Raw genomic sequence first — 57,671 nt, 5'->3', positions numbered from 1 at the left:
AATGGTTGATGTGATCGAAGAAGGATTCGACGCGGTGGTCCGCACGGGGGAGCCGATGGACTCTCGCCTCACCGCCCGGCGGCTCGGGGAGTTCCGATCACACCTCGTTGCTTCACCTGCGTATCTGGCAAGGCGCGGCACACCGATGGTTCCGGCCGATCTGCAACAACACACCTGCCTGCACTACCGTTTCCCCAACAGCGGCAAACTGGAACCGTGGACGCTGCGGCAAATCCCCGGTGAGCCGGAGCTGCCCATTCCCACCTCCATGGTCTGCAACAACATCGAGACGCGCCTGTGTTTCGCGCTTCAGGGCCTGGGGATCGCCTACCTGCCGGAGTTCGCCATCCGGGAGCCACTTGCCGACGGCCGCCTCCAACCCGTACTCGCAACATATGCACAACGCACCGGCGTTTTTTATGTGCTTTGGCCGGCGAGCAAACATCCTTCGCCCAAAGTCCGGGCCTTGGTGGATTTTCTCTGCGCGAATGTATTCCCCGTCACGAAAACCTGAACGGGCAAGGTCGACAAAAAGCCCCCAAGCGCTGGACTGATGTCCGGCCCTTGGGGGCTTTTTTACGTCTTCGCGCACGGCCTGATTGCGCCGGCAGCGCCCCGTGTACGACTTGGGGCAGGGTCAGATGACTCAGCCCACGAACGCCCGTTCAACGAGGTAGTGCCCCGGCGCGTGGTTGTGGCCTTCTACGAAGCCGCGCTTTTCCAGCAGTTCACGGGTGTCTTTCAGCATGGCCGGACTGCCGCACAGCATGACGCGATCGTTCTCCGGCGAGAATTCCGGCAAACCGATGTCGGTGAACATCTTGCCCGACTCGACCAGCTCAGTGATACGGCCCTGGTTTTCGAACTCTTCACGCGTGACCGTCGGGTAGTAGATCAGCTTGTCGCGAATGTACTCGCCCAGATACTCATGCTCAGGCAGATGCTGTGTGATCAGGTCACGGTAAGCCAATTCGCTGGCGAAGCGGCAACCGTGCACCAGAATGATGTGCTCATAGCGGTCGTAGACTTCCGGATCGCGGATGATGCTCATGAACGGCGCGAGCCCCGTGCCCGTCGACAGCAGATAGAGATTCTTGCCCGGCAACAGGTTGTCGTTGATGAGCGTGCCGGTCGGCTTGCGGCCGACGATGACCTTGTCGCCCGGCTTCAAATGTTGCAGACGCGAGGTGAGCGGACCGTCCTGCACCTTGATGCTCAGGAACTCCAGCTCTTCCTCGTAATTCGCGCTTGCCATGCTGTAGGCACGCAGCAGCGGTTTGCCTTCCACTTCCAGCCCGATCATCGTGAACTGACCATTGACGTAACGGAACGACGCGTCGCGAGTGGTCTTGAAGCTGAACAACGTATCAGTCCAGTGGTGGACTTCCAGCACGGTCTGTTGATTCTGAGTACTCATAGTGACTTGACGTTAGACGAAGGGAGGCGGCGCGGCGCATCGGCGGGGCGGATGACCCAAACGCCCGAAATACGTGTGCGCGAGCCATCCTTAATGGCCCGATGCCCGGACTCCAGGTGCAGGTGTACGCACTTTCAGTTTTGGGCGGGAAAACCCGGTTATTTTACCCCAATTGGGAATTGCTTTCATTTGTCCGGTGAAGGGGCGCGGGCGGTTTCAGCGTGACGATTGATATCCATCGGGGTTTTGATGCTGCCAACGCCAGTGATCGGCGCACATGCGCGCAAGATCGTACTCGGCGCGCCACCCAAGCAGCGCGTGCGCGCGCGACGCGTTGGCATACGATGTCCCCACATCGCCCGAGCGGCGTTCGACAATCTCGTACGGCACTTTGCGGCCGCTGGCGGCCTCGAACGCCTGCACGATTTCGAGCACGCTGTGCCCTCGCCCGGTACCCAGATTGACGGTGAAACCCGCGCCCAGCCTGTGCAGGCCGGCGAGCGCCGCCAGATGGCCGCGCGCCAGATCCACCACATGCAGGTAGTCCCGCACGCCCGTACCATCGGGGGTCGGCCAGTCGCCACCGTAGACCTTGAGTTTCGGCAGCTTGCCCACGGCGACTTGCGCAACGTACGGCATCAGGTTGTTGGGCAGCCCCCCCGGGTCCTCACCGATCAGCCCGCTCTCATGCGCGCCCACCGGGTTGAAGTAACGCAACACCCCGACACGCCAGCGCGCATCGGATTTCACCGTATCGGCAAGTATCTGCTCGGCCATCAGCTTGGTGTGACCGTACGGAGTCCCCGTCGAAAGCGGCACCGTCTCATCGATCGGCACCGATGTCTGATAGCCATACACGGCGGCCGACGAACTGAACACCAGGTGCCGCACGTCGTGGCGCTCCATCGTCTCGATCAGCGTCAGCAGGCTACCGAGATTGTTGCGGTAATAGAGAGATGGTTTCTCGATCGATTCGCCGATCGACTTCAACGCGGCAAAGTGGATCACGCCGTCGATCCGATGGCGCGTGAAGATGTTGTCCATGACCGCCGGGGAACAGGCATCGCCTTCGATGAACACGGGCGCACGACCGGCAATACGCTCGATGCGCGCCACTGCGTCGAGATGGCTGTTGCACAGGTTATCGACGATGACGACATCGTAGCCGCCCGCCAGAAGCTCGACACAGGTATGCGAGCCGATGTAGCCGGCACCGCCGGTAACGAGAATGGTGCCCAGATTATTCATGACAATACCTTAGCGACGCCCGTGTGGCGCCTTTGATGCCGCACTGATCGAACAACACGATCACACATGCGAGACCCGCGATATTACTCCAGCCGTCGTTCCCTCGCCAACGGGACGCCAGGCCGCTCGCGCGGCACATCGGCCCGGCCGGGTAAGTTATCCCCTCTGCCCCATGTAAGTGTCGTATTCGAGCGCCGCCAGCCGGCGGGTCAGCCGGTGTGCGCCGAGCGCCAGCACGCACAGTAGCGCGAGCGCGAACCCATAGCCGTAGAGCGCGGGCCCGTATTGCAGACTGGCCCAGGTGAAGGTCGCGTTCAGCACCACCAGAAGCGAGACGAGGACCAGTACGTCACGGCGCCGGTCCAGATAGAACAGCACATTGAGCACACCGAGCAGCAGCACCTGCAAACCTGCCGAGATGACGTCGATGCGCAGCAACGATTGCCACGTCTCGGGCACCCCTACGAACCGCAACATGTCGTCGCCGAACGCAAAGACGAGCAGCGTCACCACGGCCTGTACCTTGAGGATCTCATAGAGCCCGGTGCGCACCGCCCGCACCATCGACACCCGCGACGCAGAAATCTGGCGCAGCGTGCCGCCATGCCGTACGGCATCGAAAAAACCGGTATAGGCTTCGGCAAAATCCGTCTCGATCCGCAGCAGGAACACTGCCATGCCCGGAATCACGCAAAGATACGACAGGAACACCGGCAGATCGTAGATGGGGGCAGCGCGCAGCGGTCCGATGATAGCGATGCCGGTCACTGGCGACGCCCAGAAGATCAACTTGTCGATCCACGCCCCCAACCCGAAGCATACCCCGACGCCAACCAGCGAAAGCCGCAGATTGCGCGGCTCGAAGACCGACCACGACAGCCAGGTGGTGGTACGGTAGTTACGCACGACAATGGCGGTCAGCCCCAGTAGCAGACATGTGTGGCCGATCACGAAGCCGCCCAGCAGGCCCGTAAGTCCGAAGCGCCCGAGCAGTACGGCACTGACCACGCTCAGGCTGTACCCCAGGCAGAACACACCGAGAATCGCGCGATATTGCTTTACGCTCGTGAGGAACAGCACCACGATCCACAGATTGCCGAGCAACACGAAGCCAATCCACATCAGCCAGCGATAAGCCAGCGGCAAGGCCGAGAAGAGCGTCTGCGACAGAACGAGCCCCATCACGCCGAGCACGACGGTGGTGACCAGCGTCACGGCATTGAACGCCGGTATCACCGCCTGCGGATCGCCCGCGAACAATCGATCGCTCAGATAACGGGTGAATGCCAACTGGATCAGTCCCGTCACCATGACGCTCGACGCAATCAGATACGTCACCGAGACCTGAAACTGCGTCAGCACCTCGTGCGGATGGACGCTGGCCAGACTCATTAGCCCGACAAGCACCACACCGAGCATCGACAGCACCAGCGGACCGGCGCTGATGATCCCCGCATAGCTGTATGCGGCGAAGGTGCCCGAAAGCGTGTCGCTGCGTAGCAAACGCCGCAACTCGAAACCGATACCCGCCATCAGTCACCCCCTCCGTCCATCCAGCGCTCGTATAGCGTGCGATACGCGTCGCGCAGGGTGTCAAGCCGGTAGTAGCGCTCGACACGTGCGATGCCGGCGCGGCTCGCGGCGTGCCATACCTCGGGCTCCAGCACCTCGACGATGGCGGCGGCCAGTGCCTCTGGGTCGGCCATCGGCACGATGCGCCCCGAGCAGCCAAGCGCGCGGTCCTCGGCGCCGTTGCCTTCGATCAACTGACGGCACGCACCGACATCGGTCGCCACGACCGGCACGCCGGCCGCTGCCGCTTCGAGCATGACCAGCGGCAAAGCTTCGGAAACCGACGACAACGCCAGCACGCCGATTTGCGGCAAGATCGATTCAATGGCGCGATACCCCATGAAGCGCACCTGATACTCCATCCCGAGACTTGCGGCGAGGTCCCGGCACTCTTGTGCATAGGCGGTATCTTCGGTGTCCGGCCCGACGATCCAGCCCTGCAAGTCCGGCCGTGCCCGGTAGGCAATGAAGATGGCGCGTAGAAACGTCTTGATGTCTTTGACGGGCACCACGCGCCCCACCAGTGCCACGACCGGGGGGATGTCCGCGCGGTCCGCCTGCGCATCAGTCTCACGCCGCACGACACGCAACGCCGCAAAGCGTGCGATGTCTACGCCGTTCGCAATACTGTGCGTCTTGTGCGCAGGCGCGCCATCACTCACCTGACGCTGGCGGCTGCCCTCATACAGCGAGACGATCTCGTTGGCCGTGTCGTAACACACCCGGCCGATGGCCTCGAAGAACCGCATCCACAGGCTCTGGAAATAGCCAACGCGCGAGATGTCGCGCTCGAGCGGACCGCGATTGTCACGCAGCCATTCGCTTTGCAGCAGGTCGAGCTTGCGCTCTTTCGTGTAGCTGCCGTGTTCGGTCACGAGCAACGGGCGGCCGGTGCGCTTGCTCAGCATCGTCCCCAACAGCCCGGCATACCCCGTCGACACTGTGTGATACATGCGAGCCGGCGGCAAGGCCCCGGCGATCCCTGCCAGTTGCCAGATCGGCTTGTGCATCGCACGTATCGTCCAGAAGTAATCGGTAAACGACGGGTCGTGGCAGTAGCTTTCGTAGCGCTGCGTGATGAAATCCCAGGCACGCTCGCTATGGAGAAATTCCGGCTGCGCCAGCGCCTGAGCCTTGCCCAGCATCGGCAAAATCCGCGACAGCATGGCGTGCAAATCGTCGACACCCATGTCGTCGGTCGCGCCATCACGCCCATCGCGCCCATCGCCCGCTTCGTGCCGCTGACGGAACAGGTCGTGCATCCGGGCAATCTGCGCGAATGCGCTCACGTCGCCCGAGCCCCGCCGCGTTCGCGCCTGGCTGGCGGCCGCGCCCACCGGGGTGTCTGCCGTCTCGTACAGATAGTGCGCCTCGAAGTGGACGACGTTCGCCGGCATCGGATAGACGGGCGCGCCGTAGTCGTCCCGGCGGCTGCCGATGAACACCACCGAGAAGGTCAGATCGGGAAACGCGCGAATGAGCATATCGACCCACGCCGACACCCCGCCCCGCACATACGGGAAGGTGCCTTCGAGGAGCAGCGCGATGTCGGCGGCCTCGCCTGACGGCCGCGAAGTCGGAAGATCGCCGTGCGGGCGCATTGGCATGGGCCCTAACGTGTCCAGAATCGCACTGCGGGCTGCACCGCCTGCGAGGCTGTCGCGCCTCTGGCGCCCTTCGCACTCGCCCCCAGCCCGCCAAGCAGTTGCGCCACCCGGTCATAACGACGCTTCTGAAACGCGGCTTCCGCCAGCCAGGGCAACAGGCGCTCCGTCGGGAAGCTGTGAAACTGTGCCTGGCGCAGGTACATCTCGGCGACGTCGGGCGTCTCACGCAGCAGCGCACAGCGGCCGAGGAGGTACCACATCGAGGCGTCGTCGTCGTGCTGCTCCAGTGTGTCGCGTGCGAACTGCTCGACTCGCTCCATCGTGAAGCGCAGCACTTCGCCACGCACCAGATTCTGATAGATCAACTCCCAGTACAGTTGAGCGAGATGCCGGCACGCATGGGCGCGCTCATCTTCGTCCTGCGCTGCCGCGTGCCGGTCGCGCATCGCGTAAATCTGCTGCATGATGCGCTTCTCCATCCCGTCGAGAATGCCGTACGCCAGCAAGCGCACCTCTTCCACGGGATCGGCCAGCAGGTCGCGCGCGATTTCGCTCGTCACCCGCGACGGCAGCGCCTGAACCGATACCAAGGCCGCCACGCGATCGTCGCGCTCGCCACGCAGGTTGCGCAGGCGCGCCCTCAGCCGCATTCCCGCGCCATGCCGTACGCGCCCCACCAGATGCGATATGAAACCAGGGGGCGTCACCCGGCCAGCCACCACTGCCTCGCTCGGCGGCGGAAACAGGTAGCCGATCAGGAGCACGCCCAGCACCACGCTCAGGCCCGCACCGGGTAGAAAGAAGGTGATGAGCGCGATATGCCAGAACGCGCTGCGCCGCCCGCGATAGCTTGCCGGCACCACGCATGTCGTAAAACCGCCCGCCAGCAACGCCGCGACGGCTTGCCATCCCAGCACCGCCGACATCGACACCAGTGGCATCGCAACGCCTCCCGGCTGAGCATCCCAAACCTCGCTCTGCATGACGAGGCGCAGCGCCTGTGCTTGCGCCCCCACGGCAAGCGCGGCAAGGCCAAGCGTGCATGCCCAACGCAGCAGACACAGGCCGCTTGCGCCATCGCTTCGACGCAGCCGCCGGCCGCTCGTCGCGCGCTCGTCCTTCGATGTGGGCTCAGGCATGGTCGACGCACCGCTCCATCAGCTTGAGAAGTCCCGCGCCGGGCGCGTCGGCGTCCACATGTGCCGTGTGCACCGCAATGTGCCCCCTCTGGAAATCGACGTCGTACTGTTGGCGCAAGAGCGTCTCCACACGCAGCAGATAGCCGTCGATACCGTGCTCGTCCGTGATCGGCATCAGGGCAATCGCGATCTGCCGGCGTGGTGTGCCGATGGTCCATAGCGCGTCGAGCGCGCGGCGCTGACGCACCGTCTGCTCGAACAGCGAGTCGCCCCGTGCACCCCGCGGGAACGCCAGTGCAACGAGCGAAGACTCAATGCCGCTCGCCCGCTTGAGCCGCGCCAGACGCCCAAGCTCAAGCGCGAAATCGTAAGGCGCCTGGGGCACCGATTCCCGGACGCTCGCCACCAATGGCTGATGCGCCACGCCATCGGCGTAGTAGGCAAGCAGCACCAGCAGCAATTGCAGATTGTCATGATTGAGCGCGAGGAACGGCATGCGACGCACGATCAATACGCTGATCAACGTGCCATCGGTGTCGAGCAGCGGCGCGCAGGCGAGATAGGGACTGGTGTCGCTAGCGGCGTCGTCGGCGCGCACATGCGCGAGCGTCCCCTCCTGCAAACAGTGCCGGACAAGCGGGTCGTCGGCATCCGGCTCGAACCCCTCGCCGACACGCGCGATAGGCGTCGTGACGAGGTGGCCGGCGCGCACGGGAAACAACGAGGCGACTTCAATCTGGCAGGTGAGCGACGCGAATTCGAGCATCGGCTGCGCATTCGGCAAGCCACCCGCGTGGCCATGCACATCCCCGGCTCGCCGCACGGAAAGCTCACGCAGGCGCGTCAGCGCATCACGCAATGTCACGGGACGTGCCAGCAGGTCGCGTTCGAGCCGTTCGTGAGAAACACGCAGGAGATATTGGTTGTGTGTGATCGCCACGAGCCGGTCGCTGAAGTACGCATTGATGCCCTGCGCCCGATTTGTCCGGTGAGACCAGATGTCGCAGAAGTGTCCGGCGATCAAAACCGCCGTCATGCCGCCCGCAAAGTGCACTATGGGAAACGGACCGCCTGCCGGTGCGCACAGCGCATACCAGGCCGCCGCGAGTACCAACCCGCTCGCAGCGCCCGCCAGCGCTCCGTAGCGCAATGCTGCGACGAGTGCCGCCAGCCATAGCCACGGGAACTGCGTGCCAAGCAGCAAGGGATCGTCCGGACGCAACCGCCAGGCGACAAGCACCGCGAGTGCGGTGCCGCCCAGCACTTCAAGCATGGCAAAGGGACGTGCGATAGCCGGGGCGATCCAGCGCCCCCACCGCCCGAGATTGCCGAGCGGCTGCGAGCTGCGCACGCGTGCCGGCGATTGGGCATTGCGTGCCGGTTCGGCTTCGTTGGGCGTAGCGGCGGTCACGTGGTGTTCGCGGAAATTGAGATCAACCGGGTGTGCGCGCGCGGATTCGATGGTATCGCGGCGTCGCATGCCATCGAAATGCCCGGCGCGAAACGCGGGCGTTCGCGCAAGCGCTGCGCGATGGCGGTTTGCATGATTCCCCGTTATCGGAATGTGCCCGGCCCGGCATCTTCGGCCGGTGCTTCGGGCGGCGGATCGACAGGTCTCCTGGCAAGACCCGTCGCTCCCGTCCCGCGATACTTCCCCGGCGGGGCGGCCTGTGACTGCTGATCCGAACTGATCTCTTATGTTTGATGGGAATGAACTTTACACACGCCCAGTCCTACTTTCGTCCCCATTTTCACCTTGCCGGAAACCCGCATGAATCCGTCAGGAGACCGATTCACCGTCGAACGAATACGGTCCATCGTGCGGGCCCACATAAGCCAGATGCGTACGAACACCCGCTCCCGGTTGCCACAGATGCAACGCGAAGCCCGGCGGCTCGAGCGCAATCGTCCCTGGCGCACCGGGCGCGAGTCCGAGCGTGATCTGGTGCGCGGTCGACACGCACGTACTTGCCATGACGCCGGGCGCCCCCTCGACGCTCGCCTGAATGCTCCGGTGCAAGTGACCGCAGATCACCCGCTCAATGTGACGATGCCGTGACGTCACACGCGCGAAACCTGCGCGCCCTTGCGCCGTAAGGCCGTATCCATCCATGAACTCGATGCCCGTATCGAACGGCGGATGATGCATGGCGATGATCGTCGGGCGTCCCGCGCACGCATGCAGTTGCTCATCGAGCCAGGCAAGCCGGTCTTCACACAAATGACCACCGGCATTCGGGGGATCTTGCGTATCGAGCGCGAGCACGGTCAGTGGCCCGAGATCGACGCGGTACTGCACGAACTCATGCCTCGTATGCAGATAGGCATGCTCCGGAAACGCGGCGAGCAGCCCTTCGCGGTGATCGTGGTTCCCGACCACCAGATACAGCGGGATTGTGAGTTCCGCCAGACACTCGCGAAGTACTTCGTATTCCGATAGATGCGGTGTATCGATCAGATCGCCAGTGGCAATGACGGCATCGGGCCGCGGCGTCCAGCGATTGATGGTGGCAATGGCGCGGCGCAATGCCTGCGCGGTATCGACGCGCCCGCAGGCAAGCATACCGGGCCGTGTGATATGAAGGTCGGTGATCTGACAGAGCAGCATGAAGGCAATTCCTCAAAAGCGTACTGCGACGCGCCCCACCGATCGTCGCCATTCGAGTGTAGGACGCACGCAGCGGTACGTAGTCGATCGTGCGGCGCCACGCTAGACATTGCAGATGACACGCCAATGAATTCCGGGCAATACGGACACTGTGTCAGCAATGCCAACCAAAAGTCGGCCCGCAACGCAACCCCTATTACGTTAGGGGAAACCTGCAAAGCCCGCCCAGCAAGGGATTGCGCGCGGTGGTGACCGGAGATGCCCGCAGTTACCGGGTTTTTATCATCAAAAACGAGAAAGTACGCGGCATGTCACAACAAAATCGCCGCAAACCATTGTCAGGACTGGCCCACAGCCCGCCGAAGGCTCTATAATGCGGCTGCCCGGCCAGTGCCGGCGCCCTCTCGATACGTGACTGACCCAATTTTCGGATCGTGTTTGCGTGACGTATCGCGATGGCGATATCCTGGCGTGCGCCGCGTGCCTTATGGCGCGGATACAACACCGACACTCGCCAAATGGCGGAAGTGTTAGAGTTGTCGCCGGTATTCACCACCTCTCAAGGGAAACACACATGAACAAACAGGAACTGATCGACGCCGTCGCTGGTACTACGGGTGCAAGCAAGGCTCAAACCAACGAGACCCTCGACGCCGTGCTTGAGGCGGTCAAGAAGGCCGTTGCCAAGGGTGACACGGTTCAGTTGATCGGCTTCGGCTCGTTCGGTTCGGGCAAGCGTGCCGCACGTACCGGCCGCAACCCGAAGACCGGCGAAACGATCAATATCCCGGCAGCCAAGACCGTGAAGTTCACGGCTGGTAAGGCGTTCAAAGACATCGTGAACAAGAAGTAACACCAGTTGCGCGCAGGCTGGCCTTCGGGCCAGCCTATCTTTTTGCTCACATGGCCGTCCTGCGGCTTGTGGCATTGGACGCGTGTCACGTCATCCTCTCGCGAGGTCCACGACTGATGTGATGCTGCGCGCCTCGCGGGTGTCCTGCGTGCCGAATCCTCGGAGACCGGGCGCCCGCGGCAGCTTTACCCCCGCTTTTCCTTCCGGCCGCACTCTCCTGCCGATACGCTTCGGCAACGCGCCCCTTGTCATGGCCTGCCGTTTCGGCTGGCACGACCGATTTGTCTTCGCAAATCGCGGCGCCGCGACCCTGCGCGTCATCGCGCCGCACCCAATTTTCCCCAGATCATTTCCCAAAGCATCTGTGCTATGTTGGGTGACATGACACGCGTGACGACAGCGGCCATCGCCGCCTCCGGTGAAGTTTCACCCGCGGCCGCTCTGGCTGATGCAGAGGTTATCGCGCCGCCCGACGCCCGACACATGCGGCACATGTCGGCTTCGCGCCTGCTTGTCGCGCTCGCCGCGTTTCCTCTGAGGCAGTGGCCATCATTGCCGGACACCCCAGAGAGCGACGCTCACCACGGGGCCTTCGACCCCGAAGTCATTCACCAGTTGCGCATTGCGACGCGCCGTCTGCGCGCGCTGATCGACGTCTTCTCGCCATGGCTCAAGCCCCGCTGGCACCGTCGGCTGAAAGCCGAATTGCGCTGGATGGGGGAAGCGATGGGCCCCGCGCGAGATGCCGACGTGCTGGCGACAACGACGCTGCCCGCATTGCGTACCGAGCATCCCGATATCGACTGGCCGGCAATTGACGCTCATGTGGCGAAACTGCGCAGCGACGCCCGCGCGCACGCCGCCGAGGCGCTCGCTAGCGAACGTCAGCGGGCATTACGTGCATTGCTGTTGAAGGCTTTCGGCATCGGAGAAGATGGTTACGCCGACCTGCGAACCGCGAAGGCGTTGCGGCGCCCCTCGCGCACACCAGGCAAGCGGCCGCGCGCGCTGGCGAAGCACGCTCACAACATGCTCCGTGCCCGTTACGTTGCGCTATTTCCGGATTGCCATCAGTTGGCGATGCTCGAGACCGGGCAGTTGCACGCGTTGCGCGTGAAGGTCAAGAAGGCCCGTTACAGCGCCGAAGCCTTGACACCGTGGCTCCGCAAAGCGGTCAGCACGCCCTATCAGGGCACACTGCACGCCGCCCAATCCTTGCTGGGGCAGCTCAACGATGCAGTTGTGGCTCAGCGAGCCTTCGAAGACATGCCGATTTCGGCTGCGCAGCGCGACATATTGATCGGACGCCTCGACACGATCATCGTGAACGCAACCAGCCGCGCCGCCCATATCCTGTGTCAATTGCCCGACGCGCACACCCTTGAGCGCGGCATGCGCGAGGGCTGAACCTCAGGCGCCGGGCAATCCGAGGGCTCACGCCACCTTCGCGCGCAACAAGCGCATGCCGTTGGCGATGACCAGCAGGCTAGCCCCCACATCGGCGAACACCGCCATCCAGAGCGACGCCAGCCCGGCGATGGCGAGCGCGAAGAACACCGCCTTGATGGCGAGCGCCACAGCGATGTTCTGCTTGAGCACGGCGGCCGAGCGTTTCGACAACGCGAGGAAGGCCGGCAGCTTGCGAAGATCGTCGTCCATCAACGTGACGTCGGCCGTCTCGAGCGCGCTGTCGGTCCCTGTCATGCCCATTGCGAAACCGACATCTGCGGCAGCAAGCGCGGGCGCGTCGTTAATGCCGTCGCCGATCATGCCGACGTGCCCAAACGCCTCTCGCAACGCCGATACCGCCTGCCATTTGTCTTCCGGCAGCATTTCCGCACGCACTTCGCTCACCCCCGCCTGCTGACCGATGACCTGCGCAGTGGCACGGTTATCTCCCGTCAGCATGACGGTGCGAACGCCCATTTGCGTGAGTCGCGCAATCGCCTCGCGGCTTTCCTCCCGCAAGGTATCCGCCACAGCCAGCACCGCAAGCGCTTGTGTTTCGCTGGCCAGCACAATTGCCGTGCGGGCCTGCGCTTCGAGGCGGTCCAGCTCCGCCTCCACGTTCGCGTTGCACACCCCAAGCGACTCGATCAGACGGTGATTGCCGAGGTAGTACAGCGTTTGGCCGACGCGCCCCTTCACACCCATGCCGACGAGCGCCTCGAAGTCTGTCACCGGCGGCAGTGCACCGAGCCCGGCTTGCGTGTGGCCGTCGACGACCGCGCGGGCGATGGGGTGCGTAGTCTGCGCGTCGAGCGCGGCGGCCAGCGTCAACACGTCGTCGTGCGACGTTTCGCCCAACGGCACGACATCGGTCAGGCGCGGCTCGCCGCGTGTGAGCGTACCCGTCTTGTCGACGGCCACGGCCCGGATCAGGTGAGCACTCTCCAGAAATGCGCCGCCCTTGATCAGGATGCCGGCGCGCGCCGCCGCTGTCAGACCGCTCACGACCGTGACCGGCGTCGAGATCACCAGGGCACACGGGCACGCGATCACCAGCATCACGAGCGCCTTGTAGATCCAGGGCGACCAGGCCAGACCGAAGGCCAGCGGCGGTACCAGCGCGACGAGCAGCGCGCAGATCACAACTGCCGGCGTGTAGACGCGCGAGAACTTGTCGACGAAGCGCTGCGTCGGCGAGCGCTGCTGCTGCGCAGACTCGACGATGCGCACGATGCGGGCGAGTGTCGTATCGCCCGGCGCAACGTTCGTGCGATACACGATGAGACCGCTCTCGTTGATACTGCCTGCATAGACTTCGTCGCCCACCGTCTTGTCGACAGGCACGCTTTCGCCAGTGATCGACGCCTGATTCAGTGCGGAGCTGCCCTGCTCGATCACGCCGTCGATGGCAATGCGCTCGCCCGGGCGCGCCCGCACGCGTGCGCCGATCGGGAGCGATGCCGCAGGCACATCTGCCCACGTGCCGTCCGCCTGTTCGACCGATGCCTGATCGGGTGCCAGACGCATGAGCGCTTCCACGGCACGGCGAGCGCGCGTGAGCGACGCGGCTTCGAGTTTTTCCGAAAGCGCGAAGAGGACGATCACCATCGCGGCTTCCGGCCACTGCCCGATGAACACCGCCCCGATCACAGCCAGCGACATCAGGAAATGGATGTTCAGCGTGAAGTGCCGCAGCGCGATCCAACCCTTCTTGAGCGTGGGCAGGCCGCACGCCAGAATGGCGACGGCCACCATGGCCCCCACCCAAGGGCTGTGTTCGGGCATGCCCGACCAGACGGCAGCTTCGCTTGCCGCGGCCAGCACGCCCCCCACCACCAGGCGCGCAACGTCGCCCTTATGGCTCGCGGGAGGGGGTGCGGCGTTCGCGTTGTCTCCCACGAGCGGCACCGGCGTCATCCCCAGCTTGCGCAACGTCCCGGCGACCGCCTCCCCGTGCTGGGCGACATCGGCGGCCGACGCGCTACCGTCGAAAACAACCGTCAATTCCCGCTTGAGAAGATTGAAATACAGGGCGTCGACGCCCGGCCGATGCTCAAGTTGGTCTCGGATGAGACGCTCTTCCGTCGGGCAATCCATCTGATCGATGCGGAATCGGGCCTGCGGCGCGCCGGTCGAAGGCACTGGCTCGACGAGGGCCAGATTTGCGTCACCGGCGCAACAGGATGAGCCTTCGTGCGCATGTGCTGCATCCGAGGCGCGGAGCACGGCATGATCGTGCGCACGAGCGTGATCATGGGCATGCCCGTGATCGTGGTTGTGATCGTGATGATGCGAATGATCGTGATGCTGCCCCTGGTCGTGGCGATGCGCATGGCCCGGATCTTGCCCGTGGTCATGTAGCTTGCGATCTGCCGCCGTCGAGCCCGCCAGACGAGCCGAATCCGAGGGGTTGGACATGTGAACTCCTAGTTTCTTGATTCGTGTTACCCTGCATTCAAAACCCTGTAGCGACTACGGAGTCAAGTATGAAAATCGGAGAACTGGCCCGGGCAGCGGGCACCGATGTCGAGACGATTCGCTATTACGAGCGGGCCGGCCTGCTGTCGGCCCCGCCACGCACGGATGCTGGTTATCGCACCTATGGTGAAGACCATCTGGAAGCCCTGCGCTTCATCCGCCATTGCCGCTCGCTCGATATGCCGCTCGCGGATGCGAAGCGACTCGGTGAACTCGCTCACGACACGAGCGTGACGTGCGAAGACGCCAACCAACTGATCGAAGCGCACCTCGAGCGGGTGCACACGCGCATTCACGAGTTGCAGGCACTCGAACAACAACTGCTGCATCTTCAGGCGCAATGTCATAGCCGTCACGAAACAAGTGACTGCGGAATTCTGCGTGCACTCATGCAAGGCGCACACGGCGAAGCCTGTGCTTGCCATACCGATACCGATCCGATCGAAGTCGCCTGCGATCACAATCATCTGCACGCGTAAATTTGAAGGGATGTCACCGTAGTGGTGGCGCCCTTCTCGCTGCTCTTGGAAATCCTCTCGGCAATCGCAAGCGCCCGCCACTTCAGAAAGCGCACGTTCGCCAACACTGAACCGGCGCGCGCCTTTCAAACCCTTTCCTCATCCTGCATTGCGCTGAACGCCGCGATGATTGTGATGAATGCCCGCGCTCCCCGCGAAAACAAGGGCAAATCAGCTCAGTTTCTATACAATGTCCCGCACGCGCCGCGCCAGCAGCGACTTGTTCGTGTGAACAACCATGGCGTGCCGTTCAGGAAGTGCGCATCGATATGTCGCAATCCGTTCCAATTTTTGCTCATTTGTCGGAGACCTTATGTCCAGCGACGTATCCGCTACGCCAACACCCGCGACGGAAAGTAGCGCCGACATCGTGATCATGGGCGCTGGCGCTGCGGGGATCTCCGTGGCGGCCAGCTTGCGCCGACGACGTGCGTCGCTCTCGATCACGATCGTGGACCCGGCCGACACACACTACTATCAGCCAGCGTGGACACTCGTCGGTGCAGGGGAATTGGACGCCGCGCGCACCGCGCGTCCGATGGCAAGCGTCATCCCTGAAGGGGTGACGTGGGTCCAGGCGGCGGTAACGGCTTTCGCGCCGGATCGTCAGCAAATCCTGCTCTCGGATGGCCGGCGTCTCGGCTACCGCTACCTTATCGTCGCGCCGGGCCTTCAACTGAATTGGGAAGCCATCGATGGCTTGACCGATACACTCGGCCGCAACGGTGTCACATCCAACTATCGCTTCGATCTCGCCCCCTATACATGGTCGCTGGTTCGCGAATTCAAGGGCGGCAACGCGCTGTTCACGCAGCCGCCGATGCCGATCAAGTGCGCGGGCGCACCGCAAAAGGCGATGTACTTGTCCGCCGACACATGGCGTCAGCATGGCGCGCTGGACAAGACGAAAATCGAATTCCATCTCGTGGCGCCAGCGCTGTTCGGTGTGAAAGATTACGTCCCCGCGCTCATGGAATACGTGAAGCGATACGGCATCTCGCTCAATCACCTCTCGCATTTGCGTGCGGTGGACGGCGAACGGCGCGTTGCCCGTTTTGAAATCTTCGACGCCGACGGTCAGTCGCAGTTTATCGACAAACCCTTCGACTTCCTGCACGTGGTACCACCGCAAAGCGCACCGGATGTGCTGCGCGCAAGCCCGCTTGCCGACGCGGCCGGTTGGTGCGAAGTCGATCCGGCAACCCTGCGCCACGCGCGCTATGCCAATATTTTCGGCTTGGGCGACGCCATCTCCGCGCCGAACGCCAAGACGGCTGCCGCTGCGCGCAAACAAGCCGTCGTCGTCGCGGAAAATCTTCTTGCTGCCATGGATGGCCGCCCGCTCGCCCTGCACTACGATGGCTATGGCGCTTGCCCGCTCACGGTGGAACACGGCAAGATCGTGCTTGCCGAGTTTGGCTACGGCGGCAAACTGCTGCCCACGTTCCCCATCGACGGTACGCAAGCGAGCCGTTTTGCCTGGGTATTGAAAAAATACGTGCTGCCAAAGGTTTACTGGGATTTCATGCTTCGCGGTCGCGAATGGCTGGCACAACCCAGCCGCGCCGACCATAGGTGAAACCCGGACTCAATTTTCAATGATGGGTGCCGTTAAAAGTCAAAGGACCCGGTGTCGCAACCGGGCACGAGCTTCTGTCGGGCCACGCCTTGCGCGCGGTCTGCCGGATGGCGAGGGATGTGGTGCCGTGGCCGGTGTCTCCCACCCGCTCCTCGCCTGACGGCCGACACATTTACGCGTCTTATGCTGAACATGATTCAAGGGTTTTCCGGCGGCACGACCTGTTCGACGCGTGGGCTTCCTCTGTCCGCAGGCATTACACGCGGCAATGACAAACGTTCAACCGTACGGGGCACGCCTGCCCGTTTGCCGAGATGAACGATACCAACGCGCTGCGACGACAAGTCGTCCTTGCCGATCTGCTGCTGGATCGCCAGCGGCTGTTACGTGCCCTCAGCCTGGAGTTGCGCACCCCGAGTCCACCTGGCAGCCACAGTGCGCTGGTGGTACTGCATGTGGGCCGTGGTCAGCGCACGGCAAGCAGTCAGGCCGCCATTTCGGATGCCGACCTGCTCGCCACCATCGCGTTTCGCATTGGCTCGCGCATTCGCCGCCGCGACCTCATCGGTCGCGTCTCCGATCAGCAGATTGCCATCTTGCTGCGCGACCTGGGCAGCCGCGATGCCGCCTCGCAGATCACGCGCCGCTTTATCCGGGCCGGCGAATCGCCCGTGCCCTGCGGGAATGGCCTGCTGTATCCGATTCTCTCGGCAGGGGTAACCCACCTGCCGCAAGTGCCGGTCTGGCCCGCCACGCTGCTCGAGCACACTTCGGACGTCGCCGATCAGGCCATTCGGGAAAGCGCGTCGCGGTTTCTCGTGACCGAAGCCCCGTCTGCCCCCACCGAAGGCATCACGCCGCCGGACGAAGCGGGCAACGAGCACTATTGGCGCAACACTATCGGACGCGCCCTGTCGGAGTCCGAATTCCGCCTGCATTACCAGCCGCAGATCGACATGCGTACGCACCGGCTGACCGGTCTCGAAGCGCTGATCCGCTGGCAGCGCGACGACGAACTGATCATGCCGGGCGAATTCATCCCGGCCGCCGAGCGCTGCGATGTCATCGGCCCCATCGGGGAGTGGACGCTGCAAGAGGCTTGCCGTCAACTCGATCAATGGCAGACGGACGGTGAGGAATATCCGCGCGTGGCCGTGAACCTGTCGGCACAGCAAATGCGCGTGCAGACACTTGAGACGGTCCGCTACGCCCTCAAGCACCATCGGGTGCCGCCGGACAAGCTTGAGATCGAGATTACCGAGTCGTCACTGATCTGCCATCTCGACGAAGCCGCCACGCTGATGAACGAACTCGTCGCGATGGGCGTTCGCCTGTCGCTCGATGACTTCGGCACCGGCTATTCGAGTTTCGTGCGTCTGAAGCGCTGGCCGTTCGGCACGGTCAAGATCGATTATCAGTTCGTCGCCGGCGTGCTGCTTGGTGGCTACGATACCGAGCTGATCCGAGCCATCATCGCGATCGCGCGCAAGCTGGAGATCGAAACGGTTGCGGAGGGTGTCGAGACCAGCGCGCAACGCGACGCACTCGCGTCACTGGGTTGTCACGCCTGGCAGGGGTATCATTGCACACGCCCCCTGCCGCCCGGGCATATCGAGACATTCATTCGCGACTGGCACGGGCGCCTGTAATCGCGTCTGCAACCGCCTCTGCCGTTGGTCAACGCCTTGTTTAATCGTCGCCGCACCGCTTCTGCCTTCGTCAGCAGCCTGGTCATTCTCGTGTGCGTCCTCGCCGCCTGGGGGCTGGCCCGTTTCGCCGCCGATCAGTTGGTGGCGAACCGCGCGGCGCGACTGCTCTCCGAAGAGCGCAGCGTGGCGACCCGCCTCGCACAAGGCACGGTTCACACGGTCAATCAGGATCTGATACTCATTCGCGGCATCCCGCAGGTACTCGCTCAGGTCGAGCAGATTCAGGACGCCGCAGCCAGCCTTGCAAAGCACCCGCTCACGGGCATGCCACCGGAAAAAGCCCGTCAGACACTGCTTGCCAACCCCATACTCAAACCCGTCAACGAGTTGCTGCACGCCACGCAGCTCTACTTCGGTGCGGATCTCGTATGGCTGGGCACGCCGGATGGCGTCACCGTCGCCTCCAGCGATGCCGACGCGGCCAATCCGCTGATCGGCGAGAACTACGGCGACCGGGAGTACTACAACACTGCCGTGCTCGGGGGTATCGGGCAGCAATATGTCATCGGGCGCAAGACCGGCCTGCCCGGCATCTACTTCACGGCCCCCGTCTATCGGGACGGCCTGCTCGCCGGCGTGATGGTGGTGAAGCTCGGCATGCGCCGGCTGGCGCATTGGGTCGATTCCGGCGCGTCGTTCGTGACAGACAACAACGGTGTCATCGTGCTCGCCAACGACCCGACATTCACCGGCATGGCAGTTCCCGGTGCCGATGTCTTCAAACTGACGCCAGCGGAACGACGACGCCTCTATCAGCAGGAAGACTTCCCCCTCGTTCCCATCGATGACTATGATTCGTCGCCCGGCACGCCGGGGTTCATGCAAAAAACGCCTGAAGACAAAGAGGGTCGGCAGCACGCTCGTCTGGTTTGTGTCCGCCCCGGCAATCGGCCATATCTTCTGGAGGCCGAACCGTCTGCGGACAGCGAACTGGTTGTCTACACCATGAACGAAGTGCCGACGCTGGGCAGCCTGTCCATCGAGCGGCGCCGTTATGCGGTATTGGTCTTCGCGTTGTTGCTCAGCTTAGCGGGTGCGCTCTGGTTGCTCGTTCGCTATCTGCGCCGCGAAAAACTCCAGTTGACCGACACCTTGGCCAGGAATGCGGCACTTGAGCGCGAAGTCAAATATGACGCGCTCACGGGTGCGCTGTCACGCGGACACTTTCTCAAACGCCTGCGCGCCGAGGTTGCGCAAGCCGAATCGACAGGGGTACCGACCTGCGTCATCCTCGTCGACCTGGACCACTTCAAGCAGATCAACGACACGTGGGGTCATGCGCTCGGCGATACCGTGCTGGCGACATTCGTCCATCTTTGTCACGAATCGTTACGCGAAGATGACATCTGCGGTCGTTTGGGAGGCGAAGAATTCGCTATCATCGCGAGTGGTGCCGCCGAGGCACGCGCTTTTGACGCCGCCGAGCGTTTGCGCGATGCCGTGCGCACGTCCCGCATCAATGTCGGTGGCCGGCCGCTTCAGTTCACGATAAGTGCGGGCGTAGCCCAATGGCACGCTGGCGACGACGATCACGCGTGGCTAAGACGCGCCGACGCGGCACTGTACCTTGCCAAATCTCTCGGACGCGATCGCTGCGCCCGCGAATCCGACCTCCGGGGGTTCTCCCCAGGCGGGTTGTAACAGACGTCGGGCTCACCGGCCCGGGGTCACAAACCCAGACCGGACCGATGCCCAAGACGAATCTCGCCACATTCGCCCCGTCACCGTTGTGTGCCATCCGGATCGGCACAACTGCGCTTTGCCTGGTCCTGAGTACTGCGGCAAATGCCGAACTCGCACTCTTACAGGCACCGCGCGCCCTCACGGGCGAGGCCCCCTTGCAACTGACCCTGCTGGCCACACAGGACACGCAGGGCCGCAAAACCATCAAGCTGCCGGACGAAATCGTCGTGCGCATCTCAAACGACGACTTCGGGCCCACGCTGCTCCATCTGAAGCGTGCAGCGGCGGTTCCCGCTGAAGTCACGCTCTCGAAGGGCCAGTTCCGGCGCATCTCGTACGCTGCCGCGCTTCCGAAGGAACTACGCGGCACCCTACACCTTGAGCCGATCGACTGGGACGTCTCGACAACAACCATCGTCCTCGATCGCGCCGCCCCTACTGAACCGATGGTGGCAGCTGCACCGGCACCATCCGAGGCGGGCGCAGCGCAAGCGGCGGGGAAAGGCACCCCGGCGTCCGCTGCCGCCGCAGCAGCAGGGGTGACGGCCAGCGCCGCACCCGACGTAATCGCCCCGACGACCGATACCGAGTTCGCCCGCATCTCGTCGAACGAGCCGATGTACATGGCTTTCGGCAGGAACGGCGGCTCGAACGCGCGATTTCAACTCAGCTTCAAGTTCCACATTCTGAAACCGGACAGTCCGGCCTCGAAATCCTTCCTCGACAACCTGTATTTCGGCTATACGCAATTGTCGATCTGGGATCTGCAGGCCGAATCGGCCCCGTTCCGTGACTCGAACTACCGTCCGAGCCTGTTCTACTACACCCCGGATACTGGCGCGCGCGCCAACTGGTTCACATCGCTGGGCATCGCGGCAGGTGTCGAGCATGAGTCCAATGGCAAGGCGGGCGACGATTCCCGCAGTCTCAACACCCTCTTCGTCAAACCGATCCTGAAATTCGGGGATCCGTCCGAATACCACTGGACGGTGGCACCGAAGCTCTACGCCTACCTGGAAAAAAACGACAACCGCGATATTCAGGACTATCGCGGCTATATGGACCTGCTGGTTCTATGGGGTAAGCCGAATGGCTGGCAGGTCGGGGCGACGCTGCGCAAAGGGATAAAACGCAACTACGGCAGTGTCGATGTGCAGGTGACCTACCCGCTCGGCAAGCTGATCCCAGGCGCCGGTGGCTACCTCTGGCTCGGCTACTTCACAGGCTACGGCGAAACCCTGCTCGACTACAACCATCACTCGCGGTCGCAGGTGCGTGTCGGGTATAGCGTGTTCCGCTGGTAACGGCACTTGCTTGCGCGCACCGCGAAGAGCACGTCCATCCACGTCCCCAACAAGCTCATAACACCAGCACGAGCGCCCCTGCGACAATCAGCGCGCCGCCGAGAGCTTCCTTGAGCGAGAACGGCTCACCAAGCACCACCCAGCCGATCAGCATCGCCATCGCGACGCTGAGCTTGTCCAACGGCGCCACACCCGACACGGGCCCCAACTGCAACGCGCGGAAGTAGCAAAGCCACGACAAACCGGTTGCCACCCCGGAAAGCACGAGGAACAGCCACGTATTCGCGCTCAAACTGGCCGGCCGCTGCCACTCCCCCCGCATGCCCACGATCGCCAGCGTCACCGCGAAGATGATGACCGTGCGAATCAGCGTAGCCATATTGGAGTTGACTTGTGCCACGCCGAGTTTGCCGAACACGGCCGTCAGTGCGGCAAAGAACGCTGAACCCAGCGCGAATAGTTGCCAGTTACGCAACATAATGCACCACCATCGCTATTGAGATTTGAGTACCGCCAACCTGAAACGCATTGAAAAGTCCACTGCCTGCCCCCGCCCGTAGGGGAATCGCTGCCGGTGTGACCATCGGTGAGATAATGGCGCTTTCCTGTGACACCGACCTGCCTCCGGCCGAATTCGCCCTCTTATGTCAGAACTGCACGACCGCCCCGACAGCCCCTGCATTGGCGTTTGCTCGACGCTCTTCGACGACGTCTGCAAGGGTTGCGGCCGTACGGCTTATGAAGTGTCGAACTGGGTGTTCTTCACTGACGACGAGAAGGCAGCCGTCTGGGAGCGCATCAACCGCGAAGGCACAGCGATGCGCTATGGCGACAACGGGTCTACGACTTCGCGGACTTGAATTGCAGCGACTTGTACTCGAGGAATTCCTCGAAGCCGTACACGCCATTCTCCCGTCCGTGCCCTGACTGCTTGAAGCCGCCGAACGGTGCCTGCACGTTGAATTCACCGCCGTTGATATCGACTTGCCCCGTGCGGATCTGACGCGCCACGCGTACCGCGCGCGCTTCATCGCCCGACCACACACCACCGCCCAATCCGTAGATCGAATCGTTGGCAATGCGCACCGCATCCGCTTCGCCCTCATAGGTGATGATCGAGAGCACTGGGCCGAAAATCTCCTCCTGTGCAACGGTAGCGTCGGGGGCGACACGCCCCAACACCGTTGGCTGGACGAAGAATCCCGACTCGAAGCCCTCCGGTACGGCATCTCCACCGGCAATCAATTCGGCCCCTTGCGCGAGGCCCTTGCGAATATATGTCTGCACGCGCTCTCGCTGGGCAGCCGATGCCAGCGGTCCGAGACGCGTTGTTTCCTCGCGCGGGTCACCCAGCGTAAAGCGGGCAACGGCTTCCTTCGCCAGCGCCTTGACTTCCTCATAACGCGACGCCGGGACAAGCATGCGAGTGTGTGCCGAACAAGTCTGTCCGGAGTTCAGATAACACGCGTTGAGCGTGCCTTTGACCGCTGCGGCGAGATCGGCATCGTCGAGCACCACTGAAGCCGATTTCCCGCCCAACTCCAAGGCCACGCGCTTGACCGTTTGCGACGCCACTTCGGACACGCGCTTGCCTGCACGCGTCGATCCGGTGAACGACACCATGTCGACGTCGGGATGGCGTGCCAACACCTCGCCGGCGACCGGCCCGAGCCCCGTAACCAGATTGAACACGCCCGCCGGCAGTCCGGCCTCGGCGATCACCTCCGCCAGAATGAACGCATTGAACGGCGCCACCTCCGACGGCTTGAGCACCACCGTGCATCCGGCGGCCAGCGCCGGCGCAACCTTCAGGGTGATCTGGTTCAGCGGGTAATTCCACGGCGTAATCGCACCAACCACCCCCACGGGTTCGCGCACCACCAGCGAATTGCCCACGCGCGCTTCAAATTCGAATATCTCGGCCAGTTCAGCGTACTTGTTCCAGTGATACACCGGACCGCCCACCTGAATCGCACGAACGAGTTTGATCGGCATGCCCGTCTCGCCCGTCATCACGTTCGCCAGATCCTCCGTGCGTGCCTTCAGGCCCGCCGCGATCTTCCGCAAATAGGCCGCACGTTCGGCCCGTGGCGTGGCCGCCCAGGTGTCGCGCACCTTCAACGCTGCGGAAATGGCCGCTTCCGTGTCTTCGGCAGCCCCCTCGGGAATGCGGCCCATGAGCTTCGCGTCGGCCGAGTGGAAAACGTCCAGCGTGCCGCGCCCAACCGGCGTAACCCACTGACCACCGATGAAAAATTTATCGTACGTAATCATGCAATGTCTCCTGCTGGCAGAGGAACGTCGAACGCCCATTGTAGTCTGCTCGCCTCCGCGCTTCTCAGCCCTTCGGTGAAATCGGATGCCTCTGCGCTGTGCCTTCCGATATTCCCACGACACCGTAAGACGACACCTGCTCCGCCTCAACGTGCTGTAAACGCAAACAGGGCGCTTGCCAAGCAAGCGCCCTGCCGGGTATTACGTGCGTCGCGTGGACGTCTCGAAGACTTCCGTCAGACTTCCACGCCCTGGCTGGCCAGGTACTCGTCATAAGTGCCGGCGTAATCGACCAACGTGCCGTCACTCTTCACTTCGATAACGCGCGTGGCCAGACCCGACACGAACTCGCGATCGTGCGAGACGAAGATCAGCGTGCCCGGATATTTGTCGAGGGCGATCTGAAGCGACTCGATCGACTCCATGTCCATGTGGTTGGTCGGCTCGTCCATCATCATCACATTGTGACGGCCCAACATCAGCTTGCCCCAGATCATGCGTCCCTTCTCACCACCGGAGAGCACACGAACAGACTTGCGCACGTCGTCGCCACCGAACAGCAGGCGGCCCAGCGAGCCACGAATCACCTGATCGTCGTCGCCTTCCTTGCCCCATTGCGTCATCCAGTCGGTGAGCGACAAATCTTCCGGGAAGGCCTCCGAGGTGTCTTGCGGCATGTAACCGATGTTGGCGTTCTCGGCCCACTTCACGTTGCCCGCGTCGACCGGCAGTTCCGCCATCAGGCTGCGCAGCAGCGTGGTCTTGCCCGCGCCGTTCTCGCCAATGATGGCCACACGCTCACCGGCGCGCACCGCGCCGGAGTAGTTCTTGAAGATCTGGCGGTCGAACGACTTGGAAATGCCTTCGAATTCGAACGCGAGATTGTGCAGCTTCTTCTCGAATTCGAAGCGGATGAACGGGTTCTGACGTGACGAAGGCTTGATGTCCTCAACCTTGATCTTGTCGATCTGCTTGAGACGGCTCGTCGCCTGACGCGCCTTGGACTTGTTCGCCGAGAAGCGGCGCACGAAGTCTTGCAGATCGGTGATGCGTTCCTTCGCCTTGGTGTTCGCCGCCATCTGACGCTCGCGCGCCTGCGCCGACGCAAGCATGTAGTCGTCGTAGTTGCCCGGATAGATCGTGAGCGTGCCGTAGTCCATATCCGCCATGTGCGTGCACACGGCGTTCAAGAAGTGGCGATCGTGCGAAATGATGATCATGGTGGAGTTGCGCTCGTTGAGCACGTCTTCCAGCCAGCGGATCGTGTTGATGTCCAGGTTGTTGGTCGGCTCGTCGAGCAGCAGCACGTCCGGATTCGAGAACAGCGCCTGTGCGAGCAGCACACGCAGCTTCCAGCCCGGTGCAACGTTGCTCATCGGCCCCTGATGCTGGTCGATCGGAATACCCACGCCCAGCAGCAGCTCACCCGCGCGCGCTTCGGCCGTATAGCCGTCGTACTCGGCGAACTTCGCTTCGAGTTCGGCGGCGTGCATGTAGTCGTCGTCCGTCGCTTCCGGATTGGCGTAGATGGCATCGCGCTCGCTCATGGCGGCCCACATTTCGGTATGGCCCATCATCACGACGTCAAGCACGCGCATGTCTTCATACGCGAACTGATCCTGCTTGAGCTTACCCAGACGCACGTTGGGTTCGAGCATGACGTTGCCGGCGCTCGGCTCCAGATCGCCCCCGAGGATCTTCATGAACGTCGATTTGCCGCAGCCGTTGGCGCCGATCAGGCCATAACGGTTGCCCCCGCCAAATTTGACGGAAATGTTCTCGAAGAGCGGCTTGGCGCCGAATTGCATCGTGATATTGGCAGTAGACAGCACAGGCGGTATCCGGGGAAATGAAGTGCGGCGGCACAAAATTGCGCCACGAAACCCGACATTTTAGCACTGATGCGTGTCACGCGCCCTGAGTCGCCCCCGGCGCTTGTGAAGGCTCCGAAATGCGGCGCCTAAAGGGAGTGCCGGTGCTCGCCGACCCGTAGGCTCCCCCCAAAGCCGCTGAATTTGGCGGAAGTTGCCTGAAGACCTTCAGACGCCGTTTGCGGCCATCATCCCCCGGATGGAGATGCCTCTCTTGCCCTCCCGGGGCGCTATCACTTCCCCAGTGCCTTCTCATGACCCCTATCCGCCTGTCTACGCCCCATGCATGCGCGCTGCGCCCTCAGCGCAACCTCTGCCCCCCTCTCCTCGGCCCCTTCCTTGCTGCCGCCGTGTTGTTGATCGCCACTGCCGCACCCGCCGTCTCCCCCGACACGGAAAAACTCGCGCAGGACGAGACCGTGAAAACATCCCGCGACTAACGTCCCTTCAGAGCCTCCAGCACAAAAAAACCGCCGGCAGATACCGGCGGTTCTTCTGATACCGCGATGCCGCACAGAGGCGGTACAGCCATCGTTACTGCTTCGGCAGCGAGCCCTCAACGCCTTCCACGAACCAGTTGATCTGGTGCTTCTCGTCGTCGTTGAGGGTCTTGCCGGCCGGCACGATTTCCTTGCCGTCCTGCCCCTTGATCGGGCCGGTGAACGGATCGTACTTACCGTCGCGAATGGCGTCGTGACGCGCAGTCACGGCCTTGCGCGCCGCTTCCGGCACGGTCTTGTCGTTGATGGCCACGAGGTTGATCTCGTCTTCCTTGATACCCCCCCAGACCGGCGTGTTCTTCCACGAGCCCTGCATGACTTCGTCGACCGTGCGCACGTAGTACTTGCTCCAGTCGATGGCGGCCGATGCGAGATGAGCGTTCGGGCCGAACTTGCTCATGTCCGAATCCCAGCCAAAGGCGTGGATCTTCTTCTCTTCGGCCACCTGCATCACCACCGCCGAGTCGACGTTCTGCATCAGCACGTCGGCGCCCTGTCCGACGAGCGATTCCGCCGCCTGACGCTCCTTGCCCGGATCGAACCAGCTATTGATCCAGACAACCTTCACCTTGACTTTCGGATTGACTTCGCGCGCCGCAATAGTGAACGCGTCGATGTTGCGGATCACCTCGGGGATCGGCACCGATGCCACATAGCCGATCACGTTTGACTTCGTAACATGACCGCCGACCACACCGGCCAGATGCGCGCCTTCGTACGTACGCACGTCATACGTGCCGAGGTTCGGCGCCGTCTTGAAGCCGGTGGCGTGCTCGAACGTCACATCCGGGAAATCGGCGGCCGTCTTGACCATCGAGTCCATGTAGCCGAACGACGTGCCGAAAATCAGCTTGTTGCCCTTGCCTGCCAGATCGCGGAACACGCGCTCCGAGTCCGCGCCCTCGGGCACGTTCTCCACGCGGGTCACGCTCACTTTGTCGCCGTACTTCGCTTCTACGGCCTTCGCACCCTGCTCGTGCGCGTAGGTCCAGCCAGCGTCGCCCGGGTTGCCGATGTAGACGAACGCCACCCCCATCGGGCCCTTGCCTGCCGGCGCGGCCGATGCCTGCGCGTCGGACGCTGCCGCCGACGCGCTCGCGGTGTTGCTCTCCTGCTTGCCGCAGGCAGAAACCAGCATGGCCGCCGCCAGGCTTGCCATCGTGATCAGGACTTTACGTCGCATCGATTTTCTCCTCGTCATCGATTGTTTCAGGTTGATTCCATGCTCTCGTTTGCCAAACCCCTCGCGCTGCCCGCAGGCAACGCGTCAAGACCCTGCGAAAAACGGCTTGCCCAGCGAGGCCGGCGCATTCAGGCGAATCGTCTGGCGATTGCGCGAGATGATCACCAGCACCACGATGGTCGCCAGATACGGCAGACTGGCCAACGCCTGCGACGGAACGCGAATGCCCATCGCCTGCGCCTGAAATTGCAGCGCCATGACCACGCCGAAGAGCAGCGCGCCGAGCACCGTGCGGCCCGGACGCCACGTCGCAAACACCACCAGCGCCAGCGCAATCCAGCCGCGTCCGGCCGTCAGGTTCTCTTGCCAGAGGCGCAGATAGCCAACCGAGTAATACGCGCCCGCAAGCCCCGACATCGCGCCGCCGAAAAGCGTTGCAAGATAACGGATCCGCACCACCGGGTAGCCGATGGCATGCGCCACGGCGGGTGCCTCACCGATCGAGCGCAACACCAGCCCGGCTCGCGTACGGTACAAAAAACAGGTGATCGCCACCAGCAGCACCACCGAGAGATAACCCAGCGGGTTGAGCGAGAAGACCGACGGCCCTAATACGGGAATCGACGACAGGCCGGGGATCGGCAGGTCGCGCAGCATCGGGATGGTGGCGTCTGTGTACGGACGGCCGGCATAGGCCGAAAGCCCTACGCCGAAGATCGTCAGCGCCAGCCCCGTTGCCACCTGATTGGCCATGAGCGAGAGCGTGAGCCACGCGAAGATGGCCGACATGACCACACCCGCAGCAATGCCCGCGAGCACGCCGAGCCAGAGGCTCCCCGTCTGTACGGTCACGGCGAACGCACCGACGGCACCCATGAGCATCGTGCCTTCCACGCCGAGATTGAGCACGCCAGACTTCTCCGTCACCAGTTCGCCCAGTGCGGCGAGCATCAACGGAATGGCCGCGATCACGGCACTTGCCGCCAGCGGCGTCAGCAGATTGATCCAGTCCATGCGGCGCTCCTCAGGCTTCCCGCGCGTGTGCACGGGCACGACGGCGCAGACGGTAGTTCACGAAAACGTCGCAACCCAGCAGGCTGAACAGAAGCAGCCCCTGAAACACGCCGCTGATCGCCTTGGGCAATTGCAGCGACGTTTGCACCGCTTCGCCGCCGAGATACAGCAGCGCCATGAGCAAGCTCGCCAGAACGATGCCGACCGGATGCAGACGTCCCACGAACGCCACGATGATGGCCGTGAAGCCATACCCCGGCGCCCAGGTCGCCTGCAGTTGCCCGACCGGCCCCGCCACTTCGCCGGTGCCCGCCAGCCCGGCGGCGGCCCCGCCGATCAGCAGGGCGAGCCAGACGGCGCGCGGCTCGGAATAGCCTGCATAGCGAGCGGCAAGCGGTGCGAGCCCGCCGACTTCCATCCGGTACCCGGCGAAACTCTTGCGCATGAAAAACCACGCGGCCGGCACCGCCACCACCGCCATGAACACCGACGCGTTCAGGCGTGTGCCCCGCCATGGGGTCCAGTGCCAGTCGCCGAAAAAGCGCGGGAACAGCGCGTCGCGGCCAAAGCTGATCGACTGCGGGAAATTCATGCCATGCGGGTCCTGCCAGGGGCCGCTCACGAGATAGATCAGCAGTTGGGTGGCCACGTACGTCAACATCAGGCTCACGAGAATCTCGTTGGCGTTGAAGCGCACGCGCAACAGCGCGGGAATGGCGGCCCACAACATGCCGCCCAGCGCGCCTGCCGCCATCATCAACGGCAACAGCCACGGGCCACCGTGACCATCGAAGTGAATCGCGACACCCGAGGCGAAAATTCCGCCCAGCAGCAACTGGCCTTCCGCACCGATGTTCCACACGTTGGCGCGATAGCCAATGGCCAGTCCCAGCGCAATCAGGCACAGGGGCGACGCCTTGAGCAGCAGCTCCGACCAGCCGTTCAGGCTGCTGACCGGTGCCAGAAAGAACGCTGCCATCGCCTGCGCCGGATGCTTGCCGAGGAAACCGAAAATGAGCACACCGCCGGCCAGCGTGATGAGCGTGGCCACCAGCGGCATGGCGAGCCGCATGGTGCGGGAAGGACTTGGCCGTGGCTCAAGCGTGAAATCGAACATGGTGTTTGAAAATCGATGAAATACGTTACGGTGCCGGCGACGGTACGACCGAAGGCCCGACGATCCAGGTCATGCCCCTCTCGCCGATACGTCAGGCCGCGCGCTCTCCTGAACCGCCCGGGCCACCGGGGAACATCCCCGCCATCCACAGGCCGATCTCGCGGGCGTCGGTCTGCCCGGGCTTGCGCACTGGCGACAGACGCCCCTGCGCAAGCACCGTGATCCGGTCGCAAATTTCGAAAAGTTCGTCGAGTTCTTCGGACAGCACCAGCACCGCGACGCCACGAGACGAAAGGTCGAGCAACTGCTGACGGATGAAGCTCGCCGCGCCCACATCGACGCCCCACGTCGGCTGAGCCACCACGAGCACCCTGGGTTCCTGAAGGATTTCGCGTCCGACGATGAACTTTTGCAGATTGCCGCCCGAGAGGCTCTGTGCAGCGGCATCCGGTCCGCCCGCCTTCACATTGAAGCGCTCGATGCACAGTGACGCGAACCGCCGGAGCGTGTGCCGGCGAATCCAGCCGCCGCGCAGCAATCCGAGGTGTGCCGTGCCGGACGCGCCAAGCAGCGCGTTGTCGGTAAGCGACATGCTGGGCACCGCACCACGCCCCAGCCGCTCTTCCGGCACGAAGGCCAGCCCGAGACGGCGCCGGGTGGCGGCGCCCATGCGACCGGCGGCGCGGCCGTTCAGATGAAGGGCTTCGGCCTGCGGCGCACGAGTCTCACCCGACAGCGCAGCCAGCAATTCGGCCTGTCCGTTACCGGAGACCCCTGCGATACCGACAATCTCGCCCGCATGCACGTCGAGGTTGATGTCGTGCAACGAGGTGCCGAATGGGTCTTCGCTCGCCATCGACAACTGCCGCAAGGAAAGCAGCACGTCGCCCGGCTGGTGCTCGCGACGCTCGATCTGCGGCAACGCGCGCCCGATCATCATCTGCGCCAGCGTCTCTGCGGTCTCCTCGCGCGGCACGGCGTGGCCCGACACGCGCCCGGCGCGCAACACGGTCGCGCGGTCGCACAGATCGCGTATTTCGTCGAGTTTGTGGCTGATGTAGACGATGCTGCAACCTTCTGAAGCCAGACGGCGCAGCGTGGTGAAGAGTTTCTGGACGGCTTGCGGTGTGAGCACCGACGTGGGCTCGTCCATGATGAGCAGACGCGGATTCTGTAACAGACAGCGCACGATCTCCACACGCTGGCGCTCGCCCACCGACAGGCTATGCACGTGACGCGCCGGATCGACTTCGAGCCCATACTGCGCCGACACATCGCGGATGCGCCCGGCGAGCGCCTTCAGATCGTGCCCCGCGTCATCGAGTGCAAGGGAAATGTTCTCGGCGACGGTCAGCGTCTCAAACAGCGAGAAGTGCTGGAAGACCATGCCGATGCCGAGCTTGCGGGCCGCGGCCGGACTGTCGATACGCGTGGGCTGCCCTTCCCAGCGGATTTCGCCCGCGTCAGGGCGCACCGCACCGTAGATGATCTTCATCAACGTGCTCTTGCCTGCACCGTTCTCACCTAGTACGGCATGGATTTCGCCGGGTAACACGCTCAACGCGATGCCGTCGTTGGCCACCACGCTCGGATAGCGCTTGGTGATGCCGGTCAGCGCCAGACGTGGTGTGGATTGCATTGGGGATGTCACGGGCAAAGTCTCGATCCTGAGCTTGGGCGGGACGAAAATACCCAATTCGCGGCGAAATGTCGAGCGTGCGTCAATAACATGGCATGTCGTGCTTTATGAAGCGCGACATGCCCCTATTTTAATGATACGGGCTTTCCGCTATGGAGACGTCGGGCGCTTGTGCTTCATAATGATTTAGTTATGTAATTCAGGGCCCGGCATATTCGGACTGTTATATTTCTCATGAGCCAAAACCGCGAACCGATCGACACCTATTTGCTACGCGTCCTTCACACCTTGTTGATCGAGCGCAGCGTGACGCGTGCGGCCGTCAAGCTGAACCAGTCTCAGCCCGCGATCAGCGCGGCACTGCGGCGCTTGCGCGATATCACCGGCGATCCGCTGCTGGTGCGCGGCAAATCGGGCATGGTACCCACGGAGTACGGTCAATCGCTGCTGGAGCCGACGCAGAACGCCCTGCGTGAGATCGAGCGCATCACGGTCCAGCAATCGAGTTTCGATCCGGCGACGACGGTGCGCACGTTTCGCATCGGCTCCCCCGATTATCTGAATACGCTGTTCGTCCCCACGGTCGTCGAACGCTTTCGCCAGCAAGCCCCCAATGCGCAGCTCGAACTGCATTCGCTCGGCCCTGCCTTCGATTACGAACATGCGCTCGAAGACGGCAAGGTCGACGTCGTCATCGGCAACTGGCCCGAGCCACCCGAGCAGCTTCACCTCTCGAACCTGTTCGTCGACCAGATCGTCTGCCTGGTGCGCAATACGCATCCGTATGCCAAACGCGGCCTCACCCTCGAGCAATACCTCGCCAGTCCGCACCTCGCGCCAACACCCTACTCCGTCGCCCAACGCGGCGCCATCGACATGCACCTCGCGCGCGAGCGTCTGAAGCGCAATGTGGTCGTGACAATTCCGTATTTCAATCTGGCGCCGTATGTTCTGCTGAAATCCGATCTGATCTTCACGACGACGCGTCTGTTCGCCGACCATTACGCGGAGTTCCTGCCGCTCACCGTGCTCGAAACGCCCATCGACTTCCCGCCGATGCAGTACTACCAGTTGTGGCACGAGCGCACGCACTATTCGGATGAGGTGCGCTGGCTGCGCAGCATCATTTCCGACGCCACACGCACACTGCTCGAGTCACACACGCAGTCCTGATCCTCGGTGGATGCCGGGGTTCCGCGCCGTTTTTACCGGCGGAGCGGCCCCCACCGCTCCGCCGAACCGAACGGCGGCGTTCCTTATGCACAGAAACGTCGCCCCGATTTCCCGCTTGCCCGCTGCCACGCTCGGCCACACACCATGAATCGGTGGCCGGTGTGGCAACGCCTTACCGGGAAGCCTCGGCCAGTTGTCGCGCCAGCGCGTTGTGACGCGTGACGAGCGACGGCAGGTCAAGCGTCGCCAGACGCCCTTCGCGCACCACCACCCGTCCGTTGACCACGCTGTACGCGGCTTGTCCAGGGTTACAGAAGACCAGCGCCGCCACCGGGTCGTGCAGACCGCCCGCCATGCCCACGCTACGGGTGTCGAACGCCACGAAATCGGCCGCCATGCCGGGCGCGAGGATGCCGATGTCGTCTCGACCCAGCACGCGCGCGCCGCCTACCGTGGCGATTTCCAGCGCCTCGCGGGCCGTCATCGCGCTCGGGCCGAAGCCCACACGCTGCAAGAGCAACGCCTGACGCGCTTCGCCGATCATGTTGGCCGCATCGTTCGAGGCCGAGCCATCTACGCCCAGCCCGACCGGCACGCCCGCATCGCGCATCCGGCGAATCGGCGCAATGCCCGAGGCGAGCCGCATGTTCGAACACGGACAGTGCGCCACGCCGGTCCCCGTCCTGGCGAACAGCGCGATGCCTGCGTCGTCAAGTTGCACGCAGTGCGCATGCCAGACGTCGTGCCCGACCCAGCCCAGATCCTGAGCGTATTCGGCTGGCGTCATGCCGAACTTCTCACGGCTGTAGGCAATATCGTTGACGTTCTCGGCCAGATGGGTATGCAGCGACACCCCGTAGTGACGCGCCATCGACGCCGAATCGCGCATCAGTTCGCGGCTCACCGAGAAGGGTGAACAGGGGGCCACGACCAAGCGCAGCATCGCGTAGCGGCCTTCGTCGTGATACGTCTCGATGAGACGCTGCGTGTCTTCGAGAATGTCGTCTTCGCGCTCGACGACGCGATCTGGCGGCAGCCCGCCCTGACTCTGCCCGACACTCATGCTGCCGCGGCTTGCGTGAAAGCGCATGCCGATCTCGGCGGCAGCTTCGATGCTGTCGTCGAGCTTGCAACCGTTCGGGTAGATGTAGAGATGATCGCTCGATGTCGTGCAGCCCGAGAGCAGCAACTCGGCCATCGCCGTCTGTGTCGAGACGCGGATCATTTCCGGTGTGAGATTCGCCCACACCGGATACAGGTTCGTCAGCCAGTTGAACAGCTCGCCATCTTGCGCGGCGGGAATGGCACGCGTGAGGCTTTGATACATGTGGTGATGCGTATTGACGAGGCCGGGAATCACAACGTGCCCGGTCAGATCCAACACTTCGTCGGCCGTGGCTGGAAGCGTATCGCGCGTGCCGACGGCGACGATCCGGTTGTCTTCCACGTACAGGCCGCCGCGCGCAATCTCGCGGCGGCCTGCGTCCATCGTGACCAGAACCTCGGCATTCTTGACCAGCAGTGTTTTCATCAGTGCGCCTCCAGCCCCATGCCTGTACCGTTCTTCTCACCATGAGCGTTGGCCGCCGGGGCTTTGAAGCCATTGAAGTAAGCGTTCAGAATCACGGCCGAAAGCGTGGCGAGCAGAATTCCACTGTGCAGCAGCGGCGCGAGTTGCTCGGGCATCTTCGCGAAGAACTTGTTCGACGCGACCGGGATCATCGCCATACCGATGCTGATGGCCACAATGTACAGGTTGTAGCGGTTATGCGAGTAATCGACCTTGGACAGGATCTTGATGCCCGTGGCGAGCACCATGCCGAACATGACCACGCCCGCCCCGCCCAGCACGAATTGCGGAATCGAGGCGACGATCACCGACATCTTGGGGATCAGTCCGAAAACCAGCAGGATGACACCGGCTGAAGCGCAGACCCAGCGGCTCTTCACGCCCGTAACGCCCACGAGACCGATGTTCTGCGAAAACGAGGTGTGCGGGAACGTGTTGAACACACCTCCGATCACGGTGGCCACGCCATCGACACGCAGACCGGCCACCAGCGCCTTCTCGTCCACCGGCCTGCCGACGATCTCGCCGAGCGCCAGAAACATCCCCGTCGATTCGATGAACGTAATCAGAATCACGATAGTGAGCGTAACGATTGCCCACGGATCGAACACCGGCATGCCGAAATGGAACGGCAGCACAACGTCGAACCACTTCACGTGATCCAGGCCGTCGAAATTCACCTTGTGCAGCATCAGCGCGATCGCGAAGCCGAACAGAATGCCCAGCAGCACGGCGATATTCGAGAAGAAGCCCTTCACGAAACGCGTAATCAGCAAGATAAAGATCAGCACCGCGAACGACACGCCCAGATAGACGGGGTCGCCGTAATCGGGGTTGCCCACCCCACCTGCGGCCCAGTTGATGCCGACGCCGATGATCGTCAGGCCGATGGACGTGATCACGATCCCGGTGACAATCGGCGGGAAAAAGCGCAACAACTTGCCGATGACCGGCGCAATGAGTGTGCCGATGATGCCCGAGGCGATCGTCGCCCCGAAGATGCCCGGCAGGCCCAGCGACGGGTTGGTGCCGATGGCGAGCATCGGACCGACGGCCGCGAAGGTCACGGCCATGATGACGGGCATACGAATACCGAACCGGCCCACGCCTACGCTTTGCAGCAACGTCGCAATGCCGCAGCACATCAGGTCGGCGGAAATAAGAAAGGCAATCTGATCCTTGGGCAAGCCAAGGGCACCGCCGATGATCAGCGGCACGGCCACCGCACCCGCATACATCACCAGCACATGTTGCAGGCCCAGCATGAACAATTTTGCGATCGGCAGTCGTTCGTCGACCGGATCGACGGCTTTCGTTGTCACACTCATTGCGTCTCCGTCCCTGGGGGGCTGTCTGATTGATATTTTTGGGGTGGTTCAATGGTGCAGGTCGACGCCTTTTGCGACAAGACCACCGGGGGCTATAGTGTTTTTTCCATGGAACGTATGCATGAATGCTTATCATGCGTCTCGGGTTTTCCCCAACGACGCACGTCGCCATTGGGCTTTCCGGGCGATGGGCCTGCCGTCGCTACAGCACTTCATATTTCGGTTGTTATAGCCCGGATAACAGAAGCAAATAGTGGTCCAAAAAAATGCCAAATTCGACGCGTGCGGCGTACTCTCCACACACGCGCACCCCCTATTGATGGCCGTCGGCTTTTTGTCTGGCGTGACATGGTATGTGCGCGTTTTTATCTTTGGTATTGCGCCCGTTGTCCGGCCGCCATCTCCCTACAATGCACCCATCCATCACAGGAGACACCATGGGACGACTGACTACCCACGTACTTGATACCTCTCACGGCAAGCCCGGCGCGGGCATCCGTGTCGAGTTGTGGCGCGTGGACGGCGAGCGCCGTTTGCTGCGCGACGTGCAAACCAACAGCGACGGCCGCTGCGACAAGCCACTGCTCGAAGGCGAAGCGTTCGTCGCTGGCGAATATGAATTGGTATTTCACGCGGGCGACTATTTTGCCGCGCAGGGCGTGGACGTTCCTTCGCCGCGCTTTGTCGATCGCGTTGTGCTGCGCTTCGGCATTGCCGAGCCTGCCCAGCATTACCACGTGCCCCTTCTGGTTTCGCCGTGGAGCTTTTCCACGTATCGCGGCAGTTGAAGCGCGAGCCGTGAACGTCAGGCAGTTGAGGAGAACATAAGATGGAAGCGTTTATTACCGACTGGGTCAATCTGTTGCTGCGCTGGCTGCATGTGGTGGCAGCCATTGCCTGGATTGGCGAGTCGTTCTATTTCGTGATGCTGGACAACGGTCTGAAGCCGCCCAAGGCGGCGGAAGACCGGCAAAAAGGCGTGTTCGGTGAGATGTGGTCGGTGCACGGCGGCGGTTTTTACCACGCCCAGAAGTATCTGAACTCACCACCGCAGATGCCGGAAGACCTGCACTGGTCGAAGTGGAAGTCGTACACGACCTGGCTCTCGGGCTTTGCCCTGTTCTGTGTGCTGTATCTGCTGCAACCGCAGACTTACCTGATCGATAAGAATGTAATGGATCTGCAACCGGGTCAGGCCGTCGGCCTCGCGGTGGCGTTCCTGATCGGCGGCTGGTTCGTCTATGACTTCCTGTGCCGCATGCTGGGCAAGAACGAGCGCGTGCTGGGGATTGGCGTTGCGCTGTTCGTGGTCGCGGCAACCTATGCCACGACGCATATCTTCGCGGGTCGTGCCGCGTTCCTGATCGTGGGCGCCATGATGGCGACGTCGATGTCGGCCAACGTGTTCTTCTGGATCATTCCGGGGCAGCGCAAGAGCGTCGATGCCCTGTCGAAGGGCGAAGTCCCAAACCCGATCTGGGGCAAGCTGGGCAAGCAGCGTTCGGTGCACAACACGTATTTCACGCTGCCGGTCGTGTTCATCATGATCAGCAACCACTATGCGTTCACGTACAGCAATCCGTACAGCTGGGTAATACTCACGATCATCATGGCCGCAGGCGCGATGATCCGTCAGTTTTTCGTGCTGCGTCATTCCGGTAAGAACCTGTACGCGCTGCCGGTGGTTGGCGCCGCGCTGCTCGCCGGCGTTGCCGTCTTCGCCGCACCGCGCCCCGCCCCGGCACCGGCCGCCGGTGTGCACGGTGAAGCTGCGGCCCCGGCCGTGAAGCTCTCGGAGATCCAGCCGATCTTGACGCAACGCTGCGCCACCTGCCACTCGGCCAAGCCGACGATGATGGGCAGTGCTCCGGCGGGGGTGATGCTCGATACACCGGCCGAGATCTCTCAGAACGCTCAGCGTATCTATCAGCAGGCCGTGGCGCTCAAGTCGATGCCGCTGGGCAACGTGACCCAGATGACCGACGACGAACGCCAGAAAATCGCGGCATGGTTCAACGGCGGCGCACAACAATAACGGCCACGACCGGCCATCTTGCTGGACCCATGTTGGGGCGCTTCGGCGCCCCTTTTTTCATTTCACGATGACTCCCGTCCGGCTTGTGAGCGGCCCACGTGTGAATGAGCGGGCCGTCCACACTGAAATGCTCGCCCGACAGGTAGCCGTTGGTGCGCCGTCTCGACCGTCTCATTGACCAGCGCCACCAGGACGTCGCGGACCATCAAGCGGTCGCGATTGTTGCTGAAGGTCGAGGCATCCCGCACGGCGTCGTCCATTGCCAAGCCGGCAAACCAGCGAAACAGCATGTTGTAGGAAATCCGCTCCATCGGCATCCGTTCGCTGCGAGTCGAGTACAGTACTTGCAGCATCGCCCGCATCAGCTTCTCTGGCGCGATGCTTGCTCGACCACCCTTGACGTCGCGTTTTTACATCCGCGCAAACACGCTGACCATGCCAACCCACGTCTCGCTCGACCATTGCCGAACCGGTCGCAGCGGACGGTTCGCCGGAGCCAAATCGGTCAACCCCAGACCGCGGGAAAATACCCTATCATTTTTTATAGTTTTTTACCGAATGTCATTAAATTCGGCTAGATTGACGACCTGCCAAAGAAGAGAAAGTTCCGAACATGTTCGGATTGTCTGGACAAAACTAAACCCGACACGGGAAAACGCGGCCGCTGTGGCGTTTGCAACAAGGGGTAGGGCGCGATACGGGGGGAACCGGCCGCAGCCCGACGACATAACGATAAATGGCTCCACGCACGCGGCCACGAGCCATGCGTGAGCGAACGACTGGGCGTCGGGGCCAACGCCCAAGGGAAATGCAAAGTGTTAGTTCTACCCTGCACGACGGGCGAAGTGCAGCGCCCGGACAGATGCCTATCGTCTCGCCGACCGACGATAGGACTAGCTCCCCGCCTTCGGCGCACCGCATGTATCCGCCGGCTCGCCTGCCAAACGGCACCGGCTTATCTGCTAACAGGAAGATCCCGAAGTGATGGCGCCTCTGCGACATTCGCAGGAAGACGCCCACTTACGCGCGCCTGAATTCATGTGCCCGCCGACGCACACCGGCGTCGGCAGCCCCCCCCCCATTCCAGCATCAATAGCTCGTTATCTGGCGCAGGCAACTGTAAGGAGAGCATTGCCATGAAGATCATCAAACAGTGGTTCGCGCGCGAGCAGCAAATTGCCGACCGCCCCGGGCCGCGCGTTGCGGCTTCCCCGTTGTTGCTCGCACTCGAACCCCGCGTGGTCTACGACGCGTCGGTAGCGGCTGTCGCCGCGCAACTGCACGCCCAGGACCCGGCTCACACCGACAGTCACAGTGCCACCGAGACGCACACGGATACGTCGGTTCGTGCGTCCGGCAACGCGACGGCGAGTGCGCCGCCCGACCAGAGCGCCTCGGCCGCGACGAACGCTGCAGGCGACGCCCGCGCTTCCGGGGCGAGCGCGCCGGACAAGTCGCAGACCGGCGCCGCACAGAACGATGCGCCAAGCGCCGTCCACGCCACGCAAATTACGCAAACGCAGGTCGTGTTCATCGATCCGAGCGTGGCCAACTATCAGGTGCTGATCGCAGGCTTGCCCGCAGGCACGCAGTATGTGGTGCTCGACGCCAATACGGACGGCCTCGCGCAGATCGCCCAGTACCTCCAGGCGCACCAACGTGTCGAATCGATCAGCCTGATCTCGCACGGCTCGGACGGGATGATTCAAGTCGGGTCGACCTGGCTCACCAACAGCGACTTTTCCGGCTACAGCACGCAGCTCGCGCAAATCGGCGCGGCGATGAAAGCCGGCGGCGATTTCCTGATCTACGGCTGCGACGTCGCCCAACAGGCCGACGGCCAGGCGCTGGTGCAAAAGATCGCCGCCCTCACGCACCTGAATGTGGCCGCCTCCACCGACGCCACCGGTTCGGCTGCGCTGGGGGGCAACTGGACGCTCGAATATCAGGTCGGCAACGTCCGCACCGCGCTGAACGAATCGACCAGCGCCCAGGCGCAGTTCAATGAACTGCTCGGCGTGACGACGGAAACCTACGACTCCCCGGCCGCCAACAATTGGCAGGCGATCGGCCAGTCGCAGTTCACGCTCAACGGCCTCGTCTACACGTTGGACCGGCCGACCAATACCTTCGCATACAACGCCTCGAACTGGCCTTACCCGAGCGACATCTCCGTGTCGCCCACGGACGGCGTGCTGGAAATCAATGCAAACGGCGCCTCGCCGATCCGCAACGTCACGATCTCGCTCTCCAACGGCCACGTGTTCAGCCTGCAGAGCTTCGACCTCAGTTCGTTCAACGGCGACCTGTACATACAGGCCAACTACGCGAACGGCTCAAAAAGCGCCCTGATCCCGCTTGCCACAGCGGGCATCGGCAACTTCACTGGCCCCGTGTCGAACCAGAACCAGCTCGGCAGCGCCTTCAACAATATCGTCTCGTTCTCGCTGATCGACCTGAACGACTCCGGCCCCTTCCAGCCCACGCTCAACAACCTCGCCTACATCGACAACAGCCCGAGCGTGACCACCAGCGGCGGCATCGCCGCCTGGGCCTCGAGCGACAACGGTGTGGGCGGCACCGCGGTGGCGGTCGATCCGGGCATTACGATCTCCGATCCCGGCTCGGCCTCGGCGGTCACCGCAACGGTGCGCATCACCAATGTGCAGAGCGGCGACCAGTTGTCGTTCGTCGCGCAGAACGGCATCACCGGCAGCTACGACGGCACGACCGGCATTCTGCTCTTGACCGGTTCCGGCTCGCCGAGCATCGCCAACTGGCAGGCCGCGCTGCAGTCGGTTACGTTCTTCAGCACGCAGACCTCGCCCACCCTCTCGACCACCACGCGCACGGTGTCGTTCTCGTTCAACGATGGCACCGCGGCGAGCAACGTCGCGACGCGCTCCATCACAATCACGGCCACCGACCAGACGCCTGTGCTCGGCGCCGGCGGCAATACCACCGCGTTCGTGACCGGCGACAACGTCGCCTCGACGCCGGTGCCGGTCAACAACGCCATCACCGTCTCCGATCTCGATGGCGGGCCGCTTCAGCAGGCCGTGGTGACGCTCACGAGCCATTACGAGCCGACAGACGTGCTCGCGTTCACTAACACAAACGCAGCGCTGTACGGGAATATTCTGGCGAGCTATACGGGTGGTGTGCTGACGCTGACTTCGTCGGGCAACGTAGCCACGCTCGCGCAGTGGCGGAACGCACTGCAGGCCGTCACCTACAGTTCGACGGCCATCACGCCGGGCACCGGTGCGCGCACCGTGAGCTTCGTGGTGAGCGACGGCACCAAGCTCAGCGCGGCAGTCACCTCCACCGTGACCGTGGCCGACACCGATCAAACGCCAATCATCCGCGGTTCGTCAGGCAGCGCCACGTTCACGCAGGGCGACAACGTCCCGGCCACGCCGATCGTCATCGATTCCGGCATCACGCTCTCGGACCGCGACAACAGCACGCTGACCCAGGCCAACATCGCGATCGCGAGCGGTTACGACTCGATTGGCGACACGCTGCTGTTCGCCAACGACGGCTCGACGATGGGCAACATCGCGGGCACGTACTCGAACGGCGTGTTGGTGCTGACCTCGACGGGCGGCTCGGCCACGCTCGCGCAATGGCAGTCCGCGCTGAGCTCGATCCGGTTTACCGATTCGGCCGCGACGCCCGGCACCACGCAGCGTGTCATCAACTTCGTCGTCACCGACGGCGTGAAGGTCAGCGCCTCGTTCCAGCGCGCCATCGACGTGGTGCTGACCGACCAGACGCCGATCGTGACCAACTCCGGCGGCAGTACTACCTTCACCTCGGCCGACAATGCCCCGTCCACGCCGATCGTGGTCGATGCCAGCGTGACGCTGACCGACTCGGACAGCCCCACCCTGGCGTCGGCCACGGTGGCGATCACCGGCAACTATCGGAGCGGCGAGGATGTGCTCGCGCTCGGCAGCGGCTCGTTCGGCGACATCCAGGCGCACTTCGACGCCGGCACCGGCACCCTCGCGCTGACCTCGGCCGGTAGCGCGAGCCGCGCGCAGTGGCAGGCCGCGCTGCGCTCGATCACCTACACCGACACGGCCGCCGTGCCGCAAACCGCCAACCGCGTCATCACCTTCATCGCCAACGACGGCACGAAGTCCAGCGCCAGTTCGAGCAAGGTCATCGTGGTGAACGCGACCCACCAGACCCCGGTGCTCGGCGCGTCGGGCAGCAGCTTGAACTACCTGCCGGGCCAGACGGCCACGTCGATCGACAGCGGCATCACGCTGACCGACCTGAACGTGAGCGGCTCGACGCTGGTGTCGATGTCGATCACGGCCCGGATCAGCTCAGGAATGCAAAGCGGCGACACGCTCGGCTTCGGCTTGCCGCTCTCGACGCTGACCAACGGCATGACCATGACTTTCGACGGCGTCAGCGGCACATTGACGATCACCTCGACCGGCGGCACGCTCGCGCAATGGCAGACCGTGCTCGACAACCTGCAGTTCTCGGCCCCCGTCAACGCCGCGCTCGGCACGCGCACGATCAGCATCGTCATCAGCGACGGCGTGAAGACCAGCACCACGCTCGACCACAGCGTGAACGTCATCAGCTCCGCTCCGGCGCTGGCCAGCGCCAGTACCGGCAGCGTGAGCTTCGTGGCGGGCGACAACAGCGCCGCGTTGCCGGTGGCGATCGATCCGAACCTGACGGTCGCGGACCCGCTCGGCAACGTGGTCGACAGCGCAGTGGTCGCGATCACGGGCAACCTGCACACCGGTGAAGACGTGCTGTCGTTCGTCAACGACGGCCTGACGATGGGCAACATCACCGGCAGCTATAGCCCGTCGACGGGCGTGCTCACGCTGACCTCCAGCGGCGGCTCGGCCACGCTCGGTCAATGGCAGGCCGCGTTGCGCACGGTCGCTTATACCGACACGCGCGTCACGCCCAACAGTGCGACACGCACCGTCAGCTTCTCGCTGAACGCCGGCTCGCAGTTCAGCAACGTGCTCACGCGCTCCATCGCAGTCTCGCCGACCGACCAGACCCCGCTGCTGACCTCCGGCAGCACCGGCAGCGCCGCATTCGTGGCAGGAGACAACACCGTCTCCACGCCAGTGGCGATCGACACCAACATCGTGGTGTCCGACCTCGACAACGCCACGCTCAGTTCGGCCACCGTGCAGCTCGGCGCGGGCTTCCATCAAGGCGAGGATGTCCTCGGCTTCATCAACAACGCGGCCACGATGGGCAACATCACCGCGTCGTACGACGCCGCGCACGGTACGCTGACGCTGACCTCGTCGGGTGCGAGCGCCACGCTCGCACAGTGGCAGGCCGCGCTGCGCGCCGTGACCTACACCGACACGGCGATCACGCCCGCGCTGGTATCGCGCACGGTCAGCTTTACCGTCAGTGACGGTACCAAGACCAGCGCGCCGATTACGCGAACCGTCAGCGTGGCCGACACCGATCAGACCCCGATCGTGCATTCCACGAACAGCGGTGCGGCCGTTTTCACGTCGGCCGAAACCGGGCCGTCCACGCCGATTGCCGTCGATACGGGCATCGTCCTCAGCGATCTCGACAACACAACGCTGGCCTCGGCCACCGTGCAGATCGGCACCGGGTTCCACGCCGGCGAGGATACGCTGAGCTTCCTCAACGACGGCCTGACGATGGGCAACGTTACGGGCAGCTACAACCCCGCTACCGGCACGCTGACGCTGACGTCGGTCGGTTCCAGCGCCACGCTGCAGCAATGGCAGAACGCCCTGCGCGCGGTCACCTATACCGACTCTGCAAGCTCGCCGGATCGGGCCACGCGCGTTATCGGCTTCGCCGTCAACGACGGCGTGAAGACGAGCGCCGTCCATTCGCGCAGCGTCGGGATTACCGTCCCCGACCAGGCGCCACTGATCTCAAGCAGAAGCACCGGGACCGCCTCGTTCGTGGCCGGAGACAACGTTGCTTCCACGCCGGTGGCGATCGACACGGGCATTGCATTGTCGGACGCCGACAACGGTACGCTCGCCTCGGCCGTCGTGCAGATCGGCACGGGTTTCCATGCCGGCGAGGACGTGCTCGGTTTCCGCAACGACGGATCGATGGGCAATATCATGGGCGCATACAATGCCTCGACCGGCACGCTTACGCTGAGCTCGGCCGGTGCGACAGCCACCGTCGCCCAGTGGCAGGCCGCATTGCGCGCGGTGACGTACACCGATACCGCCGTCACGCCCAACACGGCAACCCGCTCCATCGGCTTCAGCGTGAACGACGGTACCAAGTCCAGTCTTTCGTTCAGTCGCGATGTGAGCGTCACGGCCACGCACCAGACGCCGCTCCTCAGCGCCGACAACGCGGCGCTGCGCTATACCGCCGATGGAAAGCCGACCTCGGGCGTTTCCGTCGGCACGGGCATTACGCTGGTCGACCGAAACGACACGCCGCCCACGTCGGCCACGGTGGCCATCAGCGGCGGCTTCGATCCGGCGCATGACGTGCTGACCTTCGCCCCCGGCGCAGCGACGGGCGACATTGCGGCCAACTACGATGCCGTGCGCGGTGTCCTAACGCTGCGTTCGGCGAGCGGCACCGCGACGCTCGCGCAGTGGCAAGCCGCCATTCAGGCCGTCGTCTATCGCGATACGCAGATTTCAAACAAGGACGGCACGCGCACCTTGACGTTCGTGCTGAGCGACGCCGCCGCCAACAGCGCACCGCTCACGCGCACGTTGCAGATCAACGCCGGCCAGGACCCAGTCGGCTCGCCGATCCTGCCGAAGCCACAGCCGGGGCCTGTCGGCGTGCCCAATGTCGTCGCACCGCCTGCGGTTTCCGATCATCGCAATCCGCTGATTCTCTCCGACCTGAACGGACAGAACGACGCCGTTTCGAATCCGACAATCGTGCTCAATGCGCTGGACACCATGCGGGGTATCGGTATTGTGTCGCCGCGCGCGACGTTCACGTTTGCGGCTCACGGTGCAATCGACGCGTCGCTGGGCAACACGCATGTGAGCGCCCTGGACCCGATCGTGATGCCGCATGACGCGCAAACCACGCCGCCCCCGCGCACGCTGCCGGCCGCGGATGTGAGCCCCGTGCGTCAGACCGGCAACGGCTTCGCGTTACCGATCGCCCCGCTGCTTCAGGTGCCGTCTTCGGCGCCGGGCGCCGCCGCGCACGACAATCAGGTGGTCATCACGTTGGCCGACGGTGCGCCGTTGCCGCCGTGGTTGCATTTCGACGCAGCGCGCGACGTACTCACGGGCACCCCGCCGGCGGGCGTGCATTCGGTACAGGTGACGCTGCTCGTGCGTGACGCGGCAGGCAATCTTACGCGCCGCGAGGTGACGCTTCATTTCGACGCGAAGAAGGCCGATCGCGCAACGAACGGCGCGAATCCGCAGGGTCGCAACGTCGCCCCGGCACCGGAGCATGCGGCGTTGCCGGCCGCGAAGGCGTCGCTTGCCACCCAATTCGCCAATGCCCGCGCGGCGCTGCATGTCGCGACGCCCGCCGAAGGCTCGCTCGGCCCCGCGCGGAGCCGCGCATGACACATCGTTTCCTGACTCAACTCGCTCAACTTCCTAAGAGATCCGTCGAAGTGAAAACCATGTCGTTCCGGGGACGCATGCCGCGTCCCGCCCTGCTCGCGGTCGCGCTCGCCGTCGTGTCGCTGTCCGGCTGCGCAATCAAGCCCGTACCGTTCTCCGACGCCGAACGTGCCCAAACGGCCCAGGCCGACCGAACCACCATGTTCGCGGATCAACAGCCGGTGACCGGGCCGATTACGCTCGACGAGGCAATGGCGCGCGCCATCCGCTACAACCTCGACCATCGCCTCAAGATGATGGAAGAGGCGCTCGGGCAGCGCCAGCTCGATCTGTCGAACTTCAACCTGCTGCCCAAGCTGACCGCGGCGGCCGGTTACACGAACCGCAATCACGAGCTCGCCTCGTCTTCGGAAGGCCTTTACACGCGTGAGCAATCGCTCGTGCCGTCGTTCTCCACCGACAAGAACAGCCGCACCGCAGATCTGAACCTGTCGTGGAACATTCTCGACTTCGGCGTCAGCTACTTTGAAGCGACGCAACAGGCCGACCGGCTGCTCGTGCTCGAACAGCGCCGTCGCAAGGTCGTGCAACTGATGATGCAGCAGGTGCGCGAAGCCTATTGGCAAGCGGTGGGCGCACAGCGTCTGCGCGATCGCATCGCACCGCTGCTCGACGAAGCCCAGAGCGCGCTCGACGACTCACGCACCACGCAGCAACAGGGGTTGCGCTCGCCCGTCGACGCGCTCAACTACCAACGCTCGCTACTGGATCTGATGCGCCAGCTCGAAGCCGTGCGCGACCAGCTCGAAGTCGCCAAGCCCCGTCTGGCCTCGTTGATGAACCTGGACCCGGGCAAGGACTTCACGCTTGCCACCACCGGGGCATTTCGCGTGCCGGCCTTCGACATGGCCATGCCGGCCATGGAAGATATGGCGTTGCAGCACCGCCCGGAACTCGTCGAGGCGAGCTACAACGAGCGAATCAGCGTCAATGAAACGCATAAGGCGATGGCCAAGTTGCTCCCGGGTATCGAGTTCAACGTCGGCGCGCACTACGACAGCAACAGCTTCCTCGTGTACAACGCGTGGCGCTCGGCCGGCATCAGCGTGAGCTGGAACCTGCTCAATCTGCTCAACGCCGGCAACATTCGCGGCACGGCGCAGGCGCAGCTCGACGTGGCGAAAATGCAGCGCATGGCGCTCAGCATGGCCGTGCTCACGCAGGTTCACGTCGCACGCAGCGAGCTGGGTGCCAAGACCCGCCAGTTCAATCTGTTCAAGCGACTCAACGACGTCGATCAGCAAATCCTCGAACAGACGCACAACGCCACGCAGACCCAGGCAAAGGGCAAGCTCGAGGAGATTCGCGTGGCGACGTCAGCCATGATGTCCGAATTGCGCCTCTACCAGAGCTACGGCGAACTCGAGAGCGCTTACGGCCAGATGCTCTCCACGCTGGGCCTCGACCCGCTGCCGGCCAAGCTCGACGGCAACGACATCGCGTCGCTCACGCAGTCGATCAGCGAGGAGCAGAAGCGCTGGGACGCGGTTGCGGCGCAGGGTATCCCGGTTGCGGCAAGCGCCCGGCCGGGTCCGACCATCGCGGCCGCAGCAACTTTGCCCACAGGGGCGGTGCAGAAATGACGGGGTTCCGGAAACACCGGGCAGCGCTCGCCGTCGCGCTGCTCGCGGCAATGCAAGCCGCTTCGGGAGCATCCCCCCAGACCGCTGCGGCGGCGCCTGCCCCCGCTCGGCCAGCCGCGGGTGCCCCGGCACCGGCCGTGTTGCCGGGATCGCCCGTCTCGCCGGCCGCAATGAGTGCGGCGTCACCGGACAGCAGCGACTCGCGCATCCGCATTCAGCTCGTATCGCGCGATCAGGTCGAGGTGTCGAGCGAAATCTCGGCAAAAATCGCCTCGTTGCCGTTGCGCGACGGCGACGCGTTCCGTGCCGGGCAGACGCTCGTCACGCTCGACTGCTCGCTCTTCAACGCGCAATTGCGCAAGGCGCAAGCCGATGCCGACGGTGCACGCGAGCTGCTCGAAACGAACCGCAAGCTCCAGGCGCTGCGCTCGATTGGCGACCTGGAAGTGCAGCAGGCGCAGGCCAAGCAGAAAGCCACGGCGGCCGATGTGACCTACATGCAGGCGACGGTTCGCAAGTGCGCCATTACGGCGCCGTTCGACGGCCGCGTTTCGAAGCGCAGCGCCGCGCCGCAGCAGTTCGCCGAGCCCGGCAAGCCGCTGCTGACGATTGTGGACACCAGTCATCTCGAGCTGAAGATGATCGTGCCGTCGAAGTGGCTCGCCTGGCTCAAGGCTGGCCATGCGCTGAGCGTGCAGGTCGACGAAGTGGGCAAGACCTACCCTGCCAAGGTCGCACGGATCGGCGCGCGCGTCGATCCGGTGACCCAGACGGTGGATGTGACTGCCGCCCTCAACGGCAGCGCCCCGGAACTCTTGCCGGGCATGAGCGGCTGGGCGACGTTCGCGCGGTGATGTCATGACGCAATCGCAGATGGCCGGGGACGACGACCCGCAAGTCCGCATCGACGGCCAGCAACTCGCGCTGCTGTGGCAACTCTCGGTTCGCGCGCGCAGCGCCGCCAGCGAGACCACGCTCGGTTTCACGATCGTCAACGAGACGCTGGCGCTCATGCCCTACCGGCAGGCGGCATGGTGGCGCGGCGACACCCCCGGCCACGTCGCCGCCGTCTCCGGTCTGCCGCAAAGCGATCCCAATGCGCCTTACGTGCAATGGCTCGGTGCGCTTTGCAAGGCGCTCGCCAAAGGGTTGCGCAACGTGCCGCCGAAAGACGCCGCCGCCCACGTGGAAGGCCAAAACGCGAGCGTGCTGCCCGCGCAACCGAGGGTGCAGGCGTTTACCGCCGCGGATCTTGCAGCGCACGCCCCTCACGTCGCTGCGGAATGGGAGGCGTGGTGGCCGGCGCACGGTGCCTGGTTGCCGCTGACCGACCGTGCGGGGCATTCCGTCGGCGGCGTCGTGTTCGCACGCGAGGCCGCCTGGAACGCCACCGATTTCGCGCTGCTGAGCGAACTCGGACAAGTCTGGGCGCACGCGTTCGAAGCGTTCGCGCCGCGCGCGAGCTGGCTAGAGCGTGCCCGCGAGGTGCTGCGCCCCGGCCGGCTGCAACGCCGTGTGCTGATCGCCATCGCCGTCGTCTGCCTGATTCCGATGCGGCTGACAGTCCTCGCCCCGGCGGAGGTAACGCCGAAAGACCCCTTCGTGGTGCGCGCGCCGCTCGACGGCGTGATCGATCATCTGTACGTGAAGCCGAATCAGCCGGTCACGGCCGGCACCGCGCTGCTCGGACTCGACGCCACCACGCTGCAATCGCGCTATGCCGTCGCACGCAAGAACTTCGATACCGCGCAGGAAGAGTTTCGCCAGACGGCGCAACTCGCCGTCACCGACGATCGCACGCGACTCGACATGGCGGAGCGCAAGGGGAAGCTCGACCAGAGCCGCGTCGAGCTCGACTACACCGCGCGCCAGCTCGCACGCGTGAGCGTGAGCGCCACGCGTGCCGGCGTGGCCGTGTTCAGCGATCCGAACGAATGGACAGGCAAGGCGGTAGCCGTAGGCGAGAAGATTCTGGTGCTGGCCGATCCGGCCCACGTGGAAGTGACTGCGTGGCTCCCGGTGGCCGATAACATCAATGTGCAGCCCGGCGCGGCGCTGACGCTGTATCCCAAGAGTTCGCCGCTGACCAGCTACGACGCGCACATCGACTCCATTGCGTGGCGCGCCGAACCTACACCGGAAGGTGTGCTGGCCTACCGCGTGCGTGCGAGCTTCGACACGCACGGTAAGGACATGCCGCAGGCGCCGCTCGGCGCCATGGGCACGGCGCGCATCCGGGGGCCATGGGTACCCGCCATTTACTATGTTCTGCGCCGCCCGCTGACGCTCGCGCGTCAATGGCTCGGCTGGTAACCTTTCGTGCACCGAGACGCATGCCCCGACTTCCGCAACTTCGTCAGGAACTGACGCTCTCGCCCGGTGCGTCCACGCCCGACGGCGCCCCGACCTGGATGCTGCACGATCCGGCGGCCAACCGCTTCTTCCAGATCGGATGGCCCGCTTTCGAGCTGCTCGCGCGGTGGCCACTCGACGACATGCACGCTATCGTCGACAGCGTGAATCGGGAAACCACGCTGACGGTCTCGCTCGACGATCTCGAGGCGCTGGTGCGCATGCTGCGCCATCAGAATCTGCTGGTGTCCGCGGGGGCATCCGGCACGGCGCGCCTCGAACAGCACAAGGCCGCCCAACAGACGTCGCGCGCGATGTGGCTGCTCAAGCACTACCTGATGATCCGGATTCCGCTCTGGCATCCGATGCCCTTCCTGCGCGCTGCCGAGCGCTACGTACACTTCGCCTTTCGCCCGGTGTCGTGGGCGATTGTGGCGCTCGTCGCCCTGACTGGACTGATTTTGGTATCGCGCCGCTGGGACGAATTCGTCCATACCTTCCATGGCTACAGCGACTGGCGCGGCCTGATCGGCGTAGGTATCGCGCTGGGCTTCGCGAAGATTCTGCACGAGTTCGCCCATGCATTTACGGCGCAGCGCCACGGCTGCCGTGTGCCCACCATGGGCGTGGCGTTGCTGGTGATGTTGCCGGTGCTCTACACGGACACCACTGAAGCGTGGAAAGTGCCGGCTCGCCGCGACCGGCTGTGGATCGGCGCTGCGGGAATGCTCAGCGAGCTGGCGCTCGCGGCGTTCGCAACATTGGCGTGGAGCCTGTTGCCCGACGGTCCCCTTCGCGCCGGGGCGTTCATGCTTGCCACGACGACCTGGGTGGCGACACTGGCGATCAACGCGAGTCCGTTCATGCGGTTCGATGGCTACTTCCTGCTCTCCGACTGGCTCGACATGCCGAACCTGCACGACCGTGCGTTCGCGTTGGGCCGCTGGTGGCTGCGCGAGCGGCTGTTCGGCTTCGGCGATCCGCAACCCGAGCCATGCCGCGCCTCTCGCCGGCGTTTTCTGATCGCATTTTCGTTTGCTACGTGGCTGTACCGGGTCGTGGTGTTCGTGTCGATCGCGTTCGTGGTGTATCACGCCTTCTTCAAGCTGCTCGGCATGCTGCTGTTCTGCGTCGAATTTGGCTGGTTCATCGTGCGCCCGGTCTGGCAGGAAGCGCGCGCGACCTGGGCGCGGCGCGACGAATTGCGCTGGTGCCGGGAGACGCGACGTACCGCCATTCTCGCCGCCGTGCTCCTCGGTATATTCGTGCTGCCATGGCATGCCGGCGTGAGCGCCCCGGCCGTACTCGCGCCGCAACGGGCACAGGGGCTCTACACCATCGCCCCTGGCTATGTCGCCGACAAGCCAACGCCCGCGCACGACGGACAGCGCGTGCGCGCCGGCGAGATGCTCGCCGTGCTGGTATCGCCCGATCTCGAGGCGCAACTGGCGGCCGCGATGGCAAATGAGGCGCTGCTGCATTGGGAGGTCGACCAGCAATCGTTCGATGAGCGGCTGCAAAAGCAAGGGACGGCGCTTGCGCATCGATGGGAAGCCGCGAAGCAAGCCGTGGTCGGGTTGCAGGCGCAGATCGCTCAATTGACCATCACCGCCCCCTTCGACGGAACGGTTCAGACAAACGACGATGCGCAAGTGGCGGGCACGTGGCTGCCGCGCGGCGAGCGGATCTACGACTTGATCGCCCCCGGTGCGGTCAAGGGAGACGCCTATGTGGGCGAAGACGACGTGGCGCGACTCGAGGCCGGGCAGTCGGCGACATTCGTCGGAAGCCTGCCGGAATCAAGGGCGCGGCGTTGCGTGATCGATGCGATCGACAAGGTCAACGTAGCGACACTCGATGCACCGTCGGTTGCAAGTACCTACGGTGGGCCTATTCCGGCCGAGCAGAATGCGAAGACGCACGCACTCGTGCCGCTTGCCGCGACATGGCAGGTGCGGTTTGGACAATGTAGCGGCGGCATGGGGCTTGGACGTGAGATTACCGGCACCGTTCATCTTGGCGCAGGACGGCAGAGCTTTGCCGGCGAAGGGATTCGCTTCGTGGCGGCGGTATTGCAGCGAGAAGTCGGGTTCTGAAAGCGCGCCGGCCGGTGGAGCGCTCGATTGCATGGCTTCACTCGTTTGGACGGCTCAAGATTCGCTACGAATGCTATGCACATGTTCATGAGGCCTCCATGTCTTTGGCTGGTGCCTTGATTTGCCAGACGCATCGTTTGGGAACTTCGGCACAAGTACGCAGGTCTGTATTACGCGCCCGGCAGTCCGGGCGTGACGTTGTTGTGAGGGCGGCATCCGCCCAACCTTCCCATGACGTTCAACACTGGCGCGATGCCCTCCACGGCGGGCGCGTCACGCAAACCACACAATGAATTTCCTGCTTTTCTCCGCTTCCCGGCAAGGCGTCGTCTGGGTGCATTTGCACCAGGCCATGTTCCCGCCGTCCGATCTGTCTGCCTGACAACGTCTGCGTGCACTGAAGTTGCGCGTGATGTGTCGGGCGGGACGGGTGCGCCATCGCTTGCGTGCGCCCGATTGATCTCCCATCCGTTTTCGATGTGCAAGCCACGGTGAGCTGCGTCCCGACACGACGCGGCGACGTGTCATCGGGGGGACCATGTCTCATTCCAATTTCTGCCAATCCACGCAGGGCGTCAGGACGTCGCTGCTCAAACAATTCGCTTCACTCGCGATTCCGACGATTCTTTCCGGCTGGGTGTATACGGTCTACACGCTGATCGACGGGATCTTCATCGGCCGATATGCCGGCGAACAGGCGCTGGCCGCGCTCAACCTCGTCGTGCCTCTGCTGTACGTGCCTTACGCCTTCAGTGTGATGGCCGGGGTGGGCGGTGCCACGCTCATCGCCCGTCTGCTGGGTGAGGGACGGGAAGCCGAAGCACGTCGTGCGTTCTCGCAGGTGCTCTGGGTGATGCTTGCCTTCGGTATCACGATGAGCGTTGCGGTGCTGGGCCTGCGGCACGAGATCGCTGCTGCCCTCGGCGCCGAGGGCCCCATCGCGCAAGACGTGGTGGCTTATCTCTCGGGCTGGGGCTGGTTCGTGCTCTTCGCCAATGGTTTGTACGCGCTGGAACTCTTCCTGCGCGTGGAAGGTGCCCCGGCAGCCCGTTTCGGTTTGTACGCGATGTTCCTGGGCGCGCTCGCCAATGTTGCGCTGGACTATTGGTTCATCGCCGTCAACGGGATGGGCATGTACGGGGCGTCGCTCGCCACGGGCTTGTCGATGATGGTCTCCAGCAGCGTGATGCTCGCCTATCACTTCGTGCTCGCCAAGCAGGTCGTGCCCGCGTGGCGCGCGTTCGCAAACGCGGAGGTTCACGTCTGGCGTGCGATGTACAACGGTGCCTCGGAGTTTCTGGGAGCCATCGCGCCTGCGGTGACGGTGTTCGCCTTCAATCGCGTGATTCTGTCGAACTTTGGCGAACCGGGACTGGCGGCTTACGCCATTCTGGAATACATGACGCTGGGCGCCACGGTCACGATGGTGGCGCTGGTGCAGAGCATGCAGCCGATGATCAGCTTCTATCGGGGCGCTCGCGATCTGAGCGCTCTGCGCGAGTCGTTCCGGTTGGGCGTCATCGCCGTGACGGGATTCTCGATACTGGTGGCGCTCGCCATGGCGACGCTCGCTCGTCCGCTCACGTTCCTGTTTCTACCCGAGGGCGTTCATGCGTGGTCGATTCTCGAGCAGGCAGTGATCTGGTACGCGTTGGCGTTTCTGCCGGCCGCAGGCAATCTGATCGTGGCGGGTTTCCTGACCGCCGTGGAAGCACCGGGTCCGTCGGCCGTCATCGCCACGCTGCGAAGCTGGGTGTTGTTGCTGGGCATTCTCTGGTTGCTCAACGTGTGGCTGGGCGGCGCGGCCATCTGGTATTCGCTGCTGATCACCGAGGTGCTGACGCTGGCCATCAGCGCGTGGCTGTACTGGCGCAGTGTCCGGAGTGAAACGTTGCTGGGTCCGGCCGCGTCTTGCTAAAACGCAGGCATCAAGCAAAACGGCGTGACTTCATCGTCACGCCGTTTTTTATTGCGATGTGGCTAAGGCTCAGCTCGGCATCTTCAGCGAGAAGGTTTGCGCGAGCGATTGAACGCTGGACGCGTCGTCGGCACCCGGTGCACCGTCGGGCGGCGTCGCGCGCGGCGGCGGTAATGTGGACACGCCAACGTCGCTGGCGGCCCATTGCGGCTCGGGCAGTTCGTCGAACACCTGACGCAGACGCGAACCCCACGTGTCGTGAATCATCTTGTAGTAGACGTTCTCGTCGTCGAGCGACGCGAAGCGCGTCACGCGCATGCTGTCTTCTTCGTACACAAGCAGGTCGAGCGGCAACCCCACGGAGACGTTGGAGCGCAGGGTGGAATCCATGGAGATGAGTGCGCACTTGGCCCCGTCGTCCAGTGACGTGGCCGGCGTGACTAGTCGGTCGATGATCGGTTTGCCGTATTTGGACTCGCCGATCTGGAAGTACGGATTGACCGACGACGCTTCGATGAAGTTACCCGCCGAATACAGTTGGAACAGGCGGCTCGGCGCCCCGGCGATCTGACCACCGAGCAGGAAGCTGCAATTGAAGTCGACCCCGAAGGCTTCGAGCGCCTTGGCATCGCGTGCGTAGACGTCGCGAATCGCCTGACCGACGACGCGTGCCACGTCGCTCATGGTCTGGGCGGTCCACAGGGTGTCGGTGTCGCGCGCTTCGACCAGATGCTGGCGCACGGCCTGCGTGAGCGCGAGGTTGCCTGCCGAGAGCAGCACAAGCACGCGCTCGCCCGGACGCTCGAACACGAGCATCTTGCGAAAGGTGCTGACGTGATCGACGCCCGCATTGGTACGGGTATCGGAGAGGAATACGAGCCCGGCATCGAGCTTCATGGCCACGCAATACGTCATGTCGTTCCTGTCTTGCCGTGCGGGGTACTCCACCCCGTCACGCTAAAAGCTATTGTTGTTGAGCGAGCGGCACGGTATCGACACTCACCGATACGTGCAGCGCTTCGGTCGCCCCACCGCTACGCATACCTCTGACCGGCGCCGCAGACTCGTAGTCGCGCCCCACGGCCAGCCGGCAGTAGTTGCCGCTGGCAAAGCAGGCGTGGGTGACGTCGATGCTAACCCATCCCGCCCCATCGACCCACACGTCCACCCACGCATGACTGGCGGCATGCGGCACGTCGCCCGGATCGATGTATCCGCTGACGTATCGCGCCGGTATGCCGCGCGCCCGGCACACGGCAAGCATGAGGTGCGCATGGTCCTGACAGACTCCTCGCCCCAGCGCCAGGGCTTGCGCGGCGGTGCTGGTTACGGCGGTGATACCGGATTGGTAGTCGACTATCTCACAGATGGTCGCTGCGAGCGCCAGCAGCTCACCCGGCGTCGACACACCGGCGTCGCCAGCGAGGGCGTCGATGGCATCGCTGCGCGCGGTGAGCGGTGTAGGGCTGGCGAAGCATAACACTGGTACGGCATGGCTCATCTCTCCGAGTTTGCCGTCGATGAGGGGGGTGGTTTCGACTTCTCCTTCGGCGAGCAAGTGGATTTCGCTGTGCGGCTGATGGAGCACGAGGGTATGCATGTCGTTGCCATACGCGTCGCGCGAGGCGGTAAGCTTGCCCGGAGCGGTCAGCCGCCAATGCACGATGCGCTGCACTTCGGAACCCACCGGCGTGAGCCGAAGCTGCTGGATGGTGTAGCGCACCGGTGTGTCGTAACGGTAGGTGGTCTCGTGGCGGATGATCAGGCGCATGGCATCAGGCGGCAAGCGGAATCAGGAATGTCTGGCTGATTTTGTTACCGAGCATGGACACTCGCTCGAGGAACTCCGTCAGAACGGGGTGGAGCCCTTGCTGCTGGACCTGCTGAATATCGGTGTACTTGAGTTCGGCCTGTAGTTTGCCCGCGTAGCGTTCGACATCGCCGGACTGGGCGTTGGACAGTGTAGCGAGGTTTTCGCATACACCGGTCAGCGATGCGAGCAACGAACGCGGCATGTGGGCGTTGAGCATGAGCAGTTCGACGACGCGCTCCGGGGTGATGACGTCCCGGTAAACTTTGCGGTAGATCTCGAAGCCGGACACGCTACGCAGCACGGCAGACCAGTAGTAGAAGTCGGTCGGATGGGAATCCGGCCCTGCCCGGTCGACGCGCACGGCTTCGTGGAAGCGCACATCGAGGATACGGGCGGTGTTGTCGGCACGTTCGAGGAAGAGGCCCAATCGGGTGAAGTAGAAGGCATCGTCCTGGAACAAGGTCCCGAAGCTCACGCCGCGCGAGAGGTGGGACCGCACTTTGACCCATTCGAACAGTTGAGCCGGATCTCGCTCGAGCAGGCCGAGCACGCGCGGAAAGTCGAGCCAGGTGCTGTTGACGGTTTCCCACAGTTCGGTGGTGAGGGTACCGCGCACGGCACGTGCATTTTCTCTTGCCGCCGCAAGGCAGCAGGCGATGCTGGATGGGTTATCACGGTCGCGCACGACGAAGTCGAGCACGTTGGCTCGTGTGGCACGCGCATGTTTGCGATTGAAGGCGGGTTCGAGTTCGGAGATACGCAGGGTGGCACGCCAGCCACCCTCATCGTCGAATCCCCCGGTATGCGCGCGGGCAGTGTCGGCGTCTTCTTCGTCATCGATGGCATCCTGCGGCAGCAGCAGATTTTGCAGGTTGACGTCGAGCAGGCGGGCGGTGTTTTCGGCCCGCTCCATGTAGCGAGCCATCCAGAACAGGTGATCGGCGGTACGGCTGAGCATGATCTCTTCTCGCTATGATGTTTGTCGTGTCCGGCTGACGCGGCTTATTTCTCCAGCACCCAGGTGTCTTTCGTCCCCCCACCCTGCGAGGAGTTGACGACGAGCGATCCTTCGCTCAACGCAACGCGGGTGAGCCCGCCTGGCACCATAGTGACGCCCTTGCCGGACGACAGTACGAACGGACGCAGATCGATGTGTCTTGGCGCGACCCCCGCCTCGACGAAGGTCGGGCACGCGGACAATGCGAGCGTAGGTTGTGCGATATAACCGTCGGGTTTGGTGATGAGCCGCTGACGGAATGCCTCGATCTCGGCTTTGGTGGACGCCGGGCCAACGAGCATGCCGTACCCCCCCGCACCATGCACTTCTTTGACGACAAGTTCGGCGAGGTTATCAAGGGTGTAGGCAAGATCATCCGGACGACGGCACTGGTAGGTGGGCACGTTGTTCAGAATGGGTTTTTCGCCAAGATAGAACTCGATCATGTCGGGCACGAACGGGTAGATGGACTTGTCATCGGCAACCCCGGTGCCAATGGCATTCGCCAAGGTCACACGCCCCGCCCGGTACACGCTCAGCAACCCCGGCACCCCCAGGGTGGAGTCGGCACGGAATGCCAGCGGGTCGAGGAAGTCGTCGTCGATTCTGCGGTAGATGACGTCAACTCGCTTGGGTCCGTTGGTGGTTCGCATGTAGACGAGGTTGTCTTCTACGAACAGATCTTGCCCTTCGACCAGCTCGATACCCATCTGCTGCGCGAGGAAGGCGTGCTCGAAGTACGCAGAGTTGTAGATGCCCGGGGTCATGACAACGACGGTCGGGTCGTCTACCCCCATCGGCGCCACTGCGCGCAAGCTGTCAAGCAAGAGATCCGGATAGTGCTCTACCGGCGCGATCCGGTTTCTCGCAAACAATTCCGGGAACAACCGCATCATCATCTTGCGGTTCTCGAGCATGTACGACACGCCGGACGGCACCCTCAGATTGTCCTCGAGCACGTAAAACTCACCGTTGTCTCCCGTCCCCGCCCTGACAACATCCACACCCGCGATATGCGCATAGATGTCACCCGGTACGTCCACACCCTGCATCTCCGGACGATACTGCGCATTCTTTAACACCTGATCCGCCGGAATAACCCCCGCGCGCAAGATGTCCTGCTCGTGATAAACGTCATGGATGAATCGGTTCAGCGCCTCAACCCGCTGACGCAATCCCGTTTGCAAGGTCTGCCACTCATGCGCCGGGATGATTCTTGGAATCAGATCGAAGGGAATCAGGCGCTCGGTACCCGCTTCATTGCCATACACAGCAAACGTAATCCCGACTCGCCGGAACGCCAGATCAGCCTCAGCCCGCTTGTGATGCAAAACATCTTCCGGCTGACACTTCAACCAATCGTCAAACCGACGGTAATGCGCCCGAGTCGCACCCGTGATGCTCGCCATCTCGTTATAGCTCTCGACCATACGCTTCTCCGCAGATTGCTGTGTCGAGATCCAGCAATATCCATGCCTGAGCATTTTTTCCATCCTTATCGCACGCTTTCGGTGCACACCCCCTCCAACCGCACCACGCCGGTGATTTGCAGTATAGGAGTTGGCGCTGTTTCGGGTTTTTCTTATGCTTTCGCCAGGTTTCTTTCCCCCCCTTCGCTTCGTCTTTTCGCCTTCTTCTACGCCCCTCAGCACCTCTCACCTCAACACCGCCCTCCAGACGGACCGGGGCCCCTTTCCGCCTCTCAGACATAAACCCAACTCGCTGCAGAAAGGCGCCCCGGTCCATCTCTCCTCACTCCTTCCATACTTCCCACCCTTACCCCCCCGTTCTCTTCCCCGCTCCGGTTTCTCTCCCCCTCCAATGCAAAACGCCGGGCGATTCCCGGCGTTTTCGCTGTCCTGCTTCCTTCGTGCTTTTTCTTTACGCCGCCTTCTGCGCCGCCTGTGCCGCGTCCAACGCCGCCTGCGTCAACACATACACTCCCGGCAAATCCCGCTCGTCACAGTTGTCCCCCTCTCCACCCCGATCCACCACCACGAAGTCACTCACCTCATGCAACGCCAACAACGGGTGATGCCATACCCCTCTCGCATAGTTCACCCCCTGCCAGCCATCCGAGACGAAGGCCCGCATCCCACTCACATCCAACTCGCCCGCCGGGGCCACTACCACCAAGTACGGCGTCGTCTTCAACGGTATGAACGCCTGACTGCCCAACGGGTGACGCTCCAACATCTTCACCTCATACGGCAACTGCCTCGGCTGACCCCGGAATACGTTCACCAACGCTCTTCCCCCCGCCGGACCCAAATCCACCGTCGCCAAATCGTGAAATCGCTCAGTCGTCCCGCCATTGATCGCAAAATGCTCCGCCCCCGGCAACTCAATCACGTCGCCAAACGGCTTGAACGCCTCTCGCGTCAATCGCTCTATCTTCAACGCCAGACCCGCCATGTCACACCCC

The 57,671-nt window shown here is 63.4% G+C and carries 41 protein-coding genes and 3 pseudogenes (1 of these 44 running past the window's edge); 21 read left to right on the top strand and 23 right to left on the bottom strand.

Annotation, left to right across the window (positions count from 1 at the left end; genetic code table 11):
* Window positions 1-514: the 3' portion of a LysR family transcriptional regulator gene (locus C266_RS02995; RefSeq protein ID WP_010807811.1), read on the top strand. It extends 383 nt beyond the left edge of the window; 514 of the gene's 897 nt are visible here — the last part of the coding sequence; the start codon falls outside the window, past its left edge; the stop codon is at window positions 512-514.
* Between the two features lie 132 nt (window positions 515-646).
* Here the strand turns inward: C266_RS02995 and C266_RS02990 are convergent, their stop codons facing one another.
* From C266_RS02990 to C266_RS02960, 7 genes are all read right to left on the bottom strand, one after another.
* Window positions 647-1,417: a ferredoxin--NADP reductase gene (locus C266_RS02990; RefSeq protein WP_010807810.1), complete on the bottom strand. Its 771-nt coding sequence runs from the start codon at window positions 1,415-1,417 to the stop codon at window positions 647-649.
* A 216-nt stretch (window positions 1,418-1,633) separates the two neighbouring features.
* Window positions 1,634-2,665 (bottom strand): UDP-glucose 4-epimerase GalE, encoded by a 1,032-nt coding sequence (galE, locus tag C266_RS02985; RefSeq protein WP_010807809.1) that lies wholly within the window; start codon window positions 2,663-2,665, stop codon window positions 1,634-1,636.
* A gap of 156 nt (window positions 2,666-2,821) precedes the next feature.
* Window positions 2,822-4,198, bottom strand: coding sequence for an exopolysaccharide Pel transporter PelG (gene pelG / locus C266_RS02980; RefSeq protein WP_010807808.1), 1,377 nt, complete (start codon window positions 4,196-4,198; stop codon window positions 2,822-2,824).
* Window positions 4,198-5,844 (bottom strand): GT4 family glycosyltransferase PelF, encoded by a 1,647-nt coding sequence (gene pelF, locus C266_RS02975; RefSeq protein WP_246831129.1) that lies wholly within the window; start codon window positions 5,842-5,844, stop codon window positions 4,198-4,200. The genes pelG and pelF overlap by 1 nt, the downstream gene beginning before the upstream one ends.
* 5 nt (window positions 5,845-5,849) lie before the next feature.
* The gene (locus tag C266_RS02970) at window positions 5,850-6,983 is read right to left on the bottom strand and encodes a polysaccharide transport system component protein (protein WP_010807806.1); all 1,134 of its coding nucleotides are present in this window, start codon (window positions 6,981-6,983) and stop codon (window positions 5,850-5,852) included.
* Window positions 6,976-8,463 (bottom strand): PelD GGDEF domain-containing protein, encoded by a 1,488-nt coding sequence (locus C266_RS02965; protein WP_010807805.1) that lies wholly within the window; start codon window positions 8,461-8,463, stop codon window positions 6,976-6,978. Before C266_RS02965 ends, C266_RS02970 begins: the two co-directional genes overlap by 8 nt.
* Window positions 8,464-8,763: 300 nt before the next feature.
* Window positions 8,764-9,591 carry a phosphodiesterase gene (locus C266_RS02960; protein WP_010807804.1) on the bottom strand — a complete coding sequence of 276 codons (828 nt, stop codon included), beginning with the start codon at window positions 9,589-9,591 and terminating at the stop codon, window positions 8,764-8,766.
* Between the two features lie 574 nt (window positions 9,592-10,165).
* On the opposite strand from C266_RS02960, the gene C266_RS02955 reads away from it, so the two are divergent.
* Together C266_RS02955 and C266_RS02950 are read left to right on the top strand one after the other, a co-directional pair.
* Complete coding sequence (locus tag C266_RS02955) at window positions 10,166-10,444, top strand: HU family DNA-binding protein (RefSeq protein WP_010807803.1); 279 nt, start codon at window positions 10,166-10,168, stop codon at window positions 10,442-10,444.
* A 492-nt stretch (window positions 10,445-10,936) separates the two neighbouring features.
* Window positions 10,937-11,851, top strand: coding sequence for a CHAD domain-containing protein (locus tag C266_RS02950; protein ID WP_036661231.1), 915 nt, complete (start codon window positions 10,937-10,939; stop codon window positions 11,849-11,851).
* A gap of 27 nt (window positions 11,852-11,878) precedes the next feature.
* Here C266_RS02950 and C266_RS02945 read toward each other — a convergent pair whose 3' ends face one another.
* Window positions 11,879-14,119, bottom strand: coding sequence for a cation-translocating P-type ATPase (locus C266_RS02945; protein WP_010807801.1), 2,241 nt, complete (start codon window positions 14,117-14,119; stop codon window positions 11,879-11,881).
* 3 nt (window positions 14,120-14,122) lie between these two features.
* Between C266_RS02945 and C266_RS28230 the strand changes: the two genes are divergently transcribed.
* The 7 genes and pseudogenes from C266_RS28230 to C266_RS02920 all read left to right on the top strand — a co-directional run bounded on the left by C266_RS28230 (window position 14,123) and on the right by C266_RS02920 (window position 21,164).
* Window positions 14,123-14,254 carry a hypothetical protein gene (locus tag C266_RS28230; RefSeq protein WP_256380689.1) on the top strand — a complete coding sequence of 44 codons (132 nt, stop codon included), beginning with the start codon at window positions 14,123-14,125 and terminating at the stop codon, window positions 14,252-14,254.
* Between the two features lie 125 nt (window positions 14,255-14,379).
* Complete coding sequence (locus tag C266_RS02940) at window positions 14,380-14,850, top strand: Cd(II)/Pb(II)-responsive transcriptional regulator (protein ID WP_010807800.1); 471 nt, start codon at window positions 14,380-14,382, stop codon at window positions 14,848-14,850.
* A 21-nt stretch (window positions 14,851-14,871) separates the two neighbouring features.
* On the top strand, window positions 14,872-15,249 hold the full coding sequence (locus C266_RS27650) for a hypothetical protein (protein WP_168162861.1): 378 nt from the start codon (window positions 14,872-14,874) through the stop codon (window positions 15,247-15,249).
* A pseudogene (locus tag C266_RS02935) lies at window positions 15,224-16,468 on the top strand (FAD-dependent oxidoreductase); the annotation flags it as partial. The gene C266_RS27650 and the pseudogene C266_RS02935, both read left to right, overlap by 26 nt.
* Window positions 16,469-16,782: 314 nt before the next feature.
* Window positions 16,783-18,117, top strand: a complete 1,335-nt coding sequence (locus tag C266_RS25995) for a bifunctional diguanylate cyclase/phosphodiesterase (RefSeq protein WP_010807798.1) — start codon at window positions 16,783-16,785, stop codon at window positions 18,115-18,117.
* 36 nt (window positions 18,118-18,153) lie between these two features.
* Window positions 18,154-19,818: a sensor domain-containing diguanylate cyclase gene (locus C266_RS02925; RefSeq protein ID WP_144265688.1), complete on the top strand. Its 1,665-nt coding sequence runs from the start codon at window positions 18,154-18,156 to the stop codon at window positions 19,816-19,818.
* 47 nt (window positions 19,819-19,865) lie between these two features.
* The gene (locus tag C266_RS02920) at window positions 19,866-21,164 is read left to right on the top strand and encodes a phospholipase A (RefSeq protein WP_010807796.1); all 1,299 of its coding nucleotides are present in this window, start codon (window positions 19,866-19,868) and stop codon (window positions 21,162-21,164) included.
* A 55-nt stretch (window positions 21,165-21,219) separates the two neighbouring features.
* Here C266_RS02920 and C266_RS02915 read toward each other — a convergent pair whose 3' ends face one another.
* On the bottom strand, window positions 21,220-21,642 hold the full coding sequence (locus C266_RS02915; RefSeq protein WP_010807795.1) for an EamA family transporter: 423 nt from the start codon (window positions 21,640-21,642) through the stop codon (window positions 21,220-21,222).
* Between the two features lie 166 nt (window positions 21,643-21,808).
* Between C266_RS02915 and C266_RS02910 the strand changes: the two genes are divergently transcribed.
* On the top strand, window positions 21,809-22,024 hold the full coding sequence (locus C266_RS02910) for a DUF1289 domain-containing protein (protein WP_010807794.1): 216 nt from the start codon (window positions 21,809-21,811) through the stop codon (window positions 22,022-22,024).
* On the opposite strand, the gene C266_RS02905 is transcribed toward C266_RS02910, so the two are convergent.
* The 6 genes from C266_RS02905 to C266_RS02880 all read right to left on the bottom strand — a co-directional run bounded on the left by C266_RS02905 (window position 22,005) and on the right by C266_RS02880 (window position 30,762).
* Complete coding sequence (locus C266_RS02905; protein ID WP_010807793.1) at window positions 22,005-23,438, bottom strand: aldehyde dehydrogenase family protein; 1,434 nt, start codon at window positions 23,436-23,438, stop codon at window positions 22,005-22,007. The genes C266_RS02910 and C266_RS02905 overlap by 20 nt on opposite strands.
* A 236-nt stretch (window positions 23,439-23,674) precedes the next feature.
* Window positions 23,675-25,270, bottom strand: coding sequence for an ABC-F family ATPase (locus C266_RS02900; protein WP_010807792.1), 1,596 nt, complete (start codon window positions 25,268-25,270; stop codon window positions 23,675-23,677).
* A 573-nt stretch (window positions 25,271-25,843) separates the two neighbouring features.
* Window positions 25,844-26,992 (bottom strand): BMP family ABC transporter substrate-binding protein, encoded by a 1,149-nt coding sequence (locus C266_RS02895; RefSeq protein WP_010807791.1) that lies wholly within the window; start codon window positions 26,990-26,992, stop codon window positions 25,844-25,846.
* Window positions 26,993-27,076: 84 nt separating this feature from the next.
* Window positions 27,077-28,006, bottom strand: coding sequence for an ABC transporter permease (locus tag C266_RS02890; RefSeq protein WP_010807790.1), 930 nt, complete (start codon window positions 28,004-28,006; stop codon window positions 27,077-27,079).
* A 10-nt stretch (window positions 28,007-28,016) separates the two neighbouring features.
* Complete coding sequence (locus C266_RS02885) at window positions 28,017-29,123, bottom strand: ABC transporter permease (protein ID WP_036661227.1); 1,107 nt, start codon at window positions 29,121-29,123, stop codon at window positions 28,017-28,019.
* A gap of 91 nt (window positions 29,124-29,214) precedes the next feature.
* On the bottom strand, window positions 29,215-30,762 hold the full coding sequence (locus C266_RS02880) for an ABC transporter ATP-binding protein (protein WP_010807788.1): 1,548 nt from the start codon (window positions 30,760-30,762) through the stop codon (window positions 29,215-29,217).
* Between the two features lie 234 nt (window positions 30,763-30,996).
* Here C266_RS02880 and C266_RS02875 point away from each other — a divergent pair, with 234 nt between their 5' ends.
* Window positions 30,997-31,935, top strand: coding sequence for a LysR substrate-binding domain-containing protein (locus C266_RS02875; RefSeq protein WP_010807787.1), 939 nt, complete (start codon window positions 30,997-30,999; stop codon window positions 31,933-31,935).
* Window positions 31,936-32,107: 172 nt separating this feature from the next.
* Here C266_RS02875 and C266_RS02870 read toward each other — a convergent pair whose 3' ends face one another.
* A complete protein-coding gene (locus C266_RS02870; protein ID WP_010807786.1) occupies window positions 32,108-33,466 on the bottom strand; it encodes an 8-oxoguanine deaminase in 1,359 nt (452 codons plus the stop codon).
* The gene (locus C266_RS02865) at window positions 33,466-34,833 is read right to left on the bottom strand and encodes a nucleobase:cation symporter-2 family protein (protein ID WP_010807785.1); all 1,368 of its coding nucleotides are present in this window, start codon (window positions 34,831-34,833) and stop codon (window positions 33,466-33,468) included. The genes C266_RS02870 and C266_RS02865 overlap by 1 nt, the downstream gene beginning before the upstream one ends.
* Window positions 34,834-35,270: 437 nt before the next feature.
* On the opposite strand from C266_RS02865, the gene uraH reads away from it, so the two are divergent.
* Complete coding sequence (uraH, locus tag C266_RS02860; RefSeq protein WP_010807784.1) at window positions 35,271-35,621, top strand: hydroxyisourate hydrolase; 351 nt, start codon at window positions 35,271-35,273, stop codon at window positions 35,619-35,621.
* A gap of 41 nt (window positions 35,622-35,662) precedes the next feature.
* On the top strand, window positions 35,663-36,868 hold the full coding sequence (locus tag C266_RS02855; RefSeq protein WP_010807783.1) for a urate hydroxylase PuuD: 1,206 nt from the start codon (window positions 35,663-35,665) through the stop codon (window positions 36,866-36,868).
* 82 nt (window positions 36,869-36,950) lie between these two features.
* Here the strand turns inward: C266_RS02855 and C266_RS25990 are convergent.
* Window positions 36,951-37,413: pseudogene (locus C266_RS25990) on the bottom strand (transposase); the annotation flags it as partial.
* 591 nt (window positions 37,414-38,004) lie between these two features.
* Between C266_RS25990 and C266_RS02845 the strand changes: the two are divergent.
* The 7 genes and pseudogenes from C266_RS02845 (at window position 38,005) to C266_RS02820 (ending at window position 52,436) form a co-directional block, all read left to right on the top strand.
* Window positions 38,005-44,427, top strand: coding sequence for a DUF4347 domain-containing protein (locus C266_RS02845; RefSeq protein ID WP_010807781.1), 6,423 nt, complete (start codon window positions 38,005-38,007; stop codon window positions 44,425-44,427).
* Window positions 44,424-46,070, top strand: coding sequence for a TolC family protein (locus tag C266_RS02840; RefSeq protein WP_051126112.1), 1,647 nt, complete (start codon window positions 44,424-44,426; stop codon window positions 46,068-46,070). Before C266_RS02845 ends, C266_RS02840 begins: the two co-directional genes overlap by 4 nt.
* The gene (locus tag C266_RS02835) at window positions 46,067-46,924 is read left to right on the top strand and encodes an efflux RND transporter periplasmic adaptor subunit (protein ID WP_036661226.1); all 858 of its coding nucleotides are present in this window, start codon (window positions 46,067-46,069) and stop codon (window positions 46,922-46,924) included. The genes C266_RS02840 and C266_RS02835 overlap by 4 nt, the downstream gene beginning before the upstream one ends.
* Window positions 46,925-46,928: 4 nt before the next feature.
* Window positions 46,929-48,383, top strand: a complete 1,455-nt coding sequence (locus tag C266_RS02830) for an efflux RND transporter periplasmic adaptor subunit (protein WP_010807778.1) — start codon at window positions 46,929-46,931, stop codon at window positions 48,381-48,383.
* Between the two features lie 20 nt (window positions 48,384-48,403).
* Window positions 48,404-50,518, top strand: a complete 2,115-nt coding sequence (locus C266_RS02825) for an HlyD family efflux transporter periplasmic adaptor subunit (RefSeq protein WP_010807777.1) — start codon at window positions 48,404-48,406, stop codon at window positions 50,516-50,518.
* A 5-nt stretch (window positions 50,519-50,523) separates the two neighbouring features.
* Window positions 50,524-50,634 (top strand): annotated as a pseudogene (locus tag C266_RS27220) (IS5/IS1182 family transposase); the annotation flags it as partial.
* A 422-nt stretch (window positions 50,635-51,056) separates the two neighbouring features.
* Complete coding sequence (locus tag C266_RS02820) at window positions 51,057-52,436, top strand: MATE family efflux transporter (RefSeq protein ID WP_010807776.1); 1,380 nt, start codon at window positions 51,057-51,059, stop codon at window positions 52,434-52,436.
* Between the two features lie 69 nt (window positions 52,437-52,505).
* Here C266_RS02820 and C266_RS02815 read toward each other — a convergent pair whose 3' ends face one another.
* The 5 genes from C266_RS02815 to C266_RS02795 all read right to left on the bottom strand — a co-directional run bounded on the left by C266_RS02815 (window position 52,506) and on the right by C266_RS02795 (window position 57,661).
* Entirely contained in the window at window positions 52,506-53,351 is an 846-nt protein-coding gene (locus tag C266_RS02815; protein ID WP_010807775.1) for a proteasome-type protease, read from the bottom strand.
* A gap of 49 nt (window positions 53,352-53,400) precedes the next feature.
* Window positions 53,401-54,207, bottom strand: a complete 807-nt coding sequence (locus C266_RS02810) for a transglutaminase family protein (protein WP_010807774.1) — start codon at window positions 54,205-54,207, stop codon at window positions 53,401-53,403.
* Window positions 54,208-54,211: 4 nt separating this feature from the next.
* A complete protein-coding gene (locus C266_RS02805; RefSeq protein WP_010807773.1) occupies window positions 54,212-55,207 on the bottom strand; it encodes an alpha-E domain-containing protein in 996 nt (331 codons plus the stop codon).
* Window positions 55,208-55,251: 44 nt separating this feature from the next.
* Complete coding sequence (locus C266_RS02800) at window positions 55,252-56,676, bottom strand: circularly permuted type 2 ATP-grasp protein (RefSeq protein WP_010807772.1); 1,425 nt, start codon at window positions 56,674-56,676, stop codon at window positions 55,252-55,254.
* A gap of 451 nt (window positions 56,677-57,127) precedes the next feature.
* A complete protein-coding gene (locus C266_RS02795) occupies window positions 57,128-57,661 on the bottom strand; it encodes an ureidoglycolate lyase (RefSeq protein WP_036661261.1) in 534 nt (177 codons plus the stop codon).
* Between the last annotated feature and the right edge of the window lie 10 nt (window positions 57,662-57,671).

Origin of the sequence: Pandoraea sp. SD6-2 (assembly GCF_000389825.1) — a bacterium.
Classification (GTDB): Bacteria; Pseudomonadota; Gammaproteobacteria; order Burkholderiales; family Burkholderiaceae; genus Pandoraea; species Pandoraea communis.
This window is presented reverse-complemented; position numbering and strand designations above follow the sequence as displayed.

What these genes read in the sequence shown, in the direction of transcription:
- C266_RS02990 (WP_010807810.1), bottom strand. Translation starts at nt 1,417, where the DNA reads ATGAGTACTCAGAATCAACAGACCGTGCTGGAAGTCCACCACTGGACT.
- galE (WP_010807809.1), bottom strand. Translation starts at nt 2,665, where the DNA reads ATGAATAATCTGGGCACCATTCTCGTTACCGGCGGTGCCGGCTACATC.
- pelG (WP_010807808.1), bottom strand. Translation starts at nt 4,198, where the DNA reads ATGGCGGGTATCGGTTTCGAGTTGCGGCGTTTGCTACGCAGCGACACG.
- pelF (WP_246831129.1), bottom strand. Translation starts at nt 5,844, where the DNA reads ATGCCAATGCGCCCGCACGGCGATCTTCCGACTTCGCGGCCGTCAGGC.
- C266_RS02970 (WP_010807806.1), bottom strand. Translation starts at nt 6,983, where the DNA reads ATGCCTGAGCCCACATCGAAGGACGAGCGCGCGACGAGCGGCCGGCGG.
- C266_RS02965 (WP_010807805.1), bottom strand. Translation starts at nt 8,463, where the DNA reads ATGCGACGCCGCGATACCATCGAATCCGCGCGCGCACACCCGGTTGAT.
- C266_RS02960 (WP_010807804.1), bottom strand. Translation starts at nt 9,591, where the DNA reads ATGCTGCTCTGTCAGATCACCGACCTTCATATCACACGGCCCGGTATG.
- C266_RS02955 (WP_010807803.1), top strand. Translation starts at nt 10,166, where the DNA reads ATGAACAAACAGGAACTGATCGACGCCGTCGCTGGTACTACGGGTGCA.
- C266_RS02950 (WP_036661231.1), top strand. Translation starts at nt 10,937, where the DNA reads ATGTCGGCTTCGCGCCTGCTTGTCGCGCTCGCCGCGTTTCCTCTGAGG.
- C266_RS28230 (WP_256380689.1), top strand. Translation starts at nt 14,123, where the DNA reads ATGATCGTGCGCACGAGCGTGATCATGGGCATGCCCGTGATCGTGGTT.
- C266_RS02940 (WP_010807800.1), top strand. Translation starts at nt 14,380, where the DNA reads ATGAAAATCGGAGAACTGGCCCGGGCAGCGGGCACCGATGTCGAGACG.
- C266_RS25995 (WP_010807798.1), top strand. Translation starts at nt 16,783, where the DNA reads ATGAACGATACCAACGCGCTGCGACGACAAGTCGTCCTTGCCGATCTG.
- C266_RS02920 (WP_010807796.1), top strand. Translation starts at nt 19,866, where the DNA reads ATGCCCAAGACGAATCTCGCCACATTCGCCCCGTCACCGTTGTGTGCC.
- C266_RS02915 (WP_010807795.1), bottom strand. Translation starts at nt 21,642, where the DNA reads ATGTTGCGTAACTGGCAACTATTCGCGCTGGGTTCAGCGTTCTTTGCC.
- C266_RS02910 (WP_010807794.1), top strand. Translation starts at nt 21,809, where the DNA reads ATGTCAGAACTGCACGACCGCCCCGACAGCCCCTGCATTGGCGTTTGC.
- C266_RS02905 (WP_010807793.1), bottom strand. Translation starts at nt 23,438, where the DNA reads ATGATTACGTACGATAAATTTTTCATCGGTGGTCAGTGGGTTACGCCG.
- C266_RS02895 (WP_010807791.1), bottom strand. Translation starts at nt 26,992, where the DNA reads ATGCGACGTAAAGTCCTGATCACGATGGCAAGCCTGGCGGCGGCCATG.
- C266_RS02890 (WP_010807790.1), bottom strand. Translation starts at nt 28,006, where the DNA reads ATGGACTGGATCAATCTGCTGACGCCGCTGGCGGCAAGTGCCGTGATC.
- C266_RS02885 (WP_036661227.1), bottom strand. Translation starts at nt 29,123, where the DNA reads ATGTTCGATTTCACGCTTGAGCCACGGCCAAGTCCTTCCCGCACCATG.
- C266_RS02880 (WP_010807788.1), bottom strand. Translation starts at nt 30,762, where the DNA reads ATGCAATCCACACCACGTCTGGCGCTGACCGGCATCACCAAGCGCTAT.
- C266_RS02875 (WP_010807787.1), top strand. Translation starts at nt 30,997, where the DNA reads ATGAGCCAAAACCGCGAACCGATCGACACCTATTTGCTACGCGTCCTT.
- C266_RS02870 (WP_010807786.1), bottom strand. Translation starts at nt 33,466, where the DNA reads ATGAAAACACTGCTGGTCAAGAATGCCGAGGTTCTGGTCACGATGGAC.
- C266_RS02865 (WP_010807785.1), bottom strand. Translation starts at nt 34,833, where the DNA reads ATGAGTGTGACAACGAAAGCCGTCGATCCGGTCGACGAACGACTGCCG.
- uraH (WP_010807784.1), top strand. Translation starts at nt 35,271, where the DNA reads ATGGGACGACTGACTACCCACGTACTTGATACCTCTCACGGCAAGCCC.
- C266_RS02855 (WP_010807783.1), top strand. Translation starts at nt 35,663, where the DNA reads ATGGAAGCGTTTATTACCGACTGGGTCAATCTGTTGCTGCGCTGGCTG.
- C266_RS02845 (WP_010807781.1), top strand. Translation starts at nt 38,005, where the DNA reads ATGAAGATCATCAAACAGTGGTTCGCGCGCGAGCAGCAAATTGCCGAC.
- C266_RS02840 (WP_051126112.1), top strand. Translation starts at nt 44,424, where the DNA reads ATGACACATCGTTTCCTGACTCAACTCGCTCAACTTCCTAAGAGATCC.
- C266_RS02835 (WP_036661226.1), top strand. Translation starts at nt 46,067, where the DNA reads ATGACGGGGTTCCGGAAACACCGGGCAGCGCTCGCCGTCGCGCTGCTC.
- C266_RS02830 (WP_010807778.1), top strand. Translation starts at nt 46,929, where the DNA reads ATGACGCAATCGCAGATGGCCGGGGACGACGACCCGCAAGTCCGCATC.
- C266_RS02825 (WP_010807777.1), top strand. Translation starts at nt 48,404, where the DNA reads ATGCCCCGACTTCCGCAACTTCGTCAGGAACTGACGCTCTCGCCCGGT.
- C266_RS02820 (WP_010807776.1), top strand. Translation starts at nt 51,057, where the DNA reads ATGTCTCATTCCAATTTCTGCCAATCCACGCAGGGCGTCAGGACGTCG.
- C266_RS02815 (WP_010807775.1), bottom strand. Translation starts at nt 53,351, where the DNA reads ATGACGTATTGCGTGGCCATGAAGCTCGATGCCGGGCTCGTATTCCTC.
- C266_RS02810 (WP_010807774.1), bottom strand. Translation starts at nt 54,207, where the DNA reads ATGCGCCTGATCATCCGCCACGAGACCACCTACCGTTACGACACACCG.
- C266_RS02805 (WP_010807773.1), bottom strand. Translation starts at nt 55,207, where the DNA reads ATGCTCAGCCGTACCGCCGATCACCTGTTCTGGATGGCTCGCTACATG.
- C266_RS02800 (WP_010807772.1), bottom strand. Translation starts at nt 56,676, where the DNA reads ATGGTCGAGAGCTATAACGAGATGGCGAGCATCACGGGTGCGACTCGG.
- C266_RS02795 (WP_036661261.1), bottom strand. Translation starts at nt 57,661, where the DNA reads ATGGCGGGTCTGGCGTTGAAGATAGAGCGATTGACGCGAGAGGCGTTC.